Raw genomic sequence first — 57,671 nt, forward strand, 5'->3', positions numbered from 1 at the left:
CCGCGGCGCTGCAGTATCCGGCCATGGCGGGCTCGGGGTTCGACGCGCTGGAAACCGACGCGTTCACCCACCCCGCCTACGTGGCGATCCGTCAGTTGATCACCGAGGCGGGCGGCACCGCGGCCGGGCTCGGCGGTGCGGAATGGCTCAACGCGGTCGCCGACCGCACCGACGACCTCACCATGCGCGCGTTGCTCTCCGAGCTCGCCAGCGAGCCACTACCGGTGAAGAACGAGGCCGGTATTCCGCGCTTCGTCGCCGGCGTGCTCGCGCGCACCCAGGAGGCGTGGGTCGGCCGTCAGATCGCCGAGCTGAAATCGAAACTGCAGCGGGTGTCCTCCACCGAACAGCCCGACGCCTACATGGCCCTGTTCGGTGACCTCGTGGCCTTGGAGCAGTACCGCAAGAGCCTGCTCACCCAGGCGATGGGCAACCACGACGATTTCGCCACCGGCGCCTAGGTTCTGCCTCGAAGGCCGGCCAGAGACGCCGGATGGGACCTAGGGCCGCTCGCGCCCTCAGCGGCGCAGCTGATCCTGCGGGACCAGCACGGTGGTGCGCTCGTCCAGGGGCTCCATGGGTTCCAGCTTCGGGCGGGTGCTCAGCTTGTCGGAGAGCCGCTGCCTGCCCACCAGCACGAGCTTGCGGGTCACCGGGCTCTCGGTCAGCGCACGGGTCGCGGCGCTGATCTGCTCGTAGCGAGCCCGCCCGGCCTTGCTGCCGAGTACATACCCGGCCGCCACGCCGATGATCAACCGCAGCATCTCGATGTGCTCCTCCCAGTTGCCTGTTCGCGGGTCTATCCTGCCCGACGCCGGACAGGCCTGTCGATCCGGATAGGCTCCCGTGTTTCCCGTACGTGGGCCGGAATTCGTCATCCGATCTCGAAACCGGCAGGTACCAGCGAGAATAGCTCGAATGACCGCCCTCGCGCTGACCGCCGAGCGACGCACCGAACTCGCGGCGCTGCTGTCCGACGAACAACGACTTCGTGCGGAGTACCCCCAGGTCGCGGCCTATCTGACGACCGCGCCGATGCTCGCAGGCACCGCGGACTCGGCCGCCGACGCGGCATTCGACCTGCGCCTCGTGCATTTCATGACCGGTGGTGCGTCGGACAATCCGTACTGGGACATCGTCGGGCCGTCGGTGCGGGGCCGGGTGGTGAACGGGGGCGCGACGTCCGGGAGCGCCCGGCTCGGCTACGCACAGACGATCCTCCAGTCGGCCTTCGCCTACGCCGTGCCATCACCCGAAACACTGCGCTGGACAACGAAGTTCACGGCGGGGCGGCGCGTCACCGAACTGGGTGCCGGCCGCGGCTACTGGGCACGGCAGCTGGCACTGCTCGGCGTCGAGGTCGCCGCGTTCGACGTGGCACCGCCCGATCTCGCCGGGAACGTGTCGTTTCCGGGCGCGGCGGGGCAGCGGGACGTCTTTCATCCGGTCGCGGATATCTCCGCGTACGCGCCGGATCCGGACAGCGTGCTGCTGCTCTGCTGGCCGCCCGGCTGGGGCGATCCCATGGCGTCCACGGCCCTGCGCGACTTCGCGGACGCCGGGGGAGACCGTCTGGTCTTCATCGGCGAACCCGAAGGCGGCAAGACCGCGGACGACCCCTTCTTCCATCAGCTCGCCGCCGAATGGGAACTGCAAACCCAAGACCCACACCATGTTTCGTGGTGGAACCTCGCGGATGTCGCGCAAGGCTGGGTCCGGCGCTAGATCGGCAGTCCTCGGCTCGCTTCGGGCACACGGCGGATCGGCTATCGGTCATCCTCGATCGATGACCGGGTTCGAGGCGAACCAGTGTCAGGCGGCGAGCTCTTCTCGCTTGGCCCGGTGCTCCTCGCACAGGTAGAAACGGCTGCTGCGGCGGATGTGCGCCGGATCCAGTCGTTGTGCGAAGGTGAGGTTCTCGCGGCGCCAGCAATCGCCGCAGGCGAAGTCGCTCATGTCTGTGCCTCGCTGGCGCTCACCACAGACATGCGCGAGGCGCGCTGTGACATGATTCTCTCGCTTCGCTCGCTCATGTCGGCCTCCTCGTTCCGTTGCTCAGCGGGTCGCTGAGGAGTTCCCGCTCCGCGCCGCGCTCAGCCCTCTGTTTTCATAGTCTCTCCCGATGGTGGCCGTACTGTTACCGCTTGTTACCGGTGGATGAGGCATTCGGCGGATTTCATCAACCTCTCATCGACCGCGGGCACCGTGGCTCGCATGCTGAACCAGACCGACCTCGCGCGCGACCTCACGCTCGCCTCGTCCGCGCTGACGTTGAGCGCGCTACTCATCGCCCGTCGCTGGCTGCCCGAGATCATCGCTCAGCCGGTACAGAGCTTCCTGCCGTGGTTGCTGGCCCCCACGCTGCTGCTGGCGGCCGTGGCCCTCGCGACGGGCTCCCGGGTCGGCCTGGCCACCGTTGTGCTGCCCATCGCGGCGTGGGCGGTCCTTTTCGTGCCCCAGTTGGTCGCCGCGCCCGACGGCGTGCACTCCGTCGACGAATTCCGCGTCGCCACACAGAATCTCGGCACCGGCGGCCCCGCCCCAGAACTGGCCGACGTCGCCGTCGTCGCGGTCCAGGAACTCACCGACCGCAACCGGCGCGCCGTCACAACAACTTTGGACCCCGACCACCCCTACGCCGCCACCGTCGGCACCGTAGGCCTGTGGAGCCGCTACCCCCTCACCGACATCCAACGCCTCGACCTCGGCCAAGGCTGGGCCCGCGCCCTGCGCGCCCGAATGCACACGCCCACAGCGACAGTCACCGTCTACACCGTCCACCTCGGCAGCGTCCGCTTCGGCGACACCGACTCCCGCAACCGCACCCTGCGCACCCTCAGCGACCTCGTCCACCAAGACCCAGCCGACCGCCTCCTCGTCCTCGGCGACCTCAACACCGCCTCCACCGACCCCCACCTCGCCACCCTCACCGACACCCTGCAAGACGCCCGCAGCGGCTTCGGCTTCACCTGGCCCTCCCCATTCCCCCTCACCCGCCCCGACCACATCCTCACCCGCGGCTTCACCACCCACGCCGCCACCGTCCTCCCACCCACCGCAGGCGACCACCGCGCCACCACCGCCACCCTCACCCCCCAACCCCCACAAGACCGCAGGTAGCGACGCGATTTGGGCCCCCGCCCGCCCATACGCTAAAGTTTCTCCTCGGCCCGCCCAGCACGGCGAGCCGGGATAGTCCCCTATAGCTCAATTGGCAGAGCAGCCGACTGTTAATCGGCAGGTTTCTGGTTCGAGTCCAGATGGGGGAGCAGTGACCAGGGCGAACGGTAACGTTCGACCCTGGTTTTTTGCTTTTCGGGGTCAGAACGACACGGAAACGACACGCTTTCAGCGTGCGAGGCCCTCTAGAGCGGCAGTGAAGTCGGGTGCTTCGGCGGGTTGGTCGATGTAGTGGCGTTTGGTGACCGAGTCGTTGGCGTGGCCGAGCTGTTGAGCTGCGGCTTGGGGGCCGTATTGCTCGGCGATGAGTGAGGCGACGGTCTTGCGGAAGGTCTTGGGGGTGACCCAGGCGAACTTTTCGCCGCGTGCCTGGCGCCACAGGCGGTTGAAGTTGTGTGGATCCCAGATGCCCCCATCGCGGTTGGGGAAGACCAGGTCCAAGTCGTTGTCGACTGCTTCGGCTTTGAGCCGCTGGAGGGTATCGACGACGAACTGAGGCAGGACCACTGTCCGGTATCCGGAGTCTGTCTTGGTCCACTCCTGGCGGATCAGTCCCTTGCCTTTGATCCGGATGATGGTGCCGGAGAAGGTCATCCGTGCGGGGGTGCTGTCGAGGTGGATATCGGACCAGCGCAGGGCGAGTGCTTCGCCGGGGCGTGGACCGGTGCCGAGTTCGACGTCGGCGACGTCGAGCACCCTGCGGTTGCGTTTGGGGCCGTGGGTGTAGGCCGGGGATCCCTCGAACGGCTCTCCGTTCACCCATGCCTGGATTTGGGCTCGGAGCTCTGTGAGGGTTTCGAGGTCGGCGGCGCGGGGCTTCTGGCGTTTGCGGGGGAGGTCGGCGACTTCGCGGACGGGATTGCTGCCGATGGCGTCGTGGCGCACGGCCATGCTCATCATTTCGGAGAGGATGACGCGCTGGCGCCGCGCTTTCTCCCGGTGGCCGTTGAGCACTATGCGTTTGAGGTAGGCGTCGATGCGGGAGGTGGTGGCCTCCCATATCCGCAGGTTACCGAGCGCTGGTTTGATTTTGACGGTGTCCTTGCCGGCCCGGTGGTCGGTGGAGACGTTGATCTCCATCCGGTACAGGTCCAGGGTCTGCTCGGTGATGCCGTCTTGCAGGATCTTTTCCGCCAGCCACAGATCGGCCAGCTCGGTGAGTTTGGTGTCACGGGTGATGAGACGGCCGCGGCCTCCGGCGCGTTTGGTGAGTGATTCGCGGAGGATGTCTCCGGCTCGGCCTTTGGTGGGACCGAATTTGTGCACGGTGCGGGTGACGCCGTCGTCATCGCGGTAGCGCGTGGTCGCGCGCCAGCTGCCGTTCGGCTGCCGTTTCGCGGTGATCCGGCCGTAGGTGCCGATCGGCAGCGATTGTCTGGGCATCACTGTCCTTTCCTGGGTGGGTCGATGGCCTATGTGTCCGGGTGCGGGACGCAGGAGGGGGAGCCGATGGGCTGCCTGCGGGATTGCTGTCTATGCCCGGGGCAAGTTCTATTCAGGGAAAACTGCCTAATCCCAGCCAGCTACGCAAGGCCAAAATGATTGCTATCAGATAGCTGATGAGGTCTGGATGTGCTCAGCTACGACCGGCCGAAGGCTGGGTAGGCGGTCGGCTGCAAGAATCGGGGTCTCAGCTGTCGCTGCTAGAAGGCGCACTCTTGTCGATTTGATCCTGCTCCCAGAGCAGTAGATCGCTCAGACGATAACGGCGGTATCGACCGATGCGTGCAAATCTCGGTCCCCGCCCGGCCGATGCCCAGACCGCAAGTGTCTTCTTCGGAACCTTCAGACGCGCGGCCAGCTCGTCGGTGCTGAGCCACACGTCATCGGGGTTCATTTCGATGCCCCAGATGTGAAGTGCGTTGTTGGGCAGGGACTCCGTGGTGGGCGGAGGGCGAAGGGTGTTGATGCCCAGCCGATTACGGGCGCGAAGACAGTCGGATAGGTTTGGCGGGCCTGAACGGGCCGGTTCCGCCGTAATCGAGCTTCTCGGTCGCTCGTCAGCTGAGCAGATCGTTGGGAGGCGGTCATGGGCATGGGAAGTCACTTTCTAGCCCGTCATCTGATTCTCCCAAGTTCCATGAAACCTGATCTTCGGCCTGTGTGCCACAACAAGTCCTGTGCGTTGCATCTTCGTGTATGGCAGCTGATAAGTCGGCAGAGTCGCTTGACTTCGCCGCCAGCATGTCCCGAGTTGCTCCAGGTACCTGATCCCATGACCGGTGCGGTCGTGTTCGAAGTCGGTGAAACTCCCGTCGACGAGACGTGCGCGTGCGGGACTTGGGTGGATTGGCTTGGCGTGCCGCGACATACGTTCGTGTCGGTGTTGGGCGCGACGGTCGCTGGGCCGCGATTAGGTAAACAGCGGCCGGATCTTAGCGAACCAGTCGTAGCTTTCACGGAGCTTTCTCGCCACCGGCAGTAGATCCCACTGTGGAGCGTTCCCGGTTCGGTGGACACGGAGGAGATAGCCGCCTGGTAGCACGGGAGTTTGGTGTTGGGTTCGACGCGGCGTAGTTTCACCGAGGAGTACAAGGCCCAGGCGGTAGGTTTCGTCCTGGATCAGGGTCGGCCGGTGGCCGAGGTGGCGCGCAATATCGGCGTGCACGAGATGACGTTGAGGAAATGGGTGAAGAGGGCGAAGGAATCCGGGGTTTCCGGTGACCGGGAGAAGGGACTGACCGACTCGGAACAGGCCGAGTTGGAACGGTTGCGTGCGGAGAACGCGGAGTTGAAGATGCAGGTCGCGTTCGCAAAAAAAGTTGCGACCTGGTTCGCGAAAGACCAGCGGTGAAATTCGCCGCGATCGCGGACTGGGCTGCGTCGGGGGAATTCGACATCGAGTTCATGTGCCGGGAACTGGACGTGTCTCGGTCGGGCTACTACAAGTGGAAAGGCCGCGGTCGCAGCGACCGGGAGCGCGACGATCGCATGCTGACGCTGCTGATCGAGGCGATCCACGCGAAACTGCGTGGCAATCCGGGTGTTCGGCGTGTGCACGCGGCGCTGGCGGCGGCCGGGCGGCGGGTCTCGCGTAAGCGGGTGTGGCGGTTGATGCGGGCGGCCGGTCTGCAAGGCCGGTTTCCGAAACCGTTCCGGCGCACCACGATCCGGGGATCCAAGCCGGTGGACGCCGCGGATCGGATCGGGCGTGATTTCACTGCCGCGCAGCCGAACCAACGCTGGTGCGGTGACATCACCTACGTCAAGACCTGGACCGGGTGGGCGTATCTGGCCACCGTGATCGATCTGCACGATCGGGCCGTGGTCGGCTGGGCGATCGCTGATCACATGCGCACGTCGCTGGTCACCGACGCCCTCGATATGGCCATCGCGCGCCGACGCCCGGCGAAAGGTGTTGTTTTCCATAGCGATCGCGGAACCCAGTACACCTCGAAGGAATTCGCGAAATATTGTGCAAAGAATGGTGTCCTACGGTCCCTCGGCCGGACGGGATCGTGCTTCGACAACGCGGTCGCGGAATCGTTCTTCGCGACCTACAAAAAGGAGCTGGTACACGCTCGTCCGTGGCCGACGGTGAAGTCGCTGCAGAAGGAGACGTTCGACTGGATTGAGTTCTACTACAACACCGTTCGTCCGCATTCGGCGCTCGGCTATTTGACACCACGGCAATACGAGTTAGGGTACAGAGAAATCAGTCAGATCGCGGCTTGATCCCGAGTCCACAAAACCGGGAACACTCCACTGGCGCCGAGCCGTCCGCTCGCCCCGGCAGCGGCGAGTCAGCCCATCGTCGCACGCCGCTCACCTGTGACGGTTGGCAGATCGGGATCGCTGGCCGGGTCCGTTGACGCTGAGTGGGGTAGTTGTGCGCGGTATCGGCGGATGCAGGAGGCCTACCGGGCCGGAACGGTACAACGCAGCGGGGCGACCTCCGTGGCGGTTGGTTTGTTTGCCAGTGGGGATCAAGGCACCTTCCGCGGCAGTGATCTTGCGGTGAAAATTACGCTGATCGAGAGGCTGTCCCCAGACGGCCTCGTATATTCTGCGCAGCTCTCTGACGGTGAACTCCGCTGGGCAGAATCGGGTGGCGAGTGTGGTGTATTCGAGCTTGCTTCGGGTTCGCTCGACGGCGTCGGCGATGATCCGCTTGTGGTCGAAGGCGACCTCTGTGTGAGCGTTCAATACTGCTTCGACGGGCGTCCAGGCTGCCGCTTGTGCGTCACCCCCTGCTACCGGTGGTGGTAGGTCGGGAATGAAAGCGACATAGCAGACGGTCACTACGCGCCGACGGGGATCTCGGTTCGGTGAGCCGTAGGTCCGTAGCTGCTCGAGGTGTGCGCGATCGAGACTCAGGCCCGTCTCCTCGGCTAGTTCACGTTCGGCTGCGGCGTCCAAGTCTTCGCGGCCGTCGTCGAGGAAACCTCCAGGCAGGGCGAGTGAACCCCGCCACGGGTCGGTCCCACGTTCCACCATCAAGATGTGCAGGGCATCATCCCGCACAGTCAATACTGCAAGATCCACGGCGATGGCGACTTCGGTGGTTCGCCAGTTGCGTTCGTTCACTAGGCATCTCCTTCCTTGCGCTAGTTTACGTCTTATTGACGTAAATGCGTTCGCCGGATACCGTCATTCGTCGGGGGTCTTGATTGAGGCTCCAATCACGTTGGGGAGAAACAATGATCGTGATTCTGACCGCTCTGGGCATCGAGCAGGATGCCGTGCTCGAGCATCTGGTCGACACCACCGTGTACGAGCACAACATGGGCACGTTGTTCGATGTAGGCACCATCGTGGGGCATCCGGGACATCGTGTGGCTGTGGGGGTCACTGGCGCCGGGACCACCACGGCGGCGGCACTCACCGAACGCGCACAAGCTGAATTCTCGCCTGCTGCAATGATGTTCGTCGGCATTGCCGGCGGTCTACGGGACAAGCTGGAGCTAGGTGACGTGGTTGTCGCGACCAAGGTCCACTCCTATCAGGGTGGACGCAGCGAAAATGATGAGTTCTTGGTGCGGCCTCGGTCGTGGGAGCTATCGCACCGGCTCGACCAGAAGGCGCGACGGCTATGCCGCAAGAACGGTTGGTATGACTGGTTGTCCGAGCACGCGCGAGCGGCCGGACCGAAGGTGTCCTTCTCGCCTATCGCAGTGGGGGATGTGGTGTTGGACTCCACCACCTCCGAACTCGCGCGCCGCATCCGCACGTCGTTCAACGATGCGGTTGCAGTGGAGATGGAGGGTTCGGGATTCGCGCATGCAGCGGCCCTGGCCGATCAGGTTCCGGCGGTGGTCGTTCGTGGCATCAGCGACCACGCGAACGGGAGGAAAGCGCAGGCCGACCGGGCCGGTAGTCAGCTCATCGCTGCACGGAATGCTGCCGCGTTCGCTATTGCTCTGGCAGTTTCTCTTGACCCCCAACCGAATTCAGCGTCGGATACCGCTGCGCCGGTAGTGCCGTCATTGCCGCCGATCCACAATACGATGGTCGCCCGCGACCATGCGACAGTCGGTGAGCAGGTAGGCGTGCAGATCAACTGGGGGCAGCGATGATCGCAGATCCCGCCGCAGCCGATATGTCGGTGAACAACCAGTTTTTCGCCGCCGACCACGCGCATGTTGGTCAGCAGATCGGTACCCAGCACAACTTCGTGGAGCACAAGGAGACGATCTATCACACATCGCCCGACGACTCACCGGACCAGATGCACATAGTGGCCAGAGCGCATCTCGACGGCGGCAACCCTCGCGCAGCCGAGGACATTCTGCGTACCCTGCATCACAAGGGGCATGCCACTCCTGAACGCGCATATCTATACGTCTTGTCGATACTGAGCGACCGTTCGTATGGGGACGTCACGGCCGAGCAGACCAACGAGATCGAAAACGCCACCCGCGTGGTGGCAGGGGAGGGCCCGGGTGAGTGGCAAGATGCGCTGGATGTGGTCAACAGACTGCTGCGTTACGCCCATGCTGAGTACAGCGAAGGGGCCGTTGATGACGAATTCGCGACCGCGCTAACGATGTTCGGTGCGTTGAGTGTGGGTCGGCAAGACGAAATCGACACTCACCTCAGCCGGATTGTTAGCGGTGCCGTGCACGAGAAGCTTGCCGCAAAACGCAAATATCAGGTCGCAGAACAGCGGATGAGCGCCGATCGAATCGGACGAGCCTGGAAGTTCTTCGAAGCCGATCCTCTACCGCCCGGACTGTGGGTGACAGCGCCGATGCCGGCCACCACTGTCGACTGGCGCGACGCAATACTCGGCTCGATGGCAACGGTTGCCGCGATGACGGTCATGCTGACGGGGGAGATTACGGCAGTCCTGGTGCTCGTGCTGCCGCTCGTCGTGGCGGGATTCTTCGTTGCGGTGCGCTGCATGACGGTCTGGCAGACACATTCACGGTACGTCCGCAGTGTGCTGGCACATCGCGAGCCCCAGCCCGATCAGCTAGAAGGCAGGTTCGACAGACTCATTGACCAGTGCTTCCGAGAGGGCAATCACGTTCACCTATGGGAAAGTAGCGAGGGCTATCGCGGATATCTCAAGCGCAGATTGCAGTGCCAGTACGGCCCGTACCAATGCCACCCGTTCGAGCTGCAATGGTTGATCCGTTGGCATGCTTCACGGATCGGCCGAGGATATGACTATCCGACGGCACGACCTGCTGACGCACAGCGGGCAGCGAATAGCCGGATTTTCGGTGCGATGGCGTGGTTGGTCGCGTTAGTTGCGTCAGCGCTTGCTGGTGGATTCTGGGCGTTCGTTGGAGCGTTCCCGGTTCGGTGGACACGGAGGAGATAGCCGCCTGGTAGCACGGGAGTTTGGTGTTGGGTTCGACGCGGCGTAGTTTCACCGAGGAGTACAAGGCCCAGGCGGTAGGTTTCGTCCTGGATCAGGGTCGGCCGGTGGCCGAGGTGGCGCGCAATATCGGCGTGCACGAGATGACGTTGAGGAAATGGGTGAAGAGGGCGAAGGAATCCGGGGTTTCCGGTGACCGGGAGAAGGGACTGACCGACTCGGAACAGGCCGAGTTGGAACGGTTGCGTGCGGAGAACGCGGAGTTGAAGATGCAGGTCGCGTTCGCAAAAAAAGTTGCGACCTGGTTCGCGAAAGACCAGCGGTGAAATTCGCCGCGATCGCGGACTGGGCTGCGTCGGGGGAATTCGACATCGAGTTCATGTGCCGGGAACTGGACGTGTCTCGGTCGGGCTACTACAAGTGGAAAGGCCGCGGTCGCAGCGACCGGGAGCGCGACGATCGCATGCTGACGCTGCTGATCGAGGCGATCCACGCGAAACTGCGTGGCAATCCGGGTGTTCGGCGTGTGCACGCGGCGCTGGCGGCGGCCGGGCGGCGGGTCTCGCGTAAGCGGGTGTGGCGGTTGATGCGGGCGGCCGGTCTGCAAGGCCGGTTTCCGAAACCGTTCCGGCGCACCACGATCCGGGGATCCAAGCCGGTGGACGCCGCGGATCGGATCGGGCGTGATTTCACTGCCGCGCAGCCGAACCAACGCTGGTGCGGTGACATCACCTACGTCAAGACCTGGACCGGGTGGGCGTATCTGGCCACCGTGATCGATCTGCACGATCGGGCCGTGGTCGGCTGGGCGATCGCTGATCACATGCGCACGTCGCTGGTCACCGACGCCCTCGATATGGCCATCGCGCGCCGACGCCCGGCGAAAGGTGTTGTTTTCCATAGCGATCGCGGAACCCAGTACACCTCGAAGGAATTCGCGAAATATTGTGCAAAGAATGGTGTCCTACGGTCCCTCGGCCGGACGGGATCGTGCTTCGACAACGCGGTCGCGGAATCGTTCTTCGCGACCTACAAAAAGGAGCTGGTACACGCTCGTCCGTGGCCGACGGTGAAGTCGCTGCAGAAGGAGACGTTCGACTGGATTGAGTTCTACTACAACACCGTTCGTCCGCATTCGGCGCTCGGCTATTTGACACCACGGCAATACGAGTTAGGGTACAGAGAAATCAGTCAGATCGCGGCTTGATCCCGAGTCCACAAAACCGGGAACACTCCAGTCCTGGATGGCCTTGAGCTGTGCCGTCGTACCCCATCATGCAGCGGCGTCATGCACGAACTCCGAGCCCCGGCGTCGAACTTGCGTCATGAGCATACCCCGAGGCGGGCCGAGCGCATCGAGCATGATGTGCGCGGCTGCGTCGAAGTCGCCCTCCGGTGACACGATGTGTGCACGAGCCCAGTCGATTAGGACGAGCGATCGCCCCCACGGCGAGTTCGAATCGTTCATCTCCGGAAGCGCTTGCTGCACATACTCTTCTACTCGGGCCGGCATGCCCAAGGACAGGTAAGCGGTGGCTGCGTTGCCTGCTACTTGGGCTGCGCTGTAGCCCTCGAGTGAGATGCTCGAGGGACGCCGGTCGGCGCGCCGGTTCGGGCCAGCATCGTGTATGCCGCGTCGACCGCGTGATGTACGCCGTCGATGTCGCCCAGCTTGCCTTTGGCCCGTGCGACGCCGTTGATGGCTAGACGCACGCTCTGAGGTCCGGCCGCGGCACGGGCCAGGCCGTCTTCGGCGTACGCGAGTGCCTGGTCGAACTGCCCGGCGTAGTACTCGCAGAAACTCTGCATCCCGCGTGCCCACGCCATGAGATTGCTGTCCTGGGCGTGACTTCCGAGGAGGAAGGATTCGAGGCAATAGGCTCGTGCGGTCGAGAAGTTGCCAGTCCCCACCGCGATGTAGCCGAGTAAGCCGGATGTCTCGCTGGCAGTTTCGAAGAGTTGACGACGTTGTGCAGGGTCGCCGCACTGGTCGACGAGTTCGTCGAGCCAATTGCGCTGCTTCCGCAGTGCTGGAACGAGCGCAGCCGGATCGATCGTCTCGTATTCAGCGATGCTCGAAAGTGTGCTCCCTTGCAACTGTTGAACCACATCCGGGCTGATCGACCGACTCAGCTTATGGACGCGGGTCAGCACCCCGATGAGTTCTTCGCTGCTTCCCTGGTCCGCCGGGGATTGCGCATCGACTTCGTTTGGTCGCCCACCGGCAATCACTGAGGGTGGCAGTGGCTGGTGCCGGGCACGCCACGCATTCTCGCCCTCGGCGACGATCTGATCGAAACGGGCGCGATCATCAGGTGTGGCTCGCTGCTGGTAAGTCGTGTCGAGGATTGCCTGGGTCGCCGGCCGCGGCGTGACCGAACTCAGCCCGCTGCGCCAGTTGGTGATCGTGGTGGTTTCGACGCCCAGCACGGCTGCATATTCACGGATCGAGTGCCGCATTGCTTCTTGCAGTGCAGCGGCCTCGAACCCGGTCCACCGTCGCGCTCGTACCATCGGCTACACCTAATTTCTAGGGCCTGAACTGGGTGAATGCCTACGCTACGCCCACACTACCCCGACGGTGTGCGGTTACGGCCGTAAGCGCCTATAGGCGAAAGTCGAATGCGGTACCCGGTACCGCGCTGACGCCGTAACTCCTCACGGCGCACCGGCACTCACTGGGCAGGGCCAGTGGCGAGAGCCCGCGGCGCCGGGTACCGCCTGCTGCTGTCAATCCGGCCGAAATGGAGACCGCGGTGACCATTACGACTTCACCCGAGCTAGTGGATGCGCGAGTTCCGCGCGACAGGGTGGCCGCCGAGACCACCTCGGATCAACATTCGCTGCCTGACTGGCATCAACTCCTAGCGGCCTTCCGCGGCGAGATCGGCCGGTTGCCGGGTGACAATCTCGTCACGCGTTGGGCGAGCGACTTCGCGAGTTTGCATCGAGTGCGGCATCTGAACCCGAATCGGTCTGCCGAAATCGACTGCCGCCGTAGGCAGATCGTCATCCTGGTCGACAGCTGGACCGAAACGTACGTGACGACAACAAGTCACGGAGGCTCTTCGAGGCGATCTTTCGGGGCCGCCGCTGATCTACTGGCGGCGGCGTATGTTGCTGCGGAGTACTGCCTGATGGCTGCGGAGGATGCCTCGGCGGCGCCGGTCCACGCCGCCTGGGAACGGGTGGCCGAGCTGGCGTGTCGCTGGAACGACTTGGTTGCGGAGAACCCCGGGCGGTGGCAACCCTCCGGTGTCGCCGATCAGGACCGGCGATGACACTCGCTCTGCTGGTTGCCCTGTCGGTGTTCCTGGGCGGAATCGCATTGGCGTCTGGGCTATTTGGCGTCTTCTGGGCCTTCTTCAAGATGCTGGACCGCTCGGGCGAGGTCACGGTGTTCGACATTCAGCGTCGCCTCTCGCACGAGAGGCCGATCCAGCCGCTGACTGTTGAGGACGCGTTGACCGAAGAGCCGAACCACCGCGAGTGCAGCGTCGCTCGATGTCACAAGAAGCGTGCGATCAATCGAGCACTCGCAGCGCAGCGGCGGGACGCGAGGAGTTCGGCCGGCCGGATACCTCCTACTCATGTTTCCCCGATCGAAAGGTGGTCAGAATGGCCGAGCAAGAGCAGTTAGGTCGTCGGCAACTGCCGCTACTCACGGCCTCTCAGCGACAGGCGCTGCGTCCTGAGTTGCTGGATGTGATCGAGTACCGGAAGTCCGGTCTGAGCGTGAATCATGTCGTGGGGTGCCCGCTCGATTGCGGATATTGCATCCGGCATGTGTTCGACAATTTCGGGATGAAGGTGCCTCGTGCGCTGGTCAAGGATGCGGAGGCGGTGTCGATGCTGTTGGGGCACCGCTATTTTCAGCCGCACATCACGCCGATCCAGCTGTTGAATCGGGCGACCGATCCGATGTTGCCACCGGTGAAGCCGCACACCTTCGAGGTGTTGGGGTTGCTCGATCAGCGAGGTCTGACCAATCACGTTCTGGTCATCACCCGGTGGCGTATCGAGCCGCAAGATTGTGCGATCCTCAACGGCTTCACCAACATTCGCCTCACCGTATTGGTCACGCATTCCGGTATCGATGACGACCGGATCGAGCCGGTCGACTCGACCATCGCCGCCACTTCGTTGCGCACGGCCTTCGCGCAGGCGAACCGATATCGAGTCATCCTGTATTGGCGGCCGATCGTCCCGGCGCTCAACGACACCGACGAACACCTCGAGCGGGCGTTCGAGCTCAGCCATCACGCCCATGCGACAGTGTTCACCGGCTTGTTCTACAAGAACCAGATCCGCGACTACTACCAGGCACACGGGTTGCCCGAGCCCTATCTAGAGGGAGCGCGGCGCAAGGTGTTTCCCGAGGACCTCGAAGCGCGCATCCTGACTGCGGCAACCGAGTACGGGACGGGTTCGCCGTTGTTCCGCAAGACCAGCTGCGCGGTCACCTACGCTCATGGCGTCGCGGACTACAACGGCCATTACGGTATTCGCGAACTGTGCGACATCTGCCCTTCCATGCAGCTCGACCGCTGCGCGAAAACCTGGACACGTCCCGATATCGCGCAGGTCGCTGAACTCGCTGAACGGCTCGGCGGCAGTCTGGTGGAGATCAACGACCGCGCAGTCGTCGTCGACGGCTTGAGCGAGCAGCCGAGGTATCTGATGCAACACAGCCTGGGCTACCAGGTGCACGACACGGCTCACCCACACCACCGCAACCGGCACGGCCGCGCCGACCTCGGCTGGCCGACGACCAAGGAGACGTTGTGAACGAGATCCCGAAAACGCTGCGTGGCAACGACATCGCGGTCGTCGATGTCGAAGGCAACGGGCGGATACCGCCCGAGATCATCGAGATCGCCGTCCTGTCGATCTCCGGTGAGACGGCCGGGATCGGCGATATGCGGTCGTGGCTGGTAAAACCACAGCACGAGATCGACCCGATCGTCACCCGTAAGGTGCACGGCATCAAGAACTCCGACGTCGAGGACTGCCCGCGGTGGTTCGAGATCGCCGCCGACGTCGGCACTGCTCTGACCGGGCGAACTCTGGTGGCCCACAACGCCGCAGTCGAACAGCGAGTACTCGCCGCGCACCTGCCGTATTGGAATCCGCCGATGGTGCTCGATACGTTGCGATTGGCGAAAGCAGTGTGGCCAGGCCTGCCCAGCTACAGCCTCGGCAAACTCATCGAGCACGCCCGACTCGACCTTTCGACGGTCTCCGAGCAGGGATACCACCGTGCTGGCTACGACGCGTGGGCTGCCTGGCAGCTGCTTGTGCAGGCTGGTCGCCGACGGCGGGTTGGACTGGACCGGCCTAGTGAACTCGGCGGCACCGAAACAGTTCGCGCCCAAGGTGGAACCAGAAGGGGGTTTGTGGTGAGCCAGTCCCGTCCCGAAGTCGTACGCCCGGTCACGATCGCGCTGACCGGCACCCATTCGACCGGCAAGACGACCTGGATCAAGCGGCTCGCGAACGAGTTGCGCCGCAACAGGATCGAGGTCGCCAAGGTCGCCGACCTCGGACTGCACGCACAACAGGTCGGGCTGCCGATCCTGGCGGACCACACGTGGGCTTCGACCCTGTGGATCATCACGCGCGGGATCAGCAATGAAATCGAGGCCTGGACCAACGCCGACGTGGTCTTGATCGACCGCAGCGTGCCGGACGCGCTCGCATATTACGAAGCAGCGCTGGAGTATCGCGGTCAACCGGCCGACCCACACCGCATCGAACACCTCGAAGACTTGGTCGCCAACCACTGTTTCAACTACGACCTGACCTTGCGAACCGTTCTCGATCCGCGGCTACCCCTCGGTGTGTGCAAGCCGAGAGATACTGATATCGAGTTCCGTGCGCTCGCCGATCGACATGTGGAGAAGGTGCTCAACCGGTTGGATATTGCCCACGACACCCTCCCCGTCGATGGACACGCGCGGGCGCTCGTCGAGACGGTGGCCTACATCAAAGGGCGGCTGGCTGCTCCAATGATGCCGTGACGCACGGGTGTGAAATCACAGTCCCAGGTCGATGTCTGGTTGCCGTGTGTTCCTGTCATCGTCGATGTCGAAATCAACGTCGTCCTCAGGATTCCAGTCGTCCGGTTGGTGTGAGACGGCTGCCTCTACTGCTGCGCGGAGGTCGGCGCCAGCACCGTTGTCGGTAGCAGTGAGCGATGCTTCGGCTGCGATGTCGTGAGGGATTCTTGCGCTGTCCACCGGCGCGGTGGGTGGCTCTGGTGGTCCGAATGGAGCGGGGACGTGCGCTGGCAGGGTGTCGGATGCGGGGTTAGCGGTCTGCTCGCGGGCGGGTGCGGTGTCGAGTTCGATGCGGGACCAGAGTGCGGCGGCGGGCATCTCGTCGGGGAGGGGTCGTGTTCGGGCGGCGGCTGCGAGGTGGGTTTTGATGTCGATTCCGGTGTGGTGAGCGGCGTCGATTTTGGCGGCGATGCTGGGCCACCACGGGTCGGTGACGACCCGCGGTGTGATGGCTTGTACGAGAGGAGCCCACTTGCTGGTGGGCAGGTTCGCGTCGCCGAGGGCGTCGGCGACACGAATCTCGAGCAGTTGTCGGTGTTCTCGTTCGAGCGTGACGTGTCGTGGTGGTCCGGTGGGGTGAAGTTCTTGATCGTCGATGTGTAGCGCGGCGCGCCATACGGCGAGATCCTGGACGAGTTGTCGGTCGGCGTCGAGGAGTGGTTGAGCCCATCGTGGTGCCGATGCGGGTGTCCATGTTGCGGCGTCGGTGCGGATTTGGTGGGCGAGGTCGGTGATGATGCGTGCGCGGGCGGTGAGTTGCGTGGTGTCGTGTTGTGCGTCGAGGCCGTGCGGGATTCCGGTGGCCCATGGAAGTGGCCCGGGTCCGGCGGAGTGGGCGCCGGTCGAATCGAGACGCCAGTCCAACACGGCGGCAATGTCGTTGGCGGTGTCGAGTTCGCGTGCGTTCTTCGCGTTGTGTAGGGCGGCGATCGGGTCCTGTCCGGTGAACGAGATGAGGGTGAGATGTTGGCGTAGGACTGGGTAGGCAGGGCAGTCGGTGAGGTGAGGTAGGAGTGTTTCGGCGGCGGTGTCGAGGCGATCGAGACCTTCGGGGCCGAGGGTGTTTTCGGCGGCGACGCCGAGGGAATCGAGGTAGATATCGAGCGCGCGGCCGATGCGGCGGTGTGGGTCGAGGGCGTCTCGCAGGGTGGTGGTCGCAGATTTCTGTGCGCCGTCGCGGGCGATTACGCGCAAAAGAATCTCTACGGCTGTGCGTGGATTGGCGGCGGGTTCGGACCAGAACGAGCCCTCTGTGCCGTCTAGTGCGGTCGGTAGGTAGAGGTGGTTGGCGTGGCTTCCGCGGGTGAGTGCGACGTACAACTGTGGCCGGGATTCGCTTCCGGTGAGCGCGACGTGGCAAGTGTGGGTGGTGATTCCCTGCGCGGAATCGATCGTTGTCGCGTACCCGAGCCGCACATGTTCGGCGACATAGTCCGCCGGTAGCCGCACGCTGTGGAGCGTTCCCGGTTCGGTGGACACGGAGGAGATAGCCGCCTGGTAGCACGGGAGTTTGGTGTTGGGTTCGACGCGGCGTAGTTTCACCGAGGAGTACAAGGCCCAGGCGGTAGGTTTCGTCCTGGATCAGGGTCGGCCGGTGGCCGAGGTGGCGCGCAATATCGGCGTGCACGAGATGACGTTGAGGAAATGGGTGAAGAGGGCGAAGGAATCCGGGGTTTCCGGTGACCGGGAGAAGGGACTGACCGACTCGGAACAGGCCGAGTTGGAACGGTTGCGTGCGGAGAACGCGGAGTTGAAGATGCAGGTCGCGTTCGCAAAAAAAGTTGCGACCTGGTTCGCGAAAGACCAGCGGTGAAATTCGCCGCGATCGCGGACTGGGCTGCGTCGGGGGAATTCGACATCGAGTTCATGTGCCGGGAACTGGACGTGTCTCGGTCGGGCTACTACAAGTGGAAAGGCCGCGGTCGCAGCGACCGGGAGCGCGACGATCGCATGCTGACGCTGCTGATCGAGGCGATCCACGCGAAACTGCGTGGCAATCCGGGTGTTCGGCGTGTGCACGCGGCGCTGGCGGCGGCCGGGCGGCGGGTCTCGCGTAAGCGGGTGTGGCGGTTGATGCGGGCGGCCGGTCTGCAAGGCCGGTTTCCGAAACCGTTCCGGCGCACCACGATCCGGGGATCCAAGCCGGTGGACGCCGCGGATCGGATCGGGCGTGATTTCACTGCCGCGCAGCCGAACCAACGCTGGTGCGGTGACATCACCTACGTCAAGACCTGGACCGGGTGGGCGTATCTGGCCACCGTGATCGATCTGCACGATCGGGCCGTGGTCGGCTGGGCGATCGCTGATCACATGCGCACGTCGCTGGTCACCGACGCCCTCGATATGGCCATCGCGCGCCGACGCCCGGCGAAAGGTGTTGTTTTCCATAGCGATCGCGGAACCCAGTACACCTCGAAGGAATTCGCGAAATATTGTGCAAAGAATGGTGTCCTACGGTCCCTCGGCCGGACGGGATCGTGCTTCGACAACGCGGTCGCGGAATCGTTCTTCGCGACCTACAAAAAGGAGCTGGTACACGCTCGTCCGTGGCCGACGGTGAAGTCGCTGCAGAAGGAGACGTTCGACTGGATTGAGTTCTACTACAACACCGTTCGTCCGCATTCGGCGCTCGGCTATTTGACACCACGGCAATACGAGTTAGGGTACAGAGAAATCAGTCAGATCGCGGCTTGATCCCGAGTCCACAAAACCGGGAACACTCCACTGTGGCCCAGTGCTCGGCCGGGGGTTCGGTGGGTTGCGGTGAGAGTTCCGTCGGCGTGGACGGCGGTGATGGTCCAGGTGTAGCCGTTGCGGACCCAGTCACGTTCGCCCAGTCGGAGTCTCGGATTGTTGCGGCGGGTGCGGATGATGTCCCCGACCGAGGCCGCGAGTCCGTCGCCGAGCATCACTTGCGCGCCCACCGGAGTGCAGGTGCGGGCGAGGCGATCGGCGCGGGCACGTGTGTTCAGTTCGGTCACTACTGCGTGGGTGGCGGCGAGCATGATGGTGTCGCGCCCTGCGAGATGATCGGCGGTCCAGGCGATGAACGCGTCGTTGTGGACGGCGCCGTGGTGTCCGGCGTGGATGCGGCCGTTGTCCAGATACCAACCCAGCGCGGTCGGATCGCCGTCGCGCAGTTGCATACTGGCGGTCGCTTCGCCGGTGGCGGCGAACCGGACGACGTGTGTGAGGGTCAGTGTGGCTTCGGGAGCCGCGGCGGTCATGTCGAGATCGGCGCCGCCGGCCTCGATCGGCGAGAGCTGCTGCGGGTCGCCGATGCAGCGGATCGTCGCGCCGCGACCGGCGAGATAGTGCAGGAGGCGCAGTCGTTTTCGGTTGCCGATTTTGACGTGTTCGTCGACGATCACCAACGTCTCGGGGCCGATATCGAGAACCCATTGCGGCAACGACGGCGGATATTCGCGGTCGAGATACGGGTTGTCCGGCCGGGGTGTGTGGCGGTGCAGGACGTCGAGGAGCTTGTCGACGGTTTCGACGCGATGCCCGATCGAGTCACCGAGGACTGCTGCCGCTGCGGCGGTCGGGGCGAGTCCGAGGACTTGGCCGCCACTGGCCGTCCAGGCATTGGCGAGCACCGTCATTGCGGTGGTTTTACCGGATCCGGCGGGCGCGTTGGTCGTTCGGACGCGCAGGTTCGAGGTGGCGAAGCCTGCGACCACCGCGATCTGTCCGGCGTTGAGCGGCCGATCGGGATGGGCGTTGTTGTAGGTGTCGATCGCGGCGGTGATGGTTTCGGTGGGCAGTTGGCGGGCGCCGGGCTGGATCGAGAGATCGACGAGCTGCTGCTCGACCGACAGAACGCGCGCTGAGGTGTAGAGCTGTTGGTTCGCGGGGGTGTAGACGCTGGTGCCGTCGCGACGCCGCAGCACGACCGGGACCGTGCGGAGTTCGGGCTCGTCGGTCAGATCTGGATCTTGTTGAGCGACAGAGTTTGTGGGAGAGATGGTTTCGGCGAGTACCGCCTCGGCGACGTGTTCCCAGTCCTGGCCGGCCACCTGTCCGCGGAGTTGGCGTTCGGTCTCGGCCCGCAAATTGGTGGCCCGCCAGGTGGATCGGTGCTCGGAAACGACCTCGATGACCCGCTGCGCGGTGCGGGCGATCCACTGTTCGGTGATCTGCAGGCGAGCAGTACGCAGCGGGGTAAGCGCCGCGCTCACCATCTGTGACAACGCTTCTCGGCCACCGAGAACCGCGACGGCTTCAGCTCGCCATGTGGCGCGTTGCTCGGCCAATGACCGCAGCCCGTATTTGGCGGGGCGGGTTTCGAGGGTGGCGCGCTCGGCCAGATCGAAGATTTCCCCGGGTGTCGGTTCGCGTCCGTGCTGGGTTTGGAAGGCCGCGGCGAGCTCGTCGAGGCGGCTGGTGATCGCGGCATCGCGGCGCGACCAGGCGGTGATCAATGGTGGTGGGACACCGACGATTTCCCGGATCGGGCGCTTTGCCGGGTTTAGGGCGGGGCGCTCGGCGAACTCGACACCGATCAACTCTTCGCAGTGGTGTTCGAGGCGCGTGTTGTAGATCTCCGAGACCGTCACCAGGGCGCGGTAGATCGCGGTTCCGTCGAGGGTGCGCCACTTGCCATCGAGGGTGCGGACGCGGTTGGCGATGAGGACGTGGGTATGCAGGTCCGGGTCGCCGGCGCGGCTGTCGCGGTGAGTGAAGGCGGCGGCGACGATCCCTTCGACCTCGACCTGGCGGATCCCGTTGCGGCCCAACCGGGTGAAGACCGCGTGCCGCTCGAGCCACCCCAACGCGTCGGTGATGGCTGCGGAATGTGCGGCCTCGATCCGCTCCGATACCGACCGCGGCGCTACAGCCCAGAGCGCCGAGACGGACTTGACCGGTGAGAATGTGATGTCGAAGCCGGCGACCGCGCTGGTGTGGGGGCGGGAGTTCTTGGCCACCCACCCCGACAGTTCCCGTGCATCGATCGGTGGCCGGTCGTAGGTTTCGGTGAACATTTCTGACGCGATCCGGGTGCGGATTCGTGTTCGATCCGCGTCGGGAATTGGGGTGTGAGGGTCTAATTCGTGGTCGGTGTTGTGTTGCTCGAACGCTTTCGCGCAGCGTTTTCGGAACTCGGAAACGTCGGCGTAGAGCCGGTAGGGGTGACCCAACCGACTCGCTTTATCGGCGGCACGGACGGCCTCCTTGTGTTTGGCACCGAGGTCGATTTGCTCGTTGTAGACGCGGTCTTCGATCGTCTCGGTGTTCGGATGACGGCCCAGTCCGAACAGGGAGTTCATCTGTTCTTCGCGGACTTCGTCACCAGCGCGGATGTCTAGGCTGTCCAGGCCGGAGCCGTGCCAGTGACCGGGTGCTTCCCCCTGGGCGGAGTAGTAGTCGGCGAGGCTGGAGCGGCCTCTGGAGGTGACATCGTTCGCGGCGACATTGCGCAGATAATATTGACACCCATTGCCTGCCACGACTTTATGGATCGTCGCGGTCATACCTCCAGTGAGCATCCGTTCGACCGTGAAGTCCAGGGATCTGTTTCACCGAAAAAGTATCAAATAGGCGAAAGTCCCTGGTCGTAATCGGATTGTTACACCGAGATGCAAAAGGTCTGCTTGTTGAAAGTTGAGAAGGCGAGTGTGAGGTGGCGATGGCCAGAGAAGTGACTATGAGCGGAGCGGTGCGGGAGATGAGGGAGGCAGGCTGGCATGCAGTGGTTTGTGGGCACTGGAGTCTTCGAGTTCAAGAGCAGGGAAAAGTGACGAGGAAGTGGGCGCTTGGCGGATACTGGGGAGCCGTCGACCTCGCGCCGTCTGGGACGACAAGAACCCTTACAGGGTGGTGAGTGGTCGAAATGCGGCGAGCCGACCGGAAGGGCGGCTCATCGACGGCCCTAGTCAGGTCTGCTGCGCAGTTCTGCGTAACTGAGTGGTGTCGTGCGCGGCGCGCGGTGCGGCGCCTGGGGCAAGACTCTCTCGCGCCGGGCGCGGGCTTATAGTGCAAAGGGCTCTGGTAGGTCGGTGGCCGGAAGGGGAGGCGAGGTGGGCGATCTTCGGGTGGAGGTGGATCGACTCCGTGAGACGGCGCGGTTTGTCTCGGAGAAGGCCCGGCTCATCAGGGATGGTGTCGGCAAGCTCGATGGCACGGTCGGGCGGGAGTTGCTCGTCGACGGGTGGCTGGGCAAGGCGGCGTCTGCCTATGACGAGTCGTGGGTCGAGTGGAAGCAGGGCGCCGAGCAGATCGTTGCTGCTCTCGAGGATTCAGCGGCGAACCTGTTAACGGCGGCGAATGAGTACGAGCTGCGCGACACTGCTTTCCGGGACGCCATCGATCAAGCCGGTGGGCAGGTGTAGGCCGGTGGCAGACGACTATCGAGTCAATCTGAGCCAGCTCGACGAAGCGGTCGCGGCGATGGCTGCCTTCGGTGCCGAGGTCGAGGGGTTGCTGCGCGAAGTCGACGTCAAGGTCGCCGAGCTACATCTGTCGTGGGAAAGTCCTGCCGCCCAAGCGCAGCGTGCCGCGCACGGCCGATGGATGGCGGGCGCGGCGGAGATGCGCGAGAACCTCGACGAACTGCGTGAGGTCGCCCGCCGCGCGCATACGAGCTACGGCCACGCTGTGCAAACCAACGTGGAGATGTGGCCGCAGTGACGACACCGACTGTGCCGTTGATCGTGCACCGCGCCGAGGAGTACACCTCGGCCGGCGAGGTCTTCGGTCAGATGTCGACCGATACGGTGACAACTCATTCCGCGCTGGTCGCGGTGCTGACTGCATACAAGGGGATGGCGGGCAGCGACAGCGTCGGCACCGAGTGGGCCGCGGGCTATGACGAGGCCGCGCAGCTGGCGATCTCGACGTCATCGACACTGGCTACCGCGTGTGGCCAGACCCGAGACCTGATCGTGGTCAGTGCCTACAACCATCAGGTCGCCGAAGCGGCAGCAGACCTGCGGGAGTTGCCCGCACCACCGATGCCGTCATTGTTGAGCGATCCGTGTCTGCCCGAGACCGCGCCTTCTGCGGCCGGGGATGGCATACCTGAGCCGTTCGGGTGGTCGCTCATCAAAGATCTCGTCGGGTGGGCTTGGCCCAACGGCCATCAGGATCAGCTCAACGGCGCCAAAGCAGCGTGGCATACCGCGTCCTCGGACTTTCGTACTGTGGCCGGTGCCGTGCCGAGCGCAGTCGGTCTGCTCGCGAACCAGCAGTCGCCCGAGATCGAGATCGGGATACAAACCTGCAATACCCGCCAGTCGGACCTGAACGCGCTCGCCGACGTCTGCCAGGCGCTCGGCGACGCGTGCGGCGAATACGCTCACCACCTCGACGAGGCGCACAGCAAAATCCTCGACGAGCTCAAAGACATCGCGATCGAAACTGTAGCCGCCGAAACGGCTTTCGCGATCCTGGCACCGGTCACCGCCACCCTGTCCGAGTGGGTCGGCAACGTGGCTTTGGTCGCCCGCATCACCACCAAGGCGCGACGCATCGCGACGATCATTGCCGAGCTCGCTGCCAAGGCAGCGAAAATTGTGGCCGACGTCGTGCGGCCGCTCGTGCAACGGTTGAAGCCGCTGGTCGAGAAGATCCGCACCTGGGTCCAAGCGGCCCGCACTAAATTCCTCGGCCGTAGCGGACCCACCGCTTTGTACTCCCGCGGTGGTGCCCTGACCAACCGAGAAGTCCTGGAAGGCAACATCGGCCTGACCCGGGACATGGACACGATCGAGCACTACGCCCAGCTGGCCGGCATCGATCTACGCGGTGCCAAGATCGAGATCCTCGACGACGCCGACACGATCTCCTATTTGGACTTCCAAGGTGCCATCGCACGAACCGATGCTCTCGGTGTCCAACTCGGCCCGGCCGCCTTCCAGGATGCGGAAACGTTGGTGCGTACGCTGGCGCACGAGAATGTGCACGTCCGCCAGTACGCGGAGGGCAAGATCAACTCGATGACACGGGCACTGGAGGACGAGGCGTACGCAGCCGAGGACGGCTTCGTCGACACCTGGCGGAGGAACACGCAATGACCGACGGGAACTCACAACTGATCGTCGAGCGGGTCGACTACCTCCCGAGCCGACCTGATTGGATCTTCGTCACCGGCACCCTCTCTGGCGAACCGGTTAGCGTCGGCGACGAGGTGTCGATCCGCCACGGTGACCAAGCAACGAGCACGACTATCAAATCGATCGAGGTACACACAAGACCTGGGAAAACGACCATCCTTCTGGATGTTGGGCTTCGGTCGATCGTCACCTCTGGAACCGTAATCAACCGTCAGGGGTGACAGGTGGCTGACATCGAAGCGTGGGAGCGGGAGCTGGAGCACGAGCTCGACGAGATCCGCCGTAGCGGTGCACAACTTGCGAACGCGATCGCGGCGGTGCGAGGGCGCGGGGAAGGACGTGGCGTTCTTGTCGAGGTTGACGCTGAGGGCGACATCGCCATGATGCAGATTGCCCCGGCCGCGATGCAATGGAGCGGTACTCAGCTCGCCAGCGTCTTGGTCGACTGCCATCGGAAGGCTCGGGCCGAGGCCAACGCTGGGGTCGAACGCCTTCTCACCAAGGCCGACCCGCGCCTGCGCAGACAACTCCCACAAGAACACCGTCAGACTGACCCATCGGCCCGAACTAAGCTGACCGAGGAAGAGATCCAGCGCGCCGACGACGAGTACTTCGAGCGGATGAATAGGACTGGCTGGTCCAATACTCGCTGACGACAATGCCATTCGGTCAGCGGCTCATGATGGTGTCTTGTTGTCAAAGAGCGGTCGGCGCAACGGGAGAGACGCTGTGTCTGCGGGAAGCTTTGCGGACCGCCGAGTCTCTTCTATCCTCCACTGCTAAGCGTTGGTTCGCATGCTCGCGCTATCGTTCGGCTGCCACTGTCGTGCAAACTTGCCTCATGCCGGGAAATGCAGTCGAAATGAACCGCCACGGTTTGGGCCGATTTCCTTCTTGAGAAAAATGGTCACCCTGCCGAAGCGTTTACCCGCCCGAGGTTTTTGAGAACGCCGTTCGCTTGGCGCTGGATCACCCTGACGAGCACCGTCCTTGTATGCCGCGGCGCAGGCGATCAGGCCGACTGCCGATGTGCATCCGGAGACGTTGCGGGTGTGGCTTTTGAAGCGCAGAACGGTCGTGCCCCGCACCCGATAGTTGTGCCTTCGTCCGAAGCCGAGGAACTCGCGGCCTTTAGCTTGGCGACGAGGCGAACTGCCGAGTTGCAGCAGTCGCCAAGGAGCAGGCTCTAGCGAACCCGATCGATTAGGCGCAATCCGACGGAAGCCGCGTCGGAAGTTCGCGGCCTCGATCGAAACCGGATGAGTACTCAACGACCTAAGGTCATTATCGGAGCAGGTAGCGATGAAGTGCAGCGTTCCGCCGGAGCAGAGCCGGTCGTCAACGTCGCCGCAGGCATCCGACGCCGGAAGCAGCCGCCTCGTCGGTCTGACCGGTGGCGGTCAATCCCTCTGAACGGACGGGTTATGCCGCATCTCGGGTTCAGCGTTGTTCGATGTCACGGCTGCATGAAATCTGAAGCGGGCCCGCGTTGTTCGGCCGCTCTTGTCGGAGAGCCTTGCTACTGTCGTCCTCGCACCGCCCGAGCGTCAGGCGGCAGCATGCGAAGCAGGTGGGAGTCGCTGGGCATGGAAGAGAAGGCACACGTTGTAGCAGTGGTTTGCTGTCCCAGGACCGAGTCGGCAGAGGGGCAGTCGAACGATGTGCCAGATCCGGTATCGCGTATCAGTGCAACTTTTGCGCGACTCTCTCCCACACACCTGCAGAAATTGTGCGGTCCGATCGCGGCGAGTTTGGCCGTCTCCGGGCCCGATGAATCGTCCATCTCGATGTTCGGAGTAGCCAAGCATGACCAGTCCTGCGTCCCTCGTGGAGAACTTGACGGCCGCGCGCAAGCCGCTGACCGCGCTGATCAATAAGAACTGCCAGCCGGTCGGTGGCATCTACCGCCTGGACTACGATTCGGCAATTGTTCTGACCGACGACTTCAAGAAGAAGCAGGCTGGAGGCGTTCCGCGTGGCGGCTTTCTCCTAGCCGCGGCTGGCCGGGCAGCCGATACCGCGTTCGTGTTGGACGAGCAGGAGGTCATTCTGCTGCGTGTGCGTGGCACAGCGGGACTGCCTCACGAGGCCGAGTTGGTGCAGACGCGGATGGCTGTGGTCCGAGACGCAGGTGCAGCGGGCGTGAGCTACGACGACGTGCAGGACCCGTTGACACGTATTGAGCTCGAACAATCGGCCTTTGATTGCGAGGTACTGGGCACCTTCTACACCGAGACCGATGATCGGGCGGCGGAGATCCTGTTCGGGGCAGACATCGATAATGTAATGGCATCGGCAAAATACCAGGTGTTTTTGCCTTCGCCGGAGGTGTTGTCGTGGTTGGCGTCCTACCCCGTGCCGGGCAATGAGGCGGATCGACTGACGATCGGGACGGTGCGATTCGCAGCGACCCGCCGTAAGGCGATGCTTGCCGGCACCGATCAGGCTTCGGTTCGGATCCATGTGTCAGATTTTGTCGGTCGCAAGACCGCGGTGTTCGGAATGACTCGGACCGGTAAGTCGAACACCATCAAGACTTTGGTGACCGCTGTGCATCAGTACGGCTCCGAGCATGGAGAAAAGATCGGCCAGGTGATCTTCGACCCCCAGGGCGAGTACGCGAATGTGCAGGACCAGGACAAGACCGGCCTGCGGTTGTTGGGTGACGACGACAGCACGGTACGTATATACAAGATTTCTCCCGATAGGTCGGACCCTCGGGAAATGCCGTTGCGGATCAACTTCTTCGACACCGCTGTATTGGACCTTGTGTGGTCGTTGGTGCAGAACCAGGTACTGAAGGGGGTTTCGGCGAGCGCGCAGTACCTTGCCGGGTTCCGGACAGTACCCATGGAGAGGCCCCCCGCCAACGATCCTCGGGCAATGGCGTACCACGAGCGCTATCGGCTCGCGGCGTATGCGCTGCTGCACAAGGCGGGAATCAAGGGACCGCTTACCGACGGAACCAGCAAGTCGATCTCGGTGACGCTCAACAATGTCGCCGCGGAGCAGGCCATCGCGGCGATCGATACCCTGAAGAAGGGTTACAAAGCTCACATCGTAGAGGTCTTGGACTCTCAGACCGCGGCTGACCTGCTCGATTGGGTGAGCACGCACCAAGCAGACAAGTGGCCCGAGGGGCCGGGCATCTCAAAGCCGAAGAAGGCTGGCGACAAACTGCTCCAGTCATGGGTGGACGACGCTCCTTTCAACGACCTGCTGACGGGAATTTACGGTGGTCGCGGTGCCGCCGCCGCTGTTAAGGGAATCCGAGAGTTCCACTCCAGCGATGCATCTGGAAACGTGATGAATCAAGTCTGGGACGACATGATTCAAGGACGGCTGTCGATCATCGACCTCTCCGCCGGCAACGACGAGGTCGCGAAGGTCATGTCGGAGCGAATCGTACTCAACTTGCTGAACGAGGCCAGCGACAGGTTCCGTCGCGGGCTCCTGCCGGTCAAGATGCAGGTCATCGTCGAGGAGGCACACAACCTTTTCGAACGAGGGGGCAAGGCGGTGTCCGAAGATCCGTGGGTGCGGCTGTCGAAGGAAGCCGCGAAGTACAAAATGGGACTTATCTATGCGACTCAGGAAGTGAGTTCGGTCGACAAGCGCATCCTGTCCAACACGTCCAATTGGCTTATCGCCCACTTGAATTCCGATGTTGAAACGAAAGAACTCTCGCACTACTACGACTTCGCAGCGTGGGCGCCGACCATCATAAAGGTCGAAGATGTCGGCTTCGTTCGTATGAAGACGTATAGCGGCAAGTACATCGTTCCTGTTCAGGTGCGTATGTTCGACCATGCGATGGTGAACGCGGCCCGACAGGCGGCGGGACTCGCCTCGGTCAGTCTGCCCGGCACGGCGGAGGGGAGTCTCTTTTAACCATGCCGTACCAGAACGAGCGTGCATCGCGACTGGGCCATGTGCCGACTGTAAACAACCAAGCGGTGCGTGACGCACTTCAACGATGGACGATCACGTCAGGCAAGCCCAGCAGTAAGTCGCGCGTGAAGCCCCACTGCCACGCGCTGGACAGTCTTGAGACACACGGATCGTTCAATGAGATCGAGTTCTCCATTACCGTCGACGGCTCAGACTCCGAGGTCGAGACCACGCGTGATCACCCAACGGTCAAAGTTGGGTACGTGCGGGTCGCAGCGTCGGTCATCTTCCTTGACACCTACCGACAGCTTGGTAACGAGCAATACATCGACCCAAAGGTTTTCCGCAAGATCCACCAGGAGTGCGCTTTCGACGTGGCGCTGCCAGGTGCGCAGCTGCAACTGCCTGGCCTGAGTGGTGTCGACACCTGGCGGAGCGAGCTCGACCGGTTCTTCGCGGACTCGCGTTTCGATTCCAACACGACCATGACCCTGGCCGACGGGCTGCTCACTGTTTACGGAGCCACAGGTGCCCCGGCTGCCGAGATCGAACTGCGGGTGTGCCCGTCATGTAGATACCGAAGCGGTGGCCGTAGTGGAAGGCTGGCAGTCACTTCTCGCGGCGGCACTTGCCCTGAGTGCGGGAATACACTGTATCTCACTGACGTGCTGCGGACCCACGAAGAATACAACGTCGAGGGCTCAAACTTCTCACCCCTGACGCGGGTCATGAACATCACCGAACGGCTTATGACTCTGTGCTATCTGGAGCACTTCGCCCGAACCTCGCCGGACGCCCTCAGGCACACACTGTTTATCACCGACGGCCCGCTTGCTCTGCACGGTACTGTGGCACCGATACACACTCAGTTCCAGCGGTATTTGGCCAGCATCCCCTATTCCGATCGACATCCCGGGCCGCTGATGGTCGGCATTGAGAAGAGCAAGACGTTCGTAGAACACGCCGAGCTGATCAAGGAGTTCATCGAACCTGGTCACGTAATGATGCTGACAAACGACTACATCAACAAGATTACGGGACGGCCGTCGACCAATCAGTACGGTACTGACGAATTCTACGGTCGCCGATTTATCTACCGCACTCGAGCCGGCGACCCCCTTGTCATCACGGTGCTTCCTCGACCGGGGATCGAACCCTACGGACACCCGGAGTCGGAGAAGCTGTCCTCCTACCCCACACTCCGGGTGATCTGCGAGGTGCTCGACTCACTTCGGACCAGGATGTATCAGCATGCGGTAGTGCCTGTAGCGCTGGCTCACTCAGCGGCGTCCTTCCCCCTGGGCGTCGGCCACTCGGTGCTTACGACGATGGCGCAACAGAACATCGCCGGGCTCAAGGTAGACAACCAGGCGGTGAAGCAGCCGACATACCCAAGGTAGGGCTGAGGAGAGAAGGTGCCCTCCGATCGAGACTCGACTTCCCGTGGCGAAAACCAACGACACATTTCACCGGATTGCGCGGACGATGCACTCGAACGTCCGCTGGTCCGGCATGATACAGCTATGCCGTCGTTGATCTTGCCGTCCGCAAACCTGGCCGTTCGCGAACTTGCCCGAGGCGCACAACTTTTCGGCTCCGGTGAATCGATCAACGGTGCGGTGCGTCCGCTAGTGGCAGAGTTGGAGCCAGTCGCGCATGACCTTGCCCGCGGCCGTTACCAATCGCCCCTGCGCTACCCCGGGGCAAAATCGTCGCTCGCCCCGGTCATCGGACGAGTGATCATATCGGCGAAGCAATCGCGGGAGGTGCCGGAAGTCAACCTCCTCGTGGAGCCGTTCGCAGGCGGTGCGTCAGCCTCTTTGCGGATGATCGGAGACGGCACGGCCGAACGCATTCTTCTCGCCGATGCAGACCCCCTGGTAACCGCTTTCTGGCAGGCCGCAGCCGATGACACGGAGCGGCTAATAGATCGAATGCACGACGAGTGGAAGCGCTACGTCCGTCACGGCGGCCAGAAGGCCGTCGACCGGTGGGACTACTGGCGCTCCTGGGCACCTGGGGCGAGGGTGACCGCCCGCAACCGGCGGCTGGCCATGGCCACGCGATGCCTGTTTCTCAATCGCACAACCTTTTCGGGCATTTTGCACGGCAAAGCGGGGCCTATTGGAGGGCGAGCTCAGACGAGTGCGTACCCGATCAGTTGTCGATGGAATCCTGAAGCACTTGAGGACCGACTCCGGTATACCGGCCACCTATACCACACCGGTCGCCTTGTAGACGTATGGTGCAAAGATTGGCGTCGGACCCTGGACGACGTTCCCGAGTATTACCCCCAGCTCCTGCCTTCGCGTGTGGTTGCCTACCTGGACCCGCCCTACGTCGAGAAGGCATCACACCTGTACCGAGCCTCATTTGATCCCCTCGGAGGATACGGCAGCGAAGGTCAGCGCAACGATTACACTCTGCATCTCAATCTTGCTAACTACTTGAGGACGAAAGCACAGTTCCGATGGTTGCTGAGTTACGACAACCACCCAATGCTCACCGAGAACGCGTGGCTTTACGCCGACGACCGGATGACACCGTCGCGCTCGGACCGCGAACTGCTCGGTGTTCGCTGCTGGCGTATCAGCAAGCGCCTAGTAAGCACTCGATACTCTGCGGCAGGCCGAGTCGGAAAGCGATCGGCAGAGGAGTTGCTAATTACAACTCTCCCGCCGGCCACTGTTCCGGTCGATGACGAACTCAGAGGTCTCGAGTGGCGCCCGTCGTAAGCCAGCGTCAGGACGACGGCTACCCATGTCAGCTCTGGTCGCGACGGCTGCCCTCCAATCGTTCAACCGCCGCTCGCGCGATGAACGCCTCTGACACCAATATCTGGTAGTTATACCGTTGTTCTTACAATCCAACGTGCGTGCCTGCTGCGTACTGCGGCTCGGCCGTCGTCGGTCGTTGAAGCGGACCCTTCACGATCTCGGCTGAGCCTTGGACTGGAGGAGTGCCGTCCACATGCGACCTGGCGGCCGGCGTATGTCGTGCAACCAGCCACTAACTCCCAGGACTCGAATCTTCGAGTTTCCGCGCGTCACACACGGTGCTCGCCTATGCATGTAGGTTGTGCGAACTCGGAATGTTTGGTGCCGAGCATCACGTACGGTCCCAAACTGGTCCCAAGCGAGTGCGCGCCTTTGAGCAATCTGGCGTGCTTGTGGGAGGGAGGTGAGGCACTGGAGCGTTCCCGGTTCGGTGGACACGGAGGAGATAGCCGCCTGGTAGCACGGGAGTTTGGTGTTGGGTTCGACGCGGCGTAGTTTCACCGAGGAGTACAAGGCCCAGGCGGTAGGTTTCGTCCTGGATCAGGGTCGGCCGGTGGCCGAGGTGGCGCGCAATATCGGCGTGCACGAGATGACGTTGAGGAAATGGGTGAAGAGGGCGAAGGAATCCGGGGTTTCCGGTGACCGGGAGAAGGGACTGACCGACTCGGAACAGGCCGAGTTGGAACGGTTGCGTGCGGAGAACGCGGAGTTGAAGATGCAGGTCGCGTTCGCAAAAAAAGTTGCGACCTGGTTCGCGAAAGACCAGCGGTGAAATTCGCCGCGATCGCGGACTGGGCTGCGTCGGGGGAATTCGACATCGAGTTCATGTGCCGGGAACTGGACGTGTCTCGGTCGGGCTACTACAAGTGGAAAGGCCGCGGTCGCAGCGACCGGGAGCGCGACGATCGCATGCTGACGCTGCTGATCGAGGCGATCCACGCGAAACTGCGTGGCAATCCGGGTGTTCGGCGTGTGCACGCGGCGCTGGCGGCGGCCGGGCGGCGGGTCTCGCGTAAGCGGGTGTGGCGGTTGATGCGGGCGGCCGGTCTGCAAGGCCGGTTTCCGAAACCGTTCCGGCGCACCACGATCCGGGGATCCAAGCCGGTGGACGCCGCGGATCGGATCGGGCGTGATTTCACTGCCGCGCAGCCGAACCAACGCTGGTGCGGTGACATCACCTACGTCAAGACCTGGACCGGGTGGGCGTATCTGGCCACCGTGATCGATCTGCACGATCGGGCCGTGGTCGGCTGGGCGATCGCTGATCACATGCGCACGTCGCTGGTCACCGACGCCCTCGATATGGCCATCGCGCGCCGACGCCCGGCGAAAGGTGTTGTTTTCCATAGCGATCGCGGAACCCAGTACACCTCGAAGGAATTCGCGAAATATTGTGCAAAGAATGGTGTCCTACGGTCCCTCGGCCGGACGGGATCGTGCTTCGACAACGCGGTCGCGGAATCGTTCTTCGCGACCTACAAAAAGGAGCTGGTACACGCTCGTCCGTGGCCGACGGTGAAGTCGCTGCAGAAGGAGACGTTCGACTGGATTGAGTTCTACTACAACACCGTTCGTCCGCATTCGGCGCTCGGCTATTTGACACCACGGCAATACGAGTTAGGGTACAGAGAAATCAGTCAGATCGCGGCTTGATCCCGAGTCCACAAAACCGGGAACACTCCACACAGAGGGCATCGGATAGGTCGACTATGGGCAGAGGGATCGGCATAACAAGCCAGACAAGGGAGATGGCGTTGGGCGGCTGGGAGGTAGGGCTCGGTTACGTCACAGAATTGCGTTGGCCCGTTGTAGCGGGCTGCGGAATCTTCGTATTCCGGAACAAGATCGGCGATCTGATCGGTCGGATTCAAGATCTAAAAGCCACCGTCGCTGGAATGACATTCGAAATGAAGGTGCGGGCAGCGAAAGACTGGGTCGATGAAATTCGAGCACCTGAGACGATCTTGGCAACGGACAATTTCAACGTGCAGGACACCGCAAAGCGAATCATCCGCGAGCCTGGCAATGCTGTGCGAGCCTTCGAGGCCCTCACTGCCGAGCGCCAGCAGTGCATCCGGATGGCGGTCGATGACATCCGTACGGCCGCGGACGCAGCACCGCATCAAGCGCTGTTGTTGAAGCCCGCTGACGGTTTTCGTCAGGCGGCTGCTCTGCTCGATTCATGGGTGCGTCCATTCGTGGTGCCGCCGAGCGTCTTTCAACAGTTCGCGACCGGTGCCGGCGAACACATACCCGACTTATGGCCAGCCACTCCGGATCCAATCGTATTCGGATATCGAAACATTAGGGACCTGGAGAGTCTGGCGGCGAGCGAGCCGGAGTCGCTGACGACGAATGCGGCGATGGTGTTCGAGTCGACCATTTACGAGTGGGCGTCGAAGTATGTCGCCTTCTTAGCGGACATAATCGATCAGTACGACGATTGGATCGCGGGAGGAAGCGATTGATCGCTGCGTGGCGGCTGGCCTCCGGTATGCAGCTCCTACCGACACACGATCGACTTGACCTTCTTGATCACGGCCGTTGGATCAGGAGCGAGCGAATATACGGTGATCTCATGGTAGGAGGGATCATTGATGCCGAGGGTCGGTAGCGGCGCCTCGCGCAGCCGTACCACAGTCAGCCCAGTGGCGAGTAGGTCGCGGCTCTTGTCGGCATCCAGCTCGGCCTTGTCGGCATGCCAGTACGCACCGTCGTACTCGATGGCCAGCTGCGGGCCTGCTGGTAGGTCGACGAGAATATCGACGGTCCATGCTCCGCGGCGGGTGAACGTGTCGGAGCTAATACGCTTGCCAGAGGCTGCGTTGCCGAATATGCGTTGTGCTTCGGTTAGGTGGGCAAGTTCGATCATCGACTTTCCGCTTTGCTGGCACTCGGGGCAGGTCGAGCCAGCGATGCGCGAAGCTGGTGACGATTGCCAGCGGTGCTCAGAATTGTTGGGGCACACCCATACCGGTTGTTCTCCAAGCACCGTCCCGGTCGGGCGGACGTGCCACGGGGTTACGCTATTTTCTGGTGCCCACTGAGCTGCCAGTTCGGGGTAGTGGAATGCCAGGGAGTCGAGCACCGTGCCGCATTCTGGGCACCGAAGTCGAGCATACTTGTCCCTTTCACGTGGGGTTGCTTCCCATTCGTGACCACACGCGGGGTCCTTCCACCACGCAAGGCGACGTGACTCCGGGGAGACCTCGGCTAGTTGCCAACGACCGTTGCGGGTTGGGTGCCACTGGGAGCTGATCTCCGGACTCAGGCGTGAAATGGTTGGGTCCGCCGTAGAAGCGGCGGCGTTCGCCTTACGGGTGGCATTTCCGCGGCAGGAAGGACATCCCTCCTCCAGCCACCGCTCCGGGCGGCTGCGAGGCTGGTGCCCTTGGGGACACCGGAACTTGAACAGGCCGAACTCCAGAACCGGCACTTGGTCAGCCGGCGTCGGGTCGATCCACTGCGCAGCCAGCTGGGGGATGTCCGCGACGGTTTTGGTGCTGAGTTCCGCCTGACGAAGTGCGTACTCGCGCTCCCATTCGGCCTTGCAGGACGGACACGACCTTTGCCATGTGTGGTCTGTCATGTCCCGGATGACGGCGGTGAATCGCGTGCCGCACACCGGACACCGCCACCGGGCTTCTTTCGGTGATCGGAGTTTGGCTGTCTGCCACAGTGATTCGGGGTTGGCGTCGTGGTCCCACCACGAGACTGCCTTGTTGTCAGAGCTCCGCAGGAGGTTCTGTGCGCTCGGGTCGGCTCCGCTGACGGGTGTTTGGCGTTTGGGGTTGCGGTGGCAGCTACTGCAGCCCCAGCCCATGTCGCCCGTCCGCTCGGCTCTGATCTTGCCGCAACTCTTGCACCGTGTCCGGTGTGGGTCGTCCTCCAGTGATGGGTTAGTAAGTGGGCCAAGGTATTCAAGCCCGTTCAGTTCGGCGTGCTGGCGCACCGCTTCCAAGTCCACCGGTACTACCGCGCGGTTTGAACGCTGCCGAACACCGGCTGCCCATTGCCGCCAGTAGCAAGCGCGGCAGACCGGTTCATTGATTGCGTTCTTGCCGAGGACGTAGTCGAACTTGTAGTGCGCCTCGCAGCCGCAGGTCGTGCACCGTGTGAGACGGTAGGCGTCGCGTTTCGTGAAAGGTTCTAGTGGGGTAAGCCCGCCCTGCAACAGAATCGCGGTGATGTGCTGGTCGCACCAAGCCGGCCGAGTCCTCGACTTGAACGCAGCTTCGTTATGGCACTCATCGACAGCACATGTGTTCATCCCGCTGGTGAAATATACCCGGAGTTAGGCAACACCGGAATGCTGCAGCGTGTCATCCGTGGCTCACGGGGCCGCCACATCACTGGTCCGGGTGCGAACCTGTTCCGTGTCTCCCTTGTCAAGTCGCTGAGCTCGCGGTGGTTCAGAGGCGATCCAAGCTGTGAGCGCGGGTCCTTCGACTACGTGCAGTGCGGACGATCTAGTCAAACCAGTCTCGTCAACGATATTTTCGCAGCATTCCGGCGCCGTGGGTTCGACCGAAGTCACCACGCGGACTTCGGGAGATTGCGTGCTTGTTGCTAGATGTCCAAGGATCTCAGCGTGTCGCTCTGAAACACGCTGAAGGTTGCGGTGGGGGAGTTGGACAACGTTGGTCGACGTCGTGCCGCCGCCTCGCGTAACGCCAGGCGAGCTTCGCGCTGCAGGTGCTGCCAAGCTGTGGGCGCAGCAGGCCCTCGTCAGTCACTCGACTAGCGACACGGAAACGACACGTTTTCAGCGGGAATCGACCGGTTTCAACGGGATTTGTTGGGGGTCAAGTTCTTCCTATCGACGCAGCTCACGGGCGGTAATGAGAACTCTTGAGAACTCGGAAACGCCTCCTGCTCACAATCGGCAGGTTTCTGGTTCGAGTCCAGATGGGGGAGCAGTGACCAGGGTGAACGGTACCGTTCGACCCTGGTTTTTTGCTTTTCGGGGTCAGAACGACACGCTTTCAGCGTCACATCGTTCGTCAGCGGGTTGCCGTGCCGAATCCCTGCTCCAGCATCGCCGACGAGTCCGGCGCCTGCTGGAGTGACGCGATTGAGTGTCGCTCAGTGACCTCTCGCGGGAGTGCCCCAGCTCGCCAGTGGCGGTGTGGTTTGATCAACTCGGTCCGGTGAGGACCGTTGATCGTCTCGGCGAGGGCGTTGTCAGGGCAGGAGCCGACCGCCCAACCGAGAGCTAGATGTATGAGGCCATGACGTTGGTGACGCCGGTTCGGAGGCGGCTCGCTGGTGGCCGGTTTCCAGCGGCCGAGTGTGGTCGATGATAGTTGTAGTGGATGTTCCAGATCTGCAGCGCCTGCTGGCGCTGCAGATCTGAAGTCCACTCGCGGGCGTAGAGGAATTCCTCGGCCAGGATCCGGTTGTAACGCTCGACCTTGCCGTTGTGCCGCGGTGTGTAGGGCGTGATCCGCTGATGGCGGGCACCGAGGAGCACCTTCGCGAAGTCGCGGGCTTTGTAGCAGGCACCGTTGTCGGTGACGATCCGTTCGATGCTGGTGATGCCGTGAGCGGCGAAAAATGCCCGGGCCCGGAACACGAAACCGATTGCCGTGACTGCTTTCTCGTCCGGCAAGGCTTCTGTGTAGGCCAGCCTCGAGTAGCCGTCGACAGCGGTGTGAAGGAACACGTAACCGGGCCTGCAACGTTTGTTCGCCGCGCGGGCGGCTTTGTCCTGGGCCGATCCTCGACCGTGGATGCGCCAGCCGCCGCCGTCGGGGATCTTTCCGACCTTCTTGATATCGATGTGGACCATATGGCCTGGTCGGCGGGCGATGATCCGGCGCGGGGCCCGGTTCGGTTCACCGTTGGGGTCCAGAAACCGGCGTCGGTTCAGCCCGAGCCGGACCAGGTGCCGGCCCACGGTCCGCACCGAGATCCGGGTGCCTTCGGCTGCCAGTTCAAGTGAGATCCGGCGAGCGGACCATTTCCTGGTCCGGCGCAACAGTTCGATCCGGGCCACCACCTGCACTGGCGTGGCCGATGGTGACAGATGCGGGGCGCTGGACCGGTCGAGGAGCCCGAGCTCGCCGTGCTGACGAAATCTGTTGACCCACTTCGACGCACATCGGCGGGAGATGCCCATCTCGGCGGCGACATGGGCGATCGGGCGGGTCCGGCAGCGGTCCACGAGCCGGTGGCGGCCCTCGACAGTCAACGGGGCATTACGGTGAGACACGGCGGTTCTTTCGGTCGCGTGGCGGATGTGTGAGTTGGCGCTTCACATCCTGCCGCCGGAAGAACCGCCCCCTTTCAGCCCACCCCACGCCCCGCGTCACCAACGTCACGACCCACAACACCTAGAGCCCGACCCCGTTTACCATCTCGACGTCCGTGAAACGCTCACGCTCAAACCCGCCGGTCTCCGGCTCAGAATGCACCGCCGGCACCCGTAAGACACAAACTTCGGATTACCGGTCGGTGGGTCTATGGCAGATTCTTCGGCGCCGACTGGCCTGCGGTCCCGGCCACCATAGCGATCCTGCTCGGCAGGATGGGAAGAGACGCTTTTCGGCCCGCTCACAGGACTATTCGCCCTTGTCGCGACGATCCTGATCGTTTTGGCGCGCGGCTTCCTGACGTCGGGCTTCGGCTCGTTGCTGTTCGGCGCGCTCACGGAGGCCGCGTAGGAAGGCTTCGTCTGCGGCGGGGTCTTGGGCGACGTAGCGACCGGGCCGGTCGTATTCGGCGTATCCGGTTGTCGAGCGCGGGCGGGTTTCGTGGACGGGACGGCCGGCGAAGAGCCAGAGCAGTGCGCCGACGGTCGGGATGAGGATGACCACGATCAGCCAGCCCATTTTGGGCAGGTGGCGGATGCCCGCGTCGGGGCAGGTGATGATGTCGATCAGGCAGTAGACCCACAGCGCCAGCGTCAATAAGCCAACGATCGCGTAAGGCATCAGTACCTCCCAGTGCAGGGGCCAGCCCGGTCCGTGCGGTGATTCAGGCGAATCCCCCCGACCGGCCCGGGCCTGCGCCCGAAGCTGGCAGATCTTATTCGAATAGGCGGCAGGAACAACCCCCGACTGCCGCTCCGGCAGAGGCTATCGGACAACCGTGTGGTTCTCCACTCGGTATCCGATCTATTGGACTCGGAGGGTGGTCCGGTGCCCGGCCGGTAGGCGTTCATTCCGGAGGGGCCGATGCATCCGGGCAGGGTGTCGTCGAGGTTGTCCCGGATGGTCGCGCCGAGTTGTTCAGGGGGAATCGTGTTCGAGCGCTGGATGCCGAAGGAGACGAAGTTGATCGAGGGTTTCTGCCCGGGGCTCAGCTTCCGGTTCGCCGCCTCTTCGCCGAGTGTTTGGACACGGAAGCACGCTGCGACCACGGTCCAGGCGTCGGTGTCTTCGGGGATCGGGATCAGGGTGCGAGAGGGGGCGGCACCAAGGTAGACGACCCACACGTCGCCGAGGTGGTCGTTGAGCACCGATTGCGGGTAGACGATTTTGGTGAGTGCATTCTGCAAAGTTTGCCCGCGCAGGTCGGTCTTGGTGTGTTCGAAGATCGGCAGGCTGCGCTCGGCGTACACCTTCGGCGGTGCCGCGGGTTTGAGCCAGAAGTAGCCCAATCCGGCGGCCACCCCGACTATGACCGCGGTGATCGCGCCGCCGAGGTAACGCCGGCGTCCCGCGGGCGGCGCCTACGGTATGGGGCCGGGTGTCTCGGTCATCGCGACTCCTGGGCTCGATGTGGATCGGGCACCGATGTCATCCGCGCTGGACGTTCAGTTTCCTCCCACCGGGCGCGGGAGGAATGGCTGGATCCCGCGGGCCCCGCGTAGGTCGCATCGAGGCACCGATTGGACCCACCCGCCAACCGTTCACTCGAACGAAATACCAGCCGTGTCGATCTCGCCGGTCAGGTAGCGCTGGAGGGTGGGGGCGATGGCGGTGATGAGGGTTTCGGGTGGGGCGGAGGCCATCGGTTCGATGCCGACGATCTTGCGGGCCATGAGGAGGCCGATCATTTGGGAACCGACCAGGGCGACGCGCAGGCGTCCGTCGTCGTCCGGGGTGGCGATTCTCAGGCGGACCCGTTCCAGCACGACCTCGAGGATGAAGGAACGTGCCAGGGAGGTGTCGCCGCCTGCGATGATGCTGCGCACCATGGCGACGACGCCTGCGCCCGCGGGGGAATCCCAGACTGTGAGGACGGCGCGGAGGATGGTTTCGCCGAGTCGGTCGAGCGGGGCCGCGTCGACGGCTGTCAGCGTGTGTTCGGGGTTCACGGGCAGCTGTACGACGGCGCCGAACAGTTCTTGTTTGGTGCCGAAGTAGTGATGTACCAACGCCGGATCGACCCCGGCGTCGGCGGCGACGGCGCGGATGGATGTCTTGTCGAAGCCTGCCTCCGCGAACCGGGCGCGGGCCGCGGCCAGGATCGCCTCGCGGGCACCGGACTGTCCTGGGCGGCGGCCGGATCTGGCGGGGCGATCGCCGGGGGCGGACCGGTTCGCCATCACTGTGTGCGCCGCCGTAGGGTCGCGGCGCCGAGGCACAGCGCGACGACGGAGAATCCGGCGACAACCGCGAGGTCGCGCCACATGGTGCCCGTCGCATTCGGATGCGTCGAAACCTCTTGCAGCGCATCGACCGCATAGCTCATCGGCATCACGTTACTGATCGCCTCGAGCCAGCCGGGCAGCTCCCCGCGCGGAACGAGCAAGCCGCACAGGAAGATCTGCGGCGCGACCACCACCGGCATGAACTGCACCGCCTGGAATTCGGTGCGCGCGAACGCACTTGCCAGCAGGCCGAGGGCGACACCGCAGACGGCGTCGACCACCGCGATCAGCACCACCCAGCCGGGGCTGCCCGCCGAGTGCAGGCCGAGGAATCCGAACGACACCAGGCAGGCCACCCCGGCCTGCGCGGCGGCGGCCAGCGAGAACGCGGTGCCGTAGCCACCGAGCAGGTCGAGCTTGGCCAACGGCGTGGTGAGCAGCCGTTCCAATGTGCCCGAGGTGCGTTCGCGCTGCATGGCGATGGCGGTGATCAGGAACATCACGATGAACGGCAGGATGCCGAGCATGCTGATGCCGACCCGGTCGAACAGCGGCACCGGATTGAACGGGTTGGTCGGGGTGTCTTTGTAGATGAAGTACAGCAGCGTCATCAGCAACGCGGGCACCACCACGATCATGGCGACGGTGCGATGGTCGTTGCGCAGTTGGCGCAGAATGCGGGTGGTGGTCGCGAGATAGGGGCGCAGGGTGGGTGTGCGTCGCGTCGCCGAGTTGTCGTACGTCATGCCGCTCGTCCCATCGTGATCAGCGCGAGAAACGCGCGTTCGAGGTTCTCTTCACCGGTTTCGGCCCGCAATTCGGCCGGGCTCAACTGGGCGAGCAGGTGCCCTTCGCGCATGAGTAGTAGCCGGTCGCAATGTTCGGCCTCGTCCATCACGTGACTGGACACGACCAATGTGGTTCCGGCGGCGGCGAGTTCGTGGAACTGCTGCCAAAGATCCACGCGCAGTACCGGATCCAGCCCGACGGTTGGTTCGTCCAGCACCAGCAGCTCCGGCTTGGCGACCAGGGCGCAGGCCAGTGACGCGCGGGTCTTCTGCCCGCCGGAGAGCTCGTCGCCGCGCTGGCCCGCGTGTTCGTCGAGACCGACGGCGTGGATCGCCTCGTCGACGGCCGCGCGTTCACGGCCGTACAGTGCCGCGAAGTAGGCGACGTTCTCTCGCACGCTGATGTCGGAGTAGATGCTGGGCGCCTGCGTGACGTAGCCGATGCGGTGGCGCAGCGCCGCGGATCCGGCGGGCAGGCCGAGCGCCGAGATCTCGCCGGATTCGACGATCTGAGTGCCCACGATGCTGCGCATCAGCGTCGTCTTTCCGCATCCCGATGGCCCGAGCAGCCCGGTGATCGACCCGCGCGGGATGGTCAGCGAAATGTCGTGCAGGACTTGCCGTCCACCCCGCCGAACAGCGAGGTTCCGAACATCCACGGCCGCGGATGGAATGGTTTGCGACATGGTCGACTCAATTCATCAAGTGTTGAATTCACTGTGTGATGAATTTAGCGCGACTTGCCTGCACTGGCAAGACCCTGCGCCTGACGGCGGCGTGTCGCGCCAGTGCCGGAATTGGACGACTGATCACCAGGTAGTGGTGGCGGCATCGCCCGAGAGCCCGCCGCCACCATTACCTGGTGATCAGCCGTCCAGGAGGATTCGGCGTCAGTGCCCGTGGTGCGGTGGTGGGGGAACGGCCGAACCGCCCGGCTCGACCACTGCGAATTGGCCCATCATGCCCAGGTCCTCGTGCCAGAGCAGGTGGCAGTGGTACATGTACGGTGCGGCAGGGTCGGCGGGGCCGTCGAACCGCACGGCCAGTCGCACGGTGGTGTTCGGCGGTAGGAAGACGGTGTCTTTCGGGCCGTTGAGCGCTGCGGGTGGTGGGCCGTCGTTCCTGCGCAGCACGCGGAATTGCACGTCGTGGATGTGGAAGTTGTGCGGCATGCCGTCGTTGTTGCGGACGGTCCAGATTTCGGTGGTGCCGCGGGTGACGGTGAAATCGATGCGGTCCATCGCCATCGGTTTCCCGTTGATACCGGACAGATTCAACTCGAAGCGCCGCTCGACGACCGAATCGGAACCGTCCGGGGTAGACGGTCGCGCCAGCGTCGCGGGCAGGGCGGGCGACGGACGCAACGTGTCGGCGGCACGCAACTCCAGCACGTCGAAGGTGTCGTCGCCGCCGGCGAAGCGCTGGGTCCAGAAGTCGAGTCCGGCGTCGAGCTCGTTGCTGCGCAGCACGGTTCGTTCACCCGCGCGCATCCGCACGACGATTTCGGCTCGCTCACCGGGCGAGAGCGGCAGCCGGTCCAGTGTGAGCGGTTGTTCGATCAGGCCGCCATCGGTCGCGACGAGGGAGAAGCCGCGTCCGTCGGCGAAGCCGAAGGTGTAGGTGCGGGCGGTCGACGCGTTGAGCAGCCGGAGTCGGACCAGCTCGTCGCAGACGGTGCGGTAGGGCGCCAGGGTGCCGTTCACCATGGTCTGATCGCCGAGGAACCCGACGTCGCGGAAGATCGCGTGGGACGAATCCAGCTCGTTCTCACGGAACTTCACGTCCTGGACGATGACCGGCAGATCGTCGACGCCGTAATTCCTTGGTAGCGGCAGTGTTTCGGAGAACTCGTCGTCGAGCAGGAACATGCCCGCGAGGCCGCGCCGGACATGGTCCTCGGTCGCGCCGTGTGGATGCGGGTGGTACCAGAGCGTGGCGGCCGGTTGATCGATCGTCCATCGCGGCTGCCAGGTGGCGCCTGCCTGGACCATCTGGTGGGGCCCGCCGTCCATCGCCGCCGGGAGGTGCATGCCGTGCCAGTGCACGGTCGATGCCTCGGGTAGGTGATTGCGGACGGTCACCGCGACCTGCTCACCGCGCCGCGCCCGTAGCGTCGGCCCGAGGTAGGCGCCGTTGAAACCCCACGTCTCGGTCGCCTGGCCGGGCCGGAATTCGGTTCGCCCCGAACGCATGTCGAGTTCGAACTCGCGCGTGCCGTCGGGCAGCAGGCGTGCGGGCGCCAGCGGTGGGATGGCGAGTTCGTTCCGAAATTCGGTGCGGCCCACCGTGGATACGTCCGCGTTCAGGTACACCGCGGTGACGCCGCCGCCGACGGCGAGCGCGAGGAGCACCACCATGGCGCCGAGAATCAGAAGGAACCGCCGCCATCTACGCGGCCGGGAAACCGAAGGCATTGTTCGACGGTAGAAAGCCGAGGTGCTCGGGCACATCAGGGAGCGCCCCCCATCCGTCCCTGATTGCAGAGGCCACGTGTAGGCCTCTGAACTGCGGAACAAGATGTGTTCCAGGTCACATTGATGAGGTGTCACGTTCTCGGGGGCAGGTCTGTCCCATGGACGTCAGCAAGCACCCGAGCATCGGAGAATCCCATGGACACCGCACATCGCATCGTCATCCTCGGCGGCGGTTACACCGGCATGGTGGCGGCCGCGCGATTGGCTCGGCGCACCCGTAAGCAGAACGTCCGGATCACGCTCGTGAACCCGTCGGCCCGCTTCACCGAGCGGCTGCGGATGCACCAGATCGCCGCCGGTCATGAACTTGCCGACCATCGCATCGCCGATCTCCTGAGCGGCACCGGCGTCGAATTCGTCCAGGGCTGGGCCACTTCCCTCGATCCGGTCTCGGGCCAGGTCCTGGTCGACGGCACCCGGACGCTGGCTTACGACGAGTTGATCTACGCGCTGGGCAGCAGTACCGATACCGACACCGTGCCGGGTGCGGCCGACCACGCGTGGACGCTCAACGATCCCCGGGTCGCGCACCGGTTCGCGGAACGCTTGAATATGGTTGCGGCGCAAGGAGGTGCGGTCGCTGTCTGCGGTGGCGGCCTGACCGGTATCGAGGCGGCGGCCGAAATCGCCGAGAATCACCCGGGATTGCGGGTCACGCTGATCAGCAGCGGCGAGCCCGGCGCGATGATGGGTGCAAAGGCGCGTGCCTACCTGAACCGTGCGTTCGATCGTCTCGGTGTCGCGCGCGAGATCGGCGCCGCGGTCACGAAGGTGCTGCCCGATGGAGTCGAATTGGCCGGTGGCACTGTGATTCCCGCCGATCTCACGCTGTGGACCACCGGTGTGCGGGTCGCGCCGCTGGCGGCAGCGGCCGGCATCGCGACCGACGAGCGCGGGTTGATCGTGGTCGACGAGACACTGCGTTCGGTCTCGCACCCGAACATTCACGCGGTGGGGGACGCGGCCGCGATCCGGATGCCATGGGGGCAGATCCACGGCACCTGCCAGAGCGGCATACCGACCGCGGCCTACGCCGCCGACACCATCGCCCGCGCGCTTCGGGGAAAGGCGACGAAGCCGTTCCGCTTCGGTTACTTCCACCAGCCGGTCAGCCTGGGCCGCCGGGACGCGATCATCCAGTTCACCAAGTCGGACGACACGCCGGGCCGCTGCTATCTGACCGGTCGGGCCGCGGTTGCCTACAAGGAGTCGGTCAGCGCCAGCCCGGTCCCGATCGTCCGGTTCAGCAGGCGGATGAACGTTCCGGTCAAGCTGCGGACCGGCCGGCGCGCGGCGGCGCCGATCGCGTGACGCGGTTTTCGGACATGTCGGACAGGTCTGGGAGCATGGCGCGATGATCGACGTTGTGCCTGCGCAGGACCCTTTCCTCGAACATCGGCGGCTGCTGTTCGCCACCGCGTATCGGATGCTGGGCACCGTCACCGACGCGGAAGACATCCTGCAGGACGCGTGGTTGAAATGGCACGAGACCGATCAGGCGACGGTGCGCCACCCGAAGGCCTATCTGGTGCGCACCGTCACCAACCTGTCCCTCAACCGACTCACGTCCGCCCAGGCGACCCGCGAGAACTACGTCGGTCCCTGGCTGCCCGAACCATTGCTCACCGCTCCGAACGTCGCCGAGGAGACCGAATTGGCCGACACCGTCTCCACCGCGATGCTCGTGATCCTGGAAACCCTGACACCGGTGGAACGCGCCGTGTTCGTATTGCGCGAGGTGTTCGGTTACACGCACGCCGAGATCGCGGACACCCTCGACCGCCCCGAGGCGACCATCCGTCAGATCGCGCATCGCGCCCGCGGACACGTGCAGTCCCGGCGGCCGCGCGTCGACACCGACAAAGCCGAACGTGACCACATCACCGCGCGGTTCATGGCCGCCTGCGCGGGCGGCGACCTCAACGCCCTGATGGATCTGCTCGCACCCGACGTGACGCTCTGGTCCGACGGCGGCGGCATCGTGACCGCGGCGCGCCGCCCGCTGCACGGCCCGGATCATGTGGCCCGGTGGATCCTCGGCGTGCTGGCGAAGCCGGTCTCCGCGGGCATCGAGTTGACCTCGGCCTACGTCAACGGCGAACTGGGCGCGCTGGCCTGTCTGGACGGGAATCCGGGTGGCGCGTTCACCTACGACATCGTCGACGGCCGCATCCAGAACCTGCGTTTCCAAGTGAACCCGACCAAATTGAAGGGTCTCTACCTGGACCATGACTCGCTCGGCTAGCCGCGTGTAGATCACACAACCGATACCGCGGCACCGGCAGCGCGCGCTATGTTGTGGCAATCCAGCGAATGTGCTGGGCGTATTGCTGAATACTGCTCTGTCGCAAGGAATTTCGTTATGACATCGAAGCCGTTGCTCGGCTTGTTCGCGGCCGTCGTCGGGCTGGCTGCCCTGGTCTCGGCGCCCGCGTCGGCCACCCCGGTACTGCACACCGCGTGCCCGGCGGGTCAGTACGAGAACGTGGACAACCACTGCGTGCCCCGCCCGCAGCAGTCGGTGACACCGCCGGACGGCGCGACCGCCCGCTGCAAAGACGGCACCTACAGCTTCAGCCAGCACCGCAGCGGCACCTGCTCCGGGCACAAGGGTGTCGCCCAATGGCTGTGAATCTGCCGGAGTAGCCATCTGGACAATGGTGGCGTGTGTGCCGATGAGTTAGCCGTCGAACCGCCCACCGCCGCCCGCCGCTTGTTGGGCTCGACACTGTGGTCCGGGCCGGTCGGTGTGCGGATCGTCGAGGTCGAGGCCTACGGCGGCGATCCGGCAGGACCGTGGCACGACCCGGCATCGCATTCCGGGCGCGGGCGTACCAAGCGCAACGCGGTGATGTTCGGTCCGGCGGGGGTGCTGTACGTCTACCTCAGCTACGGGATGCACATGTGCATCAATGTGACCAGTGGACCGGACGGCACCGCCAGCGCGGCGCTGATCAGGTCGGGTGAGGTGATCGCAGGCCTCGACGAGGCCAGGGCCCGCCGACCGGCCGCGCGGACCGGTGCCGGTTTGGCGCGGGGACCGGGCAATCTCGGCAGCGCACTGGGAATCACGTTGAGCGACTACGGCACGCCATTGTTGGACCCCGCTTCGCCGATCCGGCTGGAACTCGGCACTCCGGTAGACCCGAAGGACATCGCGAGTGGCCCGCGCGTCGGTGTCAGCACCGCGGCGGATCTGCCCTGGCGATTCTGGTTGCCCGGTTCCGCGGCGGTGTCCGCGTACCGGCGCAGTCCGCGCGCACCGCGCGCCGAAGCGTCCTGACTCGAGGTCGTGCCCATGCGGCGATGAGTTTTCCGCGGGGCGGCCGTCCTAACAGGTGAACGCGCGAACATCCGGCGCGACCGACCTGAAGGAAGACATCATGACCGCCATTCCCGCCGCCGCCCGTCCCGGCAAGGTGAAGAACCGCGTCCTGTGGACCCTGCAGATTCTGCTCGGCCTGTTCTTCATCATCGCCTCGGCACTGCCCAAGCTGTTCGGCCAGGCAGATGCCGTGAAATCGTTCGACACGATCGGCTGGGGTGACTGGTTCCGCTACTTCACCGGGGTGGTCGAGCTCGCGGGCGGTATCGGCCTGCTGGTGCCGCTGCTGGGCGGGTTGGCCGCCGCGGGCTTGTCGATCCTGACGGTGCTCGCCGCCGCTACCCAGGTCTTTTTGCTGGATGCGCCGGAACTCGTGCTGTTCCCGCTGGTGCTGGCCGTGCTGTTCGCCTGGATCGCCTACGAGCGTCGCGACACCGTCGTCGCGCTGCGGAAGCGGTTGTCGAGCTGATCGACTCGGTACCGGCGCTCGACGGCCGTCGAGCCGTCGAGCGTCTGTCGCCGCACGTCGCGCACGCGGTGTCATGCGGGGTATCTGGTGGTCGGAGTTCGGGCCCGCAGGCACTCCGGGTGCGCACCGTCGCCGGTCAGTGCCCGGAAAATCGCTCGACCTGCGAGTGTCGTGGTCGACAGACTGAGGCGCACTCGAGGCACGGACCACCCGTGCGGAAAGATGGGACACCGTGAGCGGCGACATCATCGACGAACTGACCTGGCGCGGACTGATCGCGCAATCCACCGACCTGGACGCGTTGCGCGCTTCCCTGGACGCTGGCCGGTTGACCGTCTATGCCGGCTTCGATCCCACCGGGCCCAGCCTGCACGCCGGGCACCTCGTCCCGCTGCTGGCGCTCAAGCGCTTCCAGCGCGCGGGCAACCGCCCGATCGTGCTGGCCGGCGGCGCCACCGGTCTGATCGGCGACCCGCGTGACGTCGGCGAGCGCACCATGAATTCCAACGACACCGTCCGGGACTGGTCGGAACGGATCCGTTCCCAGCTGGAACGGTTCGTCGACCTCGACGATTCGTCGACCGGTGCGGTGGTCGTCAACAACATGGAGTGGACCGGCCAACTGTCCGCGGTCGACTTCCTGCGGGATATCGGCAAGCACTTCTCCGTGAACGTCATGCTGGCCCGCGACACCATCAAGCGCCGCCTGGACGGCGACGGCATCTCCTACACCGAATTCAGCTACATGCTCCTGCAGGCGAACGACTACCTGCAGCTGCGTCGCAACTACGACTGCACGTTGCAGGTCGGCGGTTCCGACCAGTGGGGCAACATCATCGCCGGCGTCGAGCTGAACCGGCGCGTCGACGGCGCCTCGGTGCACGCGCTCACCGTTCCCCTGGTGACCTCGGCCGACGGCAAGAAGTTCGGCAAGTCGACCGGTGGCGGCAGCCTGTGGCTCGACCCCGAGATGACCAGCCCGTACGCCTGGTACCAGTACTTCGTGAACACGGCCGACGCCGACGTCATCCGGAACCTGCGCTGGTTCACTTTCCTGTCCCGTGAGGAACTGGCCGAACTGGAACAGGCCACGGCGGAACGTCCGCACGCGCGGGAGGCGCAGCGCAGGCTGGCCGCCGAGATGACCACGCTGGTGCACGGCGAGGCGAACACCCGCGCTGTGCAACTGGCCAGCCAAGCGCTGTTCGGTCGCGGCGAACTCCGGGAGTTGGACGAGCCGACCCTCGGCGCCGCGCTGCGCGAAGCCTCCGTCGCGGAACTGCGGGCGGGGGAGCCGACCACCATCGTGGACCTGCTCGTCGCCACCGGACTGAGCGAAAGCCGCGGCGCGGCCCGGCGCGCGGTGAACGAGGGGGGCGCCTCGGTGAACAACGAGCGGATCTCGGACCTCGAGTGGACCCCCGCCGACAGCGACTACCTGCACGGACGCTGGCTGGTGCTGCGCCGCGGCAAGAAGAACCTCGCCGGGGTGCTGCGGGCAGGCGCATGAAGATCGTCGTGGCTTGAGTCACATCTGTGTGATTCAAGCCGTCGGCTGGCCCGATCGCGACGCTCTGACCTGCGGAAACGCGAGCCTGAACAGCGGATTTGACGTAGCGTTATCCGCCGCGTAACTTATTCCAGGTCAGAGCGACACGGACACCGACCCGGAGCCGAGAAGCCAGCGGAAACGCTGCGCGGATGGACCGGGAAACGAGGTAGTACGGGGAGCGCCTGGCCAACCAAGTAGGACGCCTAAGGTGATCACGCGGACTTGACTCTGCGGGAGAAGCCACTTAGGCTGGAACAGTTGCCTCACGGAAGATCCGGTTATTGCCGGGGACGAAGTGTGTGCGTGTGTTCTTTGAGAACTCAATAGTGTGTCGATGAATGTCAGTGCCAATTATTTATTGGTTCCGGCCTCTCTGGACCCCCGTCTGGGTGAGGTTGGACATTTAGTCAGCAAATACTTTTGCTGGCGTTTTGTTTTGCTGGGTTTTCGGACTCTAGTTTAGATACTTCTGATTCGCCCTTTTGGGGGTGTTTCGAGAGTCTTCAACGGAGAGTTTGATCCTGGCTCAGGACGAACGCTGGCGGCGTGCTTAACACATGCAAGTCGAGCGGTAAGGCCCTTCGGGGTACACGAGCGGCGAACGGGTGAGTAACACGTGGGTGATCTGCCTCGCACTTCGGGATAAGCCTGGGAAACTGGGTCTAATACCGGATATGACCTTTCAGTGCATGCTGTTTGGTGGAAAGATTTATCGGTGCGAGATGGGCCCGCGGCCTATCAGCTTGTTGGCGGGGTAACGGCCCACCAAGGCGACGACGGGTAGCCGACCTGAGAGGGTGACCGGCCACACTGGGACTGAGACACGGCCCAGACTCCTACGGGAGGCAGCAGTGGGGAATATTGCACAATGGGCGAAAGCCTGATGCAGCGACGCCGCGTGAGGGATGACGGCCTTCGGGTTGTAAACCTCTTTCGACAGGGACGAAGCGAGAGTGACGGTACCTGTAGAAGAAGCACCGGCCAACTACGTGCCAGCAGCCGCGGTAATACGTAGGGTGCGAGCGTTGTCCGGAATTACTGGGCGTAAAGAGCTTGTAGGCGGTTTGTCGCGTCGTCCGTGAAAACTTGGGGCTCAACCCCAAGCTTGCGGGCGATACGGGCAGACTTGAGTACTTCAGGGGAGACTGGAATTCCTGGTGTAGCGGTGAAATGCGCAGATATCAGGAGGAACACCGGTGGCGAAGGCGGGTCTCTGGGAAGTAACTGACGCTGAGAAGCGAAAGCGTGGGTAGCGAACAGGATTAGATACCCTGGTAGTCCACGCCGTAAACGGTGGGTACTAGGTGTGGGTTTCCTTCCACGGGATCCGTGCCGTAGCTAACGCATTAAGTACCCCGCCTGGGGAGTACGGCCGCAAGGCTAAAACTCAAAGGAATTGACGGGGGCCCGCACAAGCGGCGGAGCATGTGGATTAATTCGATGCAACGCGAAGAACCTTACCTGGGTTTGACATACACCGGAAACCTGCAGAGATGTAGGCCCCCTTGTGGTCGGTGTACAGGTGGTGCATGGCTGTCGTCAGCTCGTGTCGTGAGATGTTGGGTTAAGTCCCGCAACGAGCGCAACCCTTGTCCTGTGTTGCCAGCGGATTATGCCGGGGACTCGCAGGAGACTGCCGGGGTCAACTCGGAGGAAGGTGGGGACGACGTCAAGTCATCATGCCCCTTATGTCCAGGGCTTCACACATGCTACAATGGCCGGTACAGAGGGCTGCGATACCGTGAGGTGGAGCGAATCCCTTAAAGCCGGTCTCAGTTCGGATCGGGGTCTGCAACTCGACCCCGTGAAGTTGGAGTCGCTAGTAATCGCAGATCAGCAACGCTGCGGTGAATACGTTCCCGGGCCTTGTACACACCGCCCGTCACGTCATGAAAGTCGGTAACACCCGAAGCCGGTGGCCTAACCCTTGTGGAGGGAGCCGTCGAAGGTGGGATTGGCGATTGGGACGAAGTCGTAACAAGGTAGCCGTACCGGAAGGTGCGGCTGGATCACCTCCTTTCTAAGGAGCACTTCTACGCTGGTCGGTTCGAAGAGTCGTCCTCGACCGCGTCAGAGACCGTTTAGTCCCCGTCTGTGGGACTGCGGACGCTCATGGGTGGAACGCTGACAAGTTTCATCGCACTCGATCGGGACTGTGTTCCTGGTCGCGGTGGATATACCGACACACTATTGGGTCCTGAAAGAACAGACGTTCTTTCCAGGCAAGATAACGATCCGCTCGGATCTCCTTGATACCGCAGGGTTTTGGTTCTGTTGGTCTTGGATGAGGGTTTGAGTGGGTGTGTTGTTTGAGAACTGCACAGTGGACGCGAGCATCTTTGTTAGTAAGTGTTTAAGAGCGTACGGTGGATGCCTTGGCACCAGGAGCCGATGAAGGACGTAGGAGGCTGCGATAAGCCTCGGGGAGCTGTCAACCGAGCTGAGATCCGAGGATTTCCGAATGGGGAAACCCAGCACGAGTGATGTCGTGTTACCCGCATCTGAATATATAGGGTGTGTGGAGGGAACGTGGGGAAGTGAAACATCTCAGTACCCACAGGAAGAGAAAACAATAGTGATTCCGTGAGTAGTGGCGAGCGAAAGCGGATGAGGCTAAACCGTTTAGATGTGATACCCGGCAGGGGTTGTCTAGACGGTGTTGTGGGGTCTTTCTTCTCAATTCTGCCGGATTGGGCGTGAGTCAGAAACCGTTGGGTTAGTCGAAGTGGTCTGGAACGGCCTGTCGTAGAGGGTGAGAGTCCCGTAGACGAAAACTCAACGGCTTGCGTGGAAGATACCCGAGTAGCAGCGGGCCCGTGAAATCTGCTGTGAATCTGCCGGGACCACCCGGTAAGCCTGAATACTCCCTGGTGACCGATAGCGGACTAGTACCGTGAGGGAAAGGTGAAAAGTACCCCGGGAGGGGAGTGAAATAGTACCTGAAACCGTGCGCTTACAATCCGTCAGGGCCTGCGAGTGACTTGTCACTGTGGGTGATGGCGTGCCTTTTGAAGAATGAGCCTGCGAGTTAGTGGCATGTGGCGAGGTTAACCCGTGTGGGGTAGCCGTAGCGAAAGCGAGTCCGAATAGGGCGTTGGAGTCGCATGTTCTAGACCCGAAGCGGAGTGATCTACCCATGGCCAGGGTGAAGCGACGGTAAGACGTCGTGGAGGCCCGAACCCACTTAGGTTGAAAACTGAGGGGATGAGCTGTGGGTAGGGGTGAAAGGCCAATCAAACTCCGTGATAGCTGGTTCTCCCCGAAATGCATTTAGGTGCAGCGTCACGTGTTTCACGCCGGAGGTAGAGCTACTGGATGGTCTAGGGGGCCTACAAGCTTACCGAAATCAGCCAAACTCCGAATGCCGGTGTGTGAGAGCGTGGCAGTGAGACTGCGGGGGATAAGCTTCGTAGTCGAGAGGGAAACAGCCCAGATCGCCGGCTAAGGCCCCTAAGCGTGTACTAAGTGGAAAAGGATGTGGGGTCGCGAAGACAACCAGGAGGTTGGCTTAGAAGCAGCCACCCTTGAAAGAGTGCGTAATAGCTCACTGGTCAAGTGATCCTGCGCCGACAATGTAGCGGGGCTCAAGTACACCGCCGAAGCCGCGGCATTCACACAATACATCCGTCATTCTCTACGGAGGGTGGTGCAGTGGTGTGGATGGGTAGGGGAGCGTCGTGCAGCCATGGAAGCAGCAGTGTGAACTAGTTGTGGAGGCTGTGCGAGTGAGAATGCAGGCATGAGTAGCGAAAGACGAGTGAGAAACTCGTCCGCCGAATGACCAAGGGTTCCTGGGCCAGGTTAATCCGCCCAGGGTGAGTCGGGACCTAAGGCGAGGCCGACAGGCGTAGTCGATGGACAACGGGTTGATATTCCCGTACCCGTGTATCCGCGCCCAATGGCGAATCAGTTGTGCTAAGTATCCAAATGTGGACGGATCTCCTTCGGGAGACTGGAAGCGGCTGCATATGACCCTGGCTGTAGTAGTCAAGCGATGGGGTGACGCAGGAAGGTAGCTGGGCCAGTCAGTGGTTGTACTGGTGTAAGCCTGTAGGGCGTTTGGTAGGCAAATCCGCCAGACATGTGGCCTGAGAGGTGATGCGTAGCCGATTGAGGCGAATTCAGTGATCCTATGCTGCCGAGAAAAGCCTCTAGTGAGTTGGTACACGGCCCGTACCCCAAACCGACACAGGTGGTCAGGTAGAGAATACTAAGGCGATCGAGAGAACTGTGGTTAAGGAACTCGGCAAAATGCCCCCGTAACTTCGGGAGAAGGGGGACCCGGTCTGGTGATGGAACGTGCTTCCTGAGCTGGGTTGGGTCGCAGAGACCAGAGAGAAGCGACTGTTTACTAAAAACACAGGTCCGTGCGAAGTCGTAAGACGATGTATACGGACTGACGCCTGCCCGGTGCCGGAAGGTTAAGAGGACCGGTTAGCGACTTCGGTTGCGAAGCTGAGAATTTAAGCCCCGGTAAACGGCGGTGGTAACTATAACCATCCTAAGGTAGCGAAATTCCTTGTCGGGTAAGTTCCGACCTGCACGAATGGCGTAACGACTTCTCTGCTGTCTCAACCACAGACTCGGCGAAATTGCATTACGAGTAAAGATGCTCGTTACGCGCGGCAGGACGAAAAGACCCCGGGACCTTCACTATAGCTTGGTATTGGTGTTCGGTACGGTTTGTGTAGGATAGGTGGGAGACTGTGAAATCGGCACGCCAGTGTCGAGGGAGTCATCGTTGAAATACCACTCTGATCGTATTGGACTTCTAACCTCGGACCATGATCTGGTTCAGGGACAGTGCCTGGTGGGTAGTTTAACTGGGGCGGTTGCCTCCTAAAATGTAACGGAGGCGCCCAAAGGTTCCCTCAGCCTGGTTGGCAATCAGGTGTCGAGTGCAAGTGCACAAGGGAGCTTGACTGTGAGAGCGACAGCTCGAGCAGGGACGAAAGTCGGGACTAGTGATCCGGCACCGGCAAGTGGAAGCGGTGTCGCTCAACGGATAAAAGGTACCCCGGGGATAACAGGCTGATCTTCCCCAAGAGTCCATATCGACGGGATGGTTTGGCACCTCGATGTCGGCTCGTCGCATCCTGGGGCTGGAGTAGGTCCCAAGGGTTGGGCTGTTCGCCCATTAAAGCGGCACGCGAGCTGGGTTTAGAACGTCGTGAGACAGTTCGGTCTCTATCCGCCGCGCGCGTCAGAAACTTGAGGAAGGCTGTCCCTAGTACGAGAGGACCGGGACGGACGAACCTCTGGTGTGCCAGTTGTTCCGCCAGGAGCACCGCTGGTTAGCTACGTTCGGAAGGGATAACCGCTGAAAGCATCTAAGCGGGAAGCCTGTTCCAAGATGAGGTTTCTCACCACCTTCGAGTGGTTAAGGCCCCCCACAGACCATGGGGTTGATAGGCCAGAACTGGAAGTCCGGTAACGGGTGTAGGTGACTGGTACTAATCGGCCGAGGACTTACCAACAAAGAAGCTACGCGTCCACTGTGCAGTATCTGAAACAACACACGGCACTGCAGCAGGCATGAACTCTACTGCGCCCCGCTCGGGGTTTGGTGGGTGGGTGTCAGCGCTGTTGTGTGGATAGTTTCATAGAGTTACGGCGGCCATAGCGGCAGGGAAACGCCCGGTCCCATTCCGAACCCGGAAGCTAAGCCTGCCAGCGCCGATGGTACTGCACTCGACAGGGTGTGGGAGAGTAGGACACCGCCGGAACATCCTTCACGATAGGGGACCCAGATTCTGGGTCCCCTATCGTCGTTTCAGCACCTTGACGTGCCATGACGACATCGCCGTGTCAGGCCCCCTCTAGGACACGTGATTCAATTTGTGGGGCCCCCGACCAACTCTTGCGGACCTCAGAAAGGGATCATCGTGTCGGAACAGAACGACGACCGGAACTCGTTCCGGCGCGGCGAGGGATCCGATCGACCCTCTCAGAGCAGCGGGGCCGGCGACTCGTCGAGGAACCGTCCCGACCGTGCGGACGGCCAGCGCGGCGGATTCAGACGCAACAGCGACTCCGGCCAGCGTGGCTCCGGCGACCGAGCCAACTCGGGTGAGCGCGGTGGATACCAGCGCCGCGAGGGTTCCGGCGGTTTCCAGCGTGACTCGGGAAGTCGCAACGACCGTTCAGGTGACCGCGGCGGATTCAACCGTTCCAGCGAGCGCGGTGGTTTCGACCGCGGCGGCTCCGGCGAGCGGGGCGGATTCAACCGTTCCAGCGAGCGCGGTGGTTTCGACCGCGGCGGCTCCGGCGAGCGGGGCGGATTCAATCGCTCCGGCGAACGGGGTGGTTTCAACCGCGGCGATTCCGGTAGCCGAGGCGGCTTCAATCGTGGCGCGGACTCAGACCGGAGTGGTTTCGATCGGAACCGCGATGCCGAGCAGCGCGGCGGGTCGGGCGGCTTCAACCGTCGTTCGGACGATCGCGGCGGATTTAATCGCGGCAGCGACTCCGGCGCCCGCGGCGGCTTCAAGCGCAGCGGTGATTCCAACGATCGCAGTGGCTCCAACCGTTCCGGCGAACGTGGCGGATTCGACCGCGACTCCGACCGTGGCGGGAGCTCCGGCGACCGCGGGTCCAACCGTTCCAGTGAGCGCGGCGGTTTCAACCGCGGCGGCGACTCCGGTGGCCGCGGTGGTTTCAAGCGCGGTGGCGATTCCAATGATCGCGGCGGCTACAAGCGCAGTGGTGACTCGAATGACCGTGGCGGCTACAACCGCGGTGGCGACTCCAATGATCGCGGCGGCTTCAAGCGTGGCGGTGATTCGAACGATCGCGGCGGCTACAACCGCGGTGGCGATTCCAACGACCGGGGCGGCTACGGCCGTAGCGACTCCGACCGCGGTGGTAACTCCGGCGACCGGGGCGGTTTCAACCGTCGTGGCGGCTCGAGCGATCGCGGTGGATTCAACCGGGGCGATTCCAGCGATCGCGGCAATTTCCGCCGTGGCGGCGATTCCGGCGGTCGCGGTTTCGAGCGTGGCAGCGAGTCGCGCGGTAGCGGGCCGGACGACCGGCGGCGTGGCGGGGAAGGCGCCCGGGTCGGTGGCGACCGGTCGCAGGATCGCCGTGCGCCGCGCCCCGAAGAACCTGATCTTCCCGATGACGTGCAGGCCTCTGATCTGGAGTCCGCGGTCCGGCGGGATCTGCTGAGTCTCGACAAGTCGAATGCCGAGGCGGTGGCCCGGCATCTGGTGATGGCGGCTCGGCTCATCGACGACGATCCCCGTCTGGCGCTGGCCCATGCGCGGGCCGCACGTCAGCGTGCGGGGCGGATCGCAGTGGTCCGGGAGACCGCGGGCGTCACGGCATATCACGCGGGTGAGTGGGCGGAGGCGCTCGCCGAGCTGCGGACCGCACGCCGGATGTCCGGTGGTTCCGGGCTGCTCGCCGTGATGGCGGACTGCGAACGCGGGCTCGGCCGGCCCGAGCGTGCGATCGAGCTCGGGCGCAGCGACGAGGCACGCGCCCTCAGCGGCGACGAGGCCACCGAGCTGCGGATCGTGGTCGCCGGTGCGCGCATGGATCTCGGTGAGTACGACCAGGCCGTGGTCACCTTGCAGACCTCGGACCTGGATCCGGCCCGCACCGGTTCTGCCGCGGCCCGCCTGTTCTATGCCTACGCCGACGCGCTGGTCGCCGCCGGCCGCACCGACGAGGGCCTCACCTGGTTCCTGAACGCGGCCTCCGCCGACCTCGACGGCGAGACCGACGCCGAAGAACGCGCCGACGAACTCACCGGCAACGACCTGGAGCAGTGACCGCTCCACGCTGAACGCGTACCGCTCGGGTCGGTGCGCAGCCGAAGCATCGAGGGCGGCAACGTAACCGATGAGGGGCCGTATTCGGTTCCGCAATGCGGCCGCCGCAGACTTCGACGGGAAGTGGATGCGACGAACTCGCCGGCATCGCCTGGACGAGTGACCCGCACTGACGCGTAACTCGCTCGGGTCGGCGCGCAACCGAAGAGGCCTCGAGGGCAGGAACCTAACGAGAAGGGCGTTCTCGTGTCCTCCGACAGCGAGACCGCCGCGGACGTACTCCATGGCGACGGCTTCGACGAATGCGACGACGCCGTAACCGAACCGCGCGGGGCGACCCTGCGCCGAACTGCCCGACCCTCGGCGTGGCCGCCGACGCCCACCGGATCGGCTCGTCTGCACGCAGTGGCCGACTCACACTGAACGCATCGCCCGCCCGGATCAGCGCGCAACCGAGGGTGGCAGGACCCAACCGAGAACTCGGCGACCAGGTCAGCTCCCGCATGCCTCCCACCCGATATGGTGACCGTGCGGTCTGTTTGACTCACTCGGTCTGCTGAACAGGGGTGTCGATGTCCGGAGCGCGGTTGCCGAAGGCTATCGAGGTGGTTGGGGCGCGCACGCACAACCTCCGCAATGTCGACGTGAACGTCCCGCTGTGGTCGCTGGTGATGTTGACGGGGTTGTCCGGCTCGGGGAAGTCGTCGTTGGCGATGGGGGTGTTGTACGGGGAAGGCTCGCGGCGGTACTTGGACGGGTTGTCGGCGTATACGCGGCGGCGGATCGGGCAGGTGGCTCGCCCGGACGTGGATCGGGTCGATTTCCTGCCGTCGGCACTGGCGTTGCGGCAGCGTCCGCCGGTGCCGGGGCGGCGCAGCACGGTCGGGACGATGACCGAGGTGCTTAACGTGGTTCGGTTGATGTTCTCCCGGCTGGGCCGGCATGTGTGCCCGAACGGGCATCGGATCGAGCCGAACTTGGCTCGCAGCGCGCAGCTGTGGCTCGACTGCCCGGTGTGCGGCGCGCATTTCGAACATCCGAGCGCGGAATCGTTCTCGTTCAACACCCTTGGCCGCTGTCCCGGCTGTGACGGTCTCGGGGTGCGCGATGAGATCGACACGGCGACACTGATTCCCGATGACAGCCTGACCGTGCTGGAGGGCGCGGTGGCGCCGTGGAATCTGGCGGGCCGCAGCTATATGCCGCAGGTGGCGGCGGATCTCGGGGTGCGGATCGACGTGCCGGTGGCGGACTTGACCGACGCGGAACGAGCCATTCTGCTCGACGGTCCGCCCGAGCCGCGCGCCGTCACCTTGACGAGCAAAGCGGGCCGCGCGGTGAGCGCGAACATGACCTACGAAAGTGCCCGTCGCGCAGTGCAGAACGCGGCGACGAAGACCACGAGCGAGACCACCCGGCAGCGATTGAGCAGATTCTTCACCACCCATGTCTGTCCGGTCTGCCAGGGCAGCAGGTTGCGGCCCGAGGCGTTGACCACGACCCTGTCGGGCCGTGACATCGCCGAGGTCAGTGCCGAAAGCCTGGACGCACTGGCGGATTTCGCGACGTCGGTGACGGCGACCCTGCCTGGGGAGATGCGACCCCTGGCGGAGCGGCTCGCCGAGGAACTGACGGCGGCGGTGGAACCGTTGCGCCGGTTGGGCATCGGATATCTGAGCGTGGACCGAGCCGGGGCGACGTTGTCGACGGGGGAGCGGCAGCGGATCGAGTTGTCCTCGACGTTGCAGGCGCGGTCGACCGGCATGCTCTACGTGCTCGACGAACCGTCGGTGGGCCTGCACCCGGCGAACGTGGACGGGCTGCGTGCGGTGCTGCGTGGCCTTGTCGCGGCGGGCAATTCGGTGGTGGCCGTCGATCACGACGTCGCGCTGCTCCGCGAGGCCGATCATTTGATCGAGATGGGGCCGGGTGCGGGCAGGCAGGGCGGCACGGTGGTCGCGCAGGGCACGGCTGCGGAGCTGGCGGCCTGCGCGCAGTCGGTGACCGGACCGTACCTTT

The 57,671-nt window shown here is 63.6% G+C and carries 50 protein-coding genes, 1 tRNA gene, 3 rRNA genes and 2 pseudogenes (2 of these 56 cut by a window edge); 38 read left to right on the forward strand and 18 right to left on the reverse strand.

The features are described 5' to 3' along the window. Positions 1–461, forward strand: the 3' end of a protein-coding gene (gene dnaG, locus F5X71_RS09775; RefSeq protein WP_167461651.1) for a DNA primase. It extends 1,474 nt beyond the left edge of the window; the window shows 461 of its 1,935 coding nt (coding positions 1,475–1,935); its start codon lies off the left edge, out of view; it ends in the stop codon at positions 459–461. A 57-nt stretch (positions 462–518) separates the two neighbouring features. Here the strand turns inward: dnaG and F5X71_RS09780 are convergent, their stop codons facing one another. Continuing rightward, complete coding sequence (locus F5X71_RS09780; RefSeq protein ID WP_014982787.1) at positions 519–764, reverse strand: hypothetical protein; 246 nt, start codon at positions 762–764, stop codon at positions 519–521. Between the two features lie 154 nt (positions 765–918). Between F5X71_RS09780 and F5X71_RS09785 the strand changes: the two genes are divergently transcribed. Next, positions 919–1,725, forward strand: coding sequence for a hypothetical protein (locus tag F5X71_RS09785; RefSeq protein ID WP_167461652.1), 807 nt, complete (start codon positions 919–921; stop codon positions 1,723–1,725). An 87-nt stretch (positions 1,726–1,812) separates the two neighbouring features. On the opposite strand, the gene F5X71_RS09790 is transcribed toward F5X71_RS09785, so the two are convergent. Next, positions 1,813–1,956 carry a hypothetical protein gene (locus tag F5X71_RS09790; protein WP_167461653.1) on the reverse strand — a complete coding sequence of 48 codons (144 nt, stop codon included), beginning with the start codon at positions 1,954–1,956 and terminating at the stop codon, positions 1,813–1,815. 258 nt (positions 1,957–2,214) lie between these two features. Here F5X71_RS09790 and F5X71_RS09795 point away from each other — a divergent pair, with 258 nt between their 5' ends. Together F5X71_RS09795 and F5X71_RS09800 are read left to right on the forward strand one after the other, a co-directional pair. Then, positions 2,215–3,120: an endonuclease/exonuclease/phosphatase family protein gene (locus F5X71_RS09795; protein WP_167461654.1), complete on the forward strand. Its 906-nt coding sequence runs from the start codon at positions 2,215–2,217 to the stop codon at positions 3,118–3,120. A 76-nt stretch (positions 3,121–3,196) separates the two neighbouring features. After that, positions 3,197–3,269 (forward strand) — tRNA-Asn (locus tag F5X71_RS09800). Between the two features lie 79 nt (positions 3,270–3,348). On the opposite strand, the gene F5X71_RS09805 is transcribed toward F5X71_RS09800, so the two are convergent. After that, on the reverse strand, positions 3,349–4,563 hold the full coding sequence (locus F5X71_RS09805) for a tyrosine-type recombinase/integrase (protein ID WP_167461655.1): 1,215 nt from the start codon (positions 4,561–4,563) through the stop codon (positions 3,349–3,351). Between the two features lie 247 nt (positions 4,564–4,810). Next, positions 4,811–5,017: a helix-turn-helix domain-containing protein gene (locus tag F5X71_RS09810; protein WP_167461656.1), complete on the reverse strand. Its 207-nt coding sequence runs from the start codon at positions 5,015–5,017 to the stop codon at positions 4,811–4,813. 660 nt (positions 5,018–5,677) lie between these two features. Here F5X71_RS09810 and F5X71_RS36580 point away from each other — a divergent pair. Both F5X71_RS36580 and F5X71_RS09815 read left to right on the forward strand, forming a co-directional pair. Continuing rightward, on the forward strand, positions 5,678–5,974 hold the full coding sequence (locus tag F5X71_RS36580; protein WP_203218191.1) for a transposase: 297 nt from the start codon (positions 5,678–5,680) through the stop codon (positions 5,972–5,974). Further along, positions 5,971–6,855, forward strand: coding sequence for an IS3 family transposase (locus F5X71_RS09815; RefSeq protein WP_203218192.1), 885 nt, complete (start codon positions 5,971–5,973; stop codon positions 6,853–6,855). Before F5X71_RS36580 ends, F5X71_RS09815 begins: the two co-directional genes overlap by 4 nt. 90 nt (positions 6,856–6,945) lie before the next feature. Here the strand turns inward: F5X71_RS09815 and F5X71_RS09820 are convergent, their stop codons facing one another. Next, complete coding sequence (locus F5X71_RS09820; RefSeq protein WP_167461657.1) at positions 6,946–7,707, reverse strand: NUDIX hydrolase; 762 nt, start codon at positions 7,705–7,707, stop codon at positions 6,946–6,948. Positions 7,708–7,820: 113 nt separating this feature from the next. Here F5X71_RS09820 and F5X71_RS09825 point away from each other — a divergent pair, with 113 nt between their 5' ends. Genes F5X71_RS09825 through F5X71_RS09835 form a run of 4 tightly spaced genes read left to right on the forward strand, consistent with a single transcriptional unit; the run spans position 7,821 to position 11,153 of the window. Beyond that, positions 7,821–8,696 carry a 5'-methylthioadenosine/S-adenosylhomocysteine nucleosidase gene (locus tag F5X71_RS09825; protein ID WP_167461658.1) on the forward strand — a complete coding sequence of 292 codons (876 nt, stop codon included), beginning with the start codon at positions 7,821–7,823 and terminating at the stop codon, positions 8,694–8,696. Beyond that, positions 8,693–9,949 (forward strand): hypothetical protein, encoded by a 1,257-nt coding sequence (locus tag F5X71_RS09830; protein ID WP_167461659.1) that lies wholly within the window; start codon positions 8,693–8,695, stop codon positions 9,947–9,949. The genes F5X71_RS09825 and F5X71_RS09830 overlap by 4 nt, the downstream gene beginning before the upstream one ends. A 26-nt stretch (positions 9,950–9,975) precedes the next feature. After that, a complete protein-coding gene (locus F5X71_RS36585; RefSeq protein WP_203218191.1) occupies positions 9,976–10,272 on the forward strand; it encodes a transposase in 297 nt (98 codons plus the stop codon). Next, complete coding sequence (locus tag F5X71_RS09835) at positions 10,269–11,153, forward strand: IS3 family transposase (protein ID WP_203218192.1); 885 nt, start codon at positions 10,269–10,271, stop codon at positions 11,151–11,153. Before F5X71_RS36585 ends, F5X71_RS09835 begins: the two co-directional genes overlap by 4 nt. Before the next feature lie 341 nt (positions 11,154–11,494). Here the strand turns inward: F5X71_RS09835 and F5X71_RS09840 are convergent, their stop codons facing one another. After that, positions 11,495–12,460: a hypothetical protein gene (locus F5X71_RS09840; RefSeq protein WP_167461660.1), complete on the reverse strand. Its 966-nt coding sequence runs from the start codon at positions 12,458–12,460 to the stop codon at positions 11,495–11,497. A gap of 242 nt (positions 12,461–12,702) precedes the next feature. On the opposite strand from F5X71_RS09840, the gene F5X71_RS09845 reads away from it, so the two are divergent. From F5X71_RS09845 to F5X71_RS09860, 4 genes are read left to right on the forward strand one after another with little or no spacing between them, the layout of a single operon-like run. After that, the gene (locus F5X71_RS09845) at positions 12,703–13,227 is read left to right on the forward strand and encodes a hypothetical protein (RefSeq protein ID WP_167461661.1); all 525 of its coding nucleotides are present in this window, start codon (positions 12,703–12,705) and stop codon (positions 13,225–13,227) included. Further along, positions 13,224–13,586 (forward strand): hypothetical protein, encoded by a 363-nt coding sequence (locus F5X71_RS09850; protein WP_167461662.1) that lies wholly within the window; start codon positions 13,224–13,226, stop codon positions 13,584–13,586. Before F5X71_RS09845 ends, F5X71_RS09850 begins: the two co-directional genes overlap by 4 nt. Beyond that, positions 13,565–14,734 carry a radical SAM protein gene (locus F5X71_RS09855; protein WP_238815814.1) on the forward strand — a complete coding sequence of 390 codons (1,170 nt, stop codon included), beginning with the start codon at positions 13,565–13,567 and terminating at the stop codon, positions 14,732–14,734. The genes F5X71_RS09850 and F5X71_RS09855 overlap by 22 nt, the downstream gene beginning before the upstream one ends. Then, a complete protein-coding gene (locus tag F5X71_RS09860) occupies positions 14,731–15,966 on the forward strand; it encodes an exonuclease domain-containing protein (RefSeq protein WP_167461663.1) in 1,236 nt (411 codons plus the stop codon). Before F5X71_RS09855 ends, F5X71_RS09860 begins: the two co-directional genes overlap by 4 nt. Positions 15,967–15,981: 15 nt before the next feature. Here the strand turns inward: F5X71_RS09860 and F5X71_RS09865 are convergent, their stop codons facing one another. Then, positions 15,982–17,484: a helicase C-terminal domain-containing protein gene (locus F5X71_RS09865; protein ID WP_174817032.1), complete on the reverse strand. Its 1,503-nt coding sequence runs from the start codon at positions 17,482–17,484 to the stop codon at positions 15,982–15,984. Between the two features lie 37 nt (positions 17,485–17,521). Between F5X71_RS09865 and F5X71_RS36590 the strand changes: the two genes are divergently transcribed. After that, on the forward strand, positions 17,522–17,818 hold the full coding sequence (locus tag F5X71_RS36590) for a transposase (RefSeq protein ID WP_203218191.1): 297 nt from the start codon (positions 17,522–17,524) through the stop codon (positions 17,816–17,818). Beyond that, complete coding sequence (locus F5X71_RS09870) at positions 17,815–18,699, forward strand: IS3 family transposase (protein ID WP_203218192.1); 885 nt, start codon at positions 17,815–17,817, stop codon at positions 18,697–18,699. Before F5X71_RS36590 ends, F5X71_RS09870 begins: the two co-directional genes overlap by 4 nt. On the opposite strand, the gene mobF is transcribed toward F5X71_RS09870, so the two are convergent. Continuing rightward, on the reverse strand, positions 18,684–21,494 hold the full coding sequence (gene mobF / locus F5X71_RS09875) for a MobF family relaxase (RefSeq protein WP_342803765.1): 2,811 nt from the start codon (positions 21,492–21,494) through the stop codon (positions 18,684–18,686). The genes F5X71_RS09870 and mobF overlap by 16 nt on opposite strands. A gap of 531 nt (positions 21,495–22,025) precedes the next feature. Here mobF and F5X71_RS09880 point away from each other — a divergent pair. The 5 genes from F5X71_RS09880 to F5X71_RS09900 are packed head-to-tail and all read left to right on the forward strand — an operon-like array spanning position 22,026 to position 24,712. Beyond that, positions 22,026–22,337, forward strand: a complete 312-nt coding sequence (locus F5X71_RS09880) for a WXG100 family type VII secretion target (protein WP_167461664.1) — start codon at positions 22,026–22,028, stop codon at positions 22,335–22,337. A 4-nt stretch (positions 22,338–22,341) separates the two neighbouring features. Further along, positions 22,342–22,635 carry a WXG100 family type VII secretion target gene (locus F5X71_RS09885; protein WP_167461665.1) on the forward strand — a complete coding sequence of 98 codons (294 nt, stop codon included), beginning with the start codon at positions 22,342–22,344 and terminating at the stop codon, positions 22,633–22,635. A gap of 11 nt (positions 22,636–22,646) precedes the next feature. Then, positions 22,647–24,020 carry a hypothetical protein gene (locus F5X71_RS09890; protein WP_238815815.1) on the forward strand — a complete coding sequence of 458 codons (1,374 nt, stop codon included), beginning with the start codon at positions 22,647–22,649 and terminating at the stop codon, positions 24,018–24,020. Then, positions 24,017–24,280 carry a hypothetical protein gene (locus tag F5X71_RS09895; protein ID WP_167461667.1) on the forward strand — a complete coding sequence of 88 codons (264 nt, stop codon included), beginning with the start codon at positions 24,017–24,019 and terminating at the stop codon, positions 24,278–24,280. Before F5X71_RS09890 ends, F5X71_RS09895 begins: the two co-directional genes overlap by 4 nt. Before the next feature lie 3 nt (positions 24,281–24,283). After that, positions 24,284–24,712: a hypothetical protein gene (locus F5X71_RS09900; protein WP_167461668.1), complete on the forward strand. Its 429-nt coding sequence runs from the start codon at positions 24,284–24,286 to the stop codon at positions 24,710–24,712. 186 nt (positions 24,713–24,898) lie between these two features. On the opposite strand, the gene F5X71_RS09905 is transcribed toward F5X71_RS09900, so the two are convergent. Continuing rightward, entirely contained in the window at positions 24,899–25,330 is a 432-nt protein-coding gene (locus F5X71_RS09905; RefSeq protein WP_167461669.1) for a hypothetical protein, read from the reverse strand. Positions 25,331–25,865: 535 nt separating this feature from the next. Here F5X71_RS09905 and F5X71_RS09910 point away from each other — a divergent pair. The 6 genes from F5X71_RS09910 (at position 25,866) to F5X71_RS09930 (ending at position 33,195) form a co-directional block, all read left to right on the forward strand. Further along, positions 25,866–27,950, forward strand: a complete 2,085-nt coding sequence (locus F5X71_RS09910) for an ATP-binding protein (protein WP_167461670.1) — start codon at positions 25,866–25,868, stop codon at positions 27,948–27,950. Positions 27,951–27,952: 2 nt separating this feature from the next. Beyond that, positions 27,953–29,350 carry a hypothetical protein gene (locus tag F5X71_RS09915; RefSeq protein WP_167461671.1) on the forward strand — a complete coding sequence of 466 codons (1,398 nt, stop codon included), beginning with the start codon at positions 27,953–27,955 and terminating at the stop codon, positions 29,348–29,350. Positions 29,351–29,473: 123 nt separating this feature from the next. Then, positions 29,474–30,685 carry a DNA adenine methylase gene (locus tag F5X71_RS09920; protein WP_167461672.1) on the forward strand — a complete coding sequence of 404 codons (1,212 nt, stop codon included), beginning with the start codon at positions 29,474–29,476 and terminating at the stop codon, positions 30,683–30,685. 517 nt (positions 30,686–31,202) lie between these two features. Next, positions 31,203–31,499, forward strand: coding sequence for a transposase (locus tag F5X71_RS36595; RefSeq protein ID WP_203218191.1), 297 nt, complete (start codon positions 31,203–31,205; stop codon positions 31,497–31,499). After that, complete coding sequence (locus F5X71_RS09925) at positions 31,496–32,380, forward strand: IS3 family transposase (protein ID WP_203218192.1); 885 nt, start codon at positions 31,496–31,498, stop codon at positions 32,378–32,380. The genes F5X71_RS36595 and F5X71_RS09925 overlap by 4 nt, the downstream gene beginning before the upstream one ends. A 101-nt stretch (positions 32,381–32,481) precedes the next feature. Then, a complete protein-coding gene (locus F5X71_RS09930; protein ID WP_238815816.1) occupies positions 32,482–33,195 on the forward strand; it encodes a hypothetical protein in 714 nt (237 codons plus the stop codon). A 35-nt stretch (positions 33,196–33,230) separates the two neighbouring features. Here the strand turns inward: F5X71_RS09930 and F5X71_RS36890 are convergent, their stop codons facing one another. The 9 genes and pseudogenes from F5X71_RS36890 to F5X71_RS09970 all read right to left on the reverse strand — a co-directional run bounded on the left by F5X71_RS36890 (position 33,231) and on the right by F5X71_RS09970 (position 42,468). Beyond that, positions 33,231–33,815 carry a zinc-ribbon domain-containing protein gene (locus F5X71_RS36890; RefSeq protein ID WP_238815817.1) on the reverse strand — a complete coding sequence of 195 codons (585 nt, stop codon included), beginning with the start codon at positions 33,813–33,815 and terminating at the stop codon, positions 33,231–33,233. A 15-nt stretch (positions 33,816–33,830) separates the two neighbouring features. Next, a pseudogene (locus tag F5X71_RS37715) lies at positions 33,831–34,997 on the reverse strand (zinc-ribbon domain-containing protein); the annotation flags it as partial. Positions 34,998–35,942: 945 nt separating this feature from the next. Next, positions 35,943–36,941 (reverse strand): IS481 family transposase, encoded by a 999-nt coding sequence (locus F5X71_RS09940; protein WP_167461675.1) that lies wholly within the window; start codon positions 36,939–36,941, stop codon positions 35,943–35,945. A gap of 349 nt (positions 36,942–37,290) precedes the next feature. Continuing rightward, the gene (locus F5X71_RS09945; protein WP_167461676.1) at positions 37,291–37,662 is read right to left on the reverse strand and encodes a PLD nuclease N-terminal domain-containing protein; all 372 of its coding nucleotides are present in this window, start codon (positions 37,660–37,662) and stop codon (positions 37,291–37,293) included. Further along, positions 37,662–38,342, reverse strand: a complete 681-nt coding sequence (locus F5X71_RS09950) for a hypothetical protein (protein ID WP_167461677.1) — start codon at positions 38,340–38,342, stop codon at positions 37,662–37,664. Before F5X71_RS09950 ends, F5X71_RS09945 begins: the two co-directional genes overlap by 1 nt. 240 nt (positions 38,343–38,582) lie before the next feature. After that, a complete protein-coding gene (locus tag F5X71_RS09955) occupies positions 38,583–39,221 on the reverse strand; it encodes a TetR family transcriptional regulator (RefSeq protein WP_167461678.1) in 639 nt (212 codons plus the stop codon). Then, a complete protein-coding gene (locus tag F5X71_RS09960; RefSeq protein WP_167461679.1) occupies positions 39,221–40,012 on the reverse strand; it encodes an ABC transporter permease in 792 nt (263 codons plus the stop codon). The genes F5X71_RS09955 and F5X71_RS09960 overlap by 1 nt, the downstream gene beginning before the upstream one ends. Then, on the reverse strand, positions 40,009–40,740 hold the full coding sequence (locus F5X71_RS09965) for an ABC transporter ATP-binding protein (protein WP_167461680.1): 732 nt from the start codon (positions 40,738–40,740) through the stop codon (positions 40,009–40,011). Before F5X71_RS09965 ends, F5X71_RS09960 begins: the two co-directional genes overlap by 4 nt. 204 nt (positions 40,741–40,944) lie before the next feature. Next, on the reverse strand, positions 40,945–42,468 hold the full coding sequence (locus F5X71_RS09970; RefSeq protein WP_167461681.1) for a multicopper oxidase family protein: 1,524 nt from the start codon (positions 42,466–42,468) through the stop codon (positions 40,945–40,947). A 195-nt stretch (positions 42,469–42,663) separates the two neighbouring features. Here F5X71_RS09970 and F5X71_RS09975 point away from each other — a divergent pair, with 195 nt between their 5' ends. The 11 genes and pseudogenes from F5X71_RS09975 to F5X71_RS10025 form a co-directional block, all read left to right on the forward strand. Continuing rightward, positions 42,664–43,839 (forward strand): NAD(P)/FAD-dependent oxidoreductase, encoded by a 1,176-nt coding sequence (locus F5X71_RS09975; RefSeq protein ID WP_167461682.1) that lies wholly within the window; start codon positions 42,664–42,666, stop codon positions 43,837–43,839. A gap of 43 nt (positions 43,840–43,882) precedes the next feature. Next, complete coding sequence (locus tag F5X71_RS09980) at positions 43,883–44,773, forward strand: RNA polymerase sigma-70 factor (RefSeq protein WP_167461683.1); 891 nt, start codon at positions 43,883–43,885, stop codon at positions 44,771–44,773. A 117-nt stretch (positions 44,774–44,890) separates the two neighbouring features. After that, positions 44,891–45,160, forward strand: a complete 270-nt coding sequence (locus tag F5X71_RS09985) for a DUF3761 domain-containing protein (RefSeq protein ID WP_167461684.1) — start codon at positions 44,891–44,893, stop codon at positions 45,158–45,160. A 33-nt stretch (positions 45,161–45,193) separates the two neighbouring features. After that, complete coding sequence (locus F5X71_RS09990; RefSeq protein ID WP_167461685.1) at positions 45,194–45,811, forward strand: DNA-3-methyladenine glycosylase; 618 nt, start codon at positions 45,194–45,196, stop codon at positions 45,809–45,811. A 100-nt stretch (positions 45,812–45,911) separates the two neighbouring features. Continuing rightward, a complete protein-coding gene (locus F5X71_RS09995; RefSeq protein ID WP_167461686.1) occupies positions 45,912–46,322 on the forward strand; it encodes a DoxX family protein in 411 nt (136 codons plus the stop codon). A gap of 232 nt (positions 46,323–46,554) precedes the next feature. Continuing rightward, on the forward strand, positions 46,555–47,832 hold the full coding sequence (gene tyrS / locus F5X71_RS10000; protein ID WP_167461687.1) for a tyrosine--tRNA ligase: 1,278 nt from the start codon (positions 46,555–46,557) through the stop codon (positions 47,830–47,832). A 545-nt stretch (positions 47,833–48,377) separates the two neighbouring features. After that, positions 48,378–49,894: ribosomal RNA gene (locus F5X71_RS10005) — 16S ribosomal RNA — on the forward strand. A gap of 323 nt (positions 49,895–50,217) precedes the next feature. Then, positions 50,218–53,351 (forward strand): 23S ribosomal RNA (locus F5X71_RS10010). A 132-nt stretch (positions 53,352–53,483) separates the two neighbouring features. After that, positions 53,484–53,600, forward strand: a 5S ribosomal RNA gene (rrf, locus tag F5X71_RS10015). Together the 16S, 23S and 5S rRNA genes form the textbook arrangement of a ribosomal RNA operon. Positions 53,601–54,629: 1,029 nt before the next feature. Next, positions 54,630–55,652: pseudogene (locus F5X71_RS10020) on the forward strand (hypothetical protein); the annotation flags it as partial. Between the two features lie 572 nt (positions 55,653–56,224). Beyond that, positions 56,225–57,671: the 5' portion of an excinuclease ABC subunit UvrA gene (locus F5X71_RS10025; protein WP_167461688.1), read on the forward strand. It continues 1,010 nt past the right edge of the window; only the first 1,447 of its 2,457 coding nucleotides appear in the window; its start codon is at positions 56,225–56,227; its stop codon lies off the right edge, out of view.

This window comes from Nocardia brasiliensis, from assembly GCF_011801125.1.
GTDB classification, from domain to species: Bacteria; Actinomycetota; Actinomycetes; order Mycobacteriales; family Mycobacteriaceae; genus Nocardia; species Nocardia brasiliensis_C.

Bases quoted from the DNA above. Each gene is read 5' to 3' on its own strand.
- F5X71_RS09840 (WP_167461660.1), bottom strand. From the start codon at position 12,460: ATGGTACGAGCGCGACGGTGGACCGGGTTCGAGGCCGCTGCACTGCAA.
- F5X71_RS09920 (WP_167461672.1), top strand. From the start codon at position 29,474: ATGCCGTCGTTGATCTTGCCGTCCGCAAACCTGGCCGTTCGCGAACTT.
- F5X71_RS09965 (WP_167461680.1), bottom strand. From the start codon at position 40,740: ATGTCGCAAACCATTCCATCCGCGGCCGTGGATGTTCGGAACCTCGCT.
- F5X71_RS09795 (WP_167461654.1), top strand. From the start codon at position 2,215: ATGCTGAACCAGACCGACCTCGCGCGCGACCTCACGCTCGCCTCGTCC.
- F5X71_RS09985 (WP_167461684.1), top strand. From the start codon at position 44,891: ATGACATCGAAGCCGTTGCTCGGCTTGTTCGCGGCCGTCGTCGGGCTG.
- F5X71_RS09805 (WP_167461655.1), bottom strand. From the start codon at position 4,563: ATGCCCAGACAATCGCTGCCGATCGGCACCTACGGCCGGATCACCGCG.
- F5X71_RS09810 (WP_167461656.1), bottom strand. From the start codon at position 5,017: ATGAACCCCGATGACGTGTGGCTCAGCACCGACGAGCTGGCCGCGCGT.
- F5X71_RS09945 (WP_167461676.1), bottom strand. From the start codon at position 37,662: ATGCCTTACGCGATCGTTGGCTTATTGACGCTGGCGCTGTGGGTCTAC.
- F5X71_RS09850 (WP_167461662.1), top strand. From the start codon at position 13,224: ATGACACTCGCTCTGCTGGTTGCCCTGTCGGTGTTCCTGGGCGGAATC.
- F5X71_RS09960 (WP_167461679.1), bottom strand. From the start codon at position 40,012: ATGACGTACGACAACTCGGCGACGCGACGCACACCCACCCTGCGCCCC.
- F5X71_RS09910 (WP_167461670.1), top strand. From the start codon at position 25,866: ATGACCAGTCCTGCGTCCCTCGTGGAGAACTTGACGGCCGCGCGCAAG.
- F5X71_RS09825 (WP_167461658.1), top strand. From the start codon at position 7,821: ATGATCGTGATTCTGACCGCTCTGGGCATCGAGCAGGATGCCGTGCTC.
- F5X71_RS09995 (WP_167461686.1), top strand. From the start codon at position 45,912: ATGACCGCCATTCCCGCCGCCGCCCGTCCCGGCAAGGTGAAGAACCGC.
- F5X71_RS09785 (WP_167461652.1), top strand. From the start codon at position 919: ATGACCGCCCTCGCGCTGACCGCCGAGCGACGCACCGAACTCGCGGCG.
- F5X71_RS09970 (WP_167461681.1), bottom strand. From the start codon at position 42,468: ATGCCTTCGGTTTCCCGGCCGCGTAGATGGCGGCGGTTCCTTCTGATT.
- F5X71_RS09955 (WP_167461678.1), bottom strand. From the start codon at position 39,221: ATGGCGAACCGGTCCGCCCCCGGCGATCGCCCCGCCAGATCCGGCCGC.
- F5X71_RS09855 (WP_238815814.1), top strand. From the start codon at position 13,565: ATGGCCGAGCAAGAGCAGTTAGGTCGTCGGCAACTGCCGCTACTCACG.
- mobF (WP_342803765.1), bottom strand. From the start codon at position 21,494: ATGCTCACTGGAGGTATGACCGCGACGATCCATAAAGTCGTGGCAGGC.
- F5X71_RS09895 (WP_167461667.1), top strand. From the start codon at position 24,017: ATGACCGACGGGAACTCACAACTGATCGTCGAGCGGGTCGACTACCTC.
- F5X71_RS09830 (WP_167461659.1), top strand. From the start codon at position 8,693: ATGATCGCAGATCCCGCCGCAGCCGATATGTCGGTGAACAACCAGTTT.
- F5X71_RS09980 (WP_167461683.1), top strand. From the start codon at position 43,883: ATGATCGACGTTGTGCCTGCGCAGGACCCTTTCCTCGAACATCGGCGG.
- F5X71_RS09780 (WP_014982787.1), bottom strand. From the start codon at position 764: ATGCTGCGGTTGATCATCGGCGTGGCGGCCGGGTATGTACTCGGCAGC.
- F5X71_RS09790 (WP_167461653.1), bottom strand. From the start codon at position 1,956: ATGAGCGACTTCGCCTGCGGCGATTGCTGGCGCCGCGAGAACCTCACC.
- F5X71_RS09975 (WP_167461682.1), top strand. From the start codon at position 42,664: ATGGACACCGCACATCGCATCGTCATCCTCGGCGGCGGTTACACCGGC.
- F5X71_RS09915 (WP_167461671.1), top strand. From the start codon at position 27,953: ATGCCGTACCAGAACGAGCGTGCATCGCGACTGGGCCATGTGCCGACT.